Annotated in this window: 57 protein-coding genes and 3 pseudogenes (2 of these 60 cut by a window edge); 50 read left to right on the plus strand and 10 right to left on the minus strand. The window is 62.0% G+C overall.

Features of this window, described 5'->3' with window-relative positions:
- Both G432_RS20045 and G432_RS20050 read right to left on the minus strand, forming a co-directional pair.
- Positions 1-1,171, minus strand: partial view of a Tn3 family transposase gene (locus G432_RS20045; RefSeq protein WP_015449303.1) — the 5' end (the start) only. The gene continues 1,835 nt to the left of window position 1, outside the view; the window shows 1,171 of its 3,006 coding nt (coding positions 1-1,171); its start codon is at positions 1,169-1,171; its stop codon lies beyond the left edge, outside the window.
- A 9-nt stretch (positions 1,172-1,180) separates the two neighbouring features.
- Positions 1,181-1,798, minus strand: a complete 618-nt coding sequence (locus G432_RS20050) for a recombinase family protein (RefSeq protein WP_015449304.1) — start codon at positions 1,796-1,798, stop codon at positions 1,181-1,183.
- A 590-nt stretch (positions 1,799-2,388) separates the two neighbouring features.
- Here G432_RS20050 and G432_RS22795 point away from each other — a divergent pair.
- Together G432_RS22795 and G432_RS20075 are read left to right on the plus strand one after the other, a co-directional pair.
- Positions 2,389-3,479, plus strand: a pseudogene (locus G432_RS22795) (IS3 family transposase); the annotation flags it as partial.
- A 60-nt stretch (positions 3,480-3,539) separates the two neighbouring features.
- Positions 3,540-4,903, plus strand: a protein-coding gene (locus G432_RS20075) for an IS3 family transposase (protein WP_236626935.1) whose coding sequence is annotated in 2 segments (ribosomal slippage) — positions 3,540-3,887 and positions 3,890-4,903 — 1,362 coding nt in all. Because the reading frame shifts where the segments join, the coding sequence is not laid out codon by codon here.
- A 286-nt stretch (positions 4,904-5,189) separates the two neighbouring features.
- Here the strand turns inward: G432_RS20075 and G432_RS20080 are convergent.
- On the minus strand, positions 5,190-6,974 hold the full coding sequence (locus tag G432_RS20080; RefSeq protein WP_015449309.1) for a chloride channel protein: 1,785 nt from the start codon (positions 6,972-6,974) through the stop codon (positions 5,190-5,192).
- Positions 6,975-7,068: 94 nt separating this feature from the next.
- Here G432_RS20080 and G432_RS20085 point away from each other — a divergent pair, with 94 nt between their 5' ends.
- The 3 genes from G432_RS20085 (at position 7,069) to G432_RS20095 (ending at position 9,347) form a co-directional block, all read left to right on the plus strand.
- Positions 7,069-7,464: a MarR family winged helix-turn-helix transcriptional regulator gene (locus G432_RS20085; protein WP_015449310.1), complete on the plus strand. Its 396-nt coding sequence runs from the start codon at positions 7,069-7,071 to the stop codon at positions 7,462-7,464.
- 424 nt (positions 7,465-7,888) lie between these two features.
- Positions 7,889-9,061 carry a cystathionine gamma-synthase gene (gene metB, locus G432_RS20090; RefSeq protein ID WP_015449312.1) on the plus strand — a complete coding sequence of 391 codons (1,173 nt, stop codon included), beginning with the start codon at positions 7,889-7,891 and terminating at the stop codon, positions 9,059-9,061.
- 37 nt (positions 9,062-9,098) lie between these two features.
- Complete coding sequence (locus tag G432_RS20095; RefSeq protein ID WP_015449313.1) at positions 9,099-9,347, plus strand: hypothetical protein; 249 nt, start codon at positions 9,099-9,101, stop codon at positions 9,345-9,347.
- A gap of 255 nt (positions 9,348-9,602) precedes the next feature.
- Here the strand turns inward: G432_RS20095 and G432_RS22805 are convergent.
- The 4 genes and pseudogenes from G432_RS22805 to G432_RS20115 form a co-directional block, all read right to left on the minus strand.
- Positions 9,603-10,492, minus strand: a pseudogene (locus G432_RS22805) (IS3 family transposase); the annotation flags it as partial.
- A 624-nt stretch (positions 10,493-11,116) separates the two neighbouring features.
- Positions 11,117-13,384: a nitric-oxide reductase large subunit gene (locus tag G432_RS20105; RefSeq protein ID WP_015449316.1), complete on the minus strand. Its 2,268-nt coding sequence runs from the start codon at positions 13,382-13,384 to the stop codon at positions 11,117-11,119.
- A 78-nt stretch (positions 13,385-13,462) separates the two neighbouring features.
- Entirely contained in the window at positions 13,463-13,927 is a 465-nt protein-coding gene (locus tag G432_RS20110; protein WP_015449317.1) for a cupin domain-containing protein, read from the minus strand.
- Positions 13,928-14,182: 255 nt separating this feature from the next.
- Positions 14,183-14,356: pseudogene (locus G432_RS20115) on the minus strand (Rrf2 family transcriptional regulator); the annotation flags it as partial.
- Between the two features lie 117 nt (positions 14,357-14,473).
- Here G432_RS20115 and istA point away from each other — a divergent pair.
- Positions 14,474-15,991: an IS21 family transposase gene (gene istA / locus G432_RS20120; protein WP_015449228.1), complete on the plus strand. Its 1,518-nt coding sequence runs from the start codon at positions 14,474-14,476 to the stop codon at positions 15,989-15,991.
- The gene (gene istB, locus G432_RS20125; protein ID WP_015449229.1) at positions 15,978-16,706 is read left to right on the plus strand and encodes an IS21-like element helper ATPase IstB; all 729 of its coding nucleotides are present in this window, start codon (positions 15,978-15,980) and stop codon (positions 16,704-16,706) included. The genes istA and istB overlap by 14 nt, the downstream gene beginning before the upstream one ends.
- 127 nt (positions 16,707-16,833) lie before the next feature.
- Here the strand turns inward: istB and G432_RS20130 are convergent, their stop codons facing one another.
- Positions 16,834-17,217, minus strand: coding sequence for an Rrf2 family transcriptional regulator (locus tag G432_RS20130; RefSeq protein WP_015449318.1), 384 nt, complete (start codon positions 17,215-17,217; stop codon positions 16,834-16,836).
- A 109-nt stretch (positions 17,218-17,326) separates the two neighbouring features.
- Here G432_RS20130 and G432_RS20135 point away from each other — a divergent pair, with 109 nt between their 5' ends.
- The 20 genes from G432_RS20135 to G432_RS23465 all read left to right on the plus strand — a co-directional run bounded on the left by G432_RS20135 (position 17,327) and on the right by G432_RS23465 (position 30,922).
- Positions 17,327-17,764, plus strand: coding sequence for a group III truncated hemoglobin (locus G432_RS20135; RefSeq protein WP_004212701.1), 438 nt, complete (start codon positions 17,327-17,329; stop codon positions 17,762-17,764).
- Positions 17,757-18,032: a DUF1971 domain-containing protein gene (locus tag G432_RS20140; RefSeq protein ID WP_015449319.1), complete on the plus strand. Its 276-nt coding sequence runs from the start codon at positions 17,757-17,759 to the stop codon at positions 18,030-18,032. The genes G432_RS20135 and G432_RS20140 overlap by 8 nt, the downstream gene beginning before the upstream one ends.
- Positions 18,033-18,072: 40 nt before the next feature.
- Positions 18,073-19,284, plus strand: a complete 1,212-nt coding sequence (gene hmpA / locus G432_RS20145; protein WP_015449320.1) for an NO-inducible flavohemoprotein — start codon at positions 18,073-18,075, stop codon at positions 19,282-19,284.
- 12 nt (positions 19,285-19,296) lie between these two features.
- Positions 19,297-19,758 (plus strand): hypothetical protein, encoded by a 462-nt coding sequence (locus tag G432_RS20150; protein WP_015449321.1) that lies wholly within the window; start codon positions 19,297-19,299, stop codon positions 19,756-19,758.
- A gap of 248 nt (positions 19,759-20,006) precedes the next feature.
- The gene (locus tag G432_RS23845; RefSeq protein ID WP_015449322.1) at positions 20,007-20,312 is read left to right on the plus strand and encodes a YbaY family lipoprotein; all 306 of its coding nucleotides are present in this window, start codon (positions 20,007-20,009) and stop codon (positions 20,310-20,312) included.
- Positions 20,309-20,476 (plus strand): hypothetical protein, encoded by a 168-nt coding sequence (locus G432_RS23850; protein WP_015449323.1) that lies wholly within the window; start codon positions 20,309-20,311, stop codon positions 20,474-20,476. Before G432_RS23845 ends, G432_RS23850 begins: the two co-directional genes overlap by 4 nt.
- Entirely contained in the window at positions 20,473-20,796 is a 324-nt protein-coding gene (locus tag G432_RS20160) for an META domain-containing protein (protein WP_051128865.1), read from the plus strand. Before G432_RS23850 ends, G432_RS20160 begins: the two co-directional genes overlap by 4 nt.
- A 345-nt stretch (positions 20,797-21,141) precedes the next feature.
- Positions 21,142-22,785: a cytochrome-c oxidase, cbb3-type subunit I gene (gene ccoN, locus G432_RS20165; protein ID WP_004212708.1), complete on the plus strand. Its 1,644-nt coding sequence runs from the start codon at positions 21,142-21,144 to the stop codon at positions 22,783-22,785.
- 3 nt (positions 22,786-22,788) lie between these two features.
- Positions 22,789-23,541 (plus strand): cytochrome-c oxidase, cbb3-type subunit II, encoded by a 753-nt coding sequence (gene ccoO / locus G432_RS20170; protein ID WP_004212709.1) that lies wholly within the window; start codon positions 22,789-22,791, stop codon positions 23,539-23,541.
- Between the two features lie 15 nt (positions 23,542-23,556).
- Positions 23,557-23,727 carry a cbb3-type cytochrome c oxidase subunit 3 gene (locus G432_RS20175; RefSeq protein WP_004212711.1) on the plus strand — a complete coding sequence of 57 codons (171 nt, stop codon included), beginning with the start codon at positions 23,557-23,559 and terminating at the stop codon, positions 23,725-23,727.
- Positions 23,718-24,596, plus strand: a complete 879-nt coding sequence (gene ccoP / locus G432_RS20180) for a cytochrome-c oxidase, cbb3-type subunit III (protein WP_015449325.1) — start codon at positions 23,718-23,720, stop codon at positions 24,594-24,596. Before G432_RS20175 ends, ccoP begins: the two co-directional genes overlap by 10 nt.
- Before the next feature lie 198 nt (positions 24,597-24,794).
- Positions 24,795-25,613: a DUF2189 domain-containing protein gene (locus G432_RS20190; RefSeq protein ID WP_004212715.1), complete on the plus strand. Its 819-nt coding sequence runs from the start codon at positions 24,795-24,797 to the stop codon at positions 25,611-25,613.
- 2 nt (positions 25,614-25,615) lie between these two features.
- Positions 25,616-27,877: a heavy metal translocating P-type ATPase gene (locus G432_RS20195; protein WP_015449327.1), complete on the plus strand. Its 2,262-nt coding sequence runs from the start codon at positions 25,616-25,618 to the stop codon at positions 27,875-27,877.
- Complete coding sequence (gene ccoS, locus G432_RS20200) at positions 27,874-28,083, plus strand: cbb3-type cytochrome oxidase assembly protein CcoS (RefSeq protein WP_004212718.1); 210 nt, start codon at positions 27,874-27,876, stop codon at positions 28,081-28,083. The genes G432_RS20195 and ccoS overlap by 4 nt, the downstream gene beginning before the upstream one ends.
- Positions 28,084-28,122: 39 nt before the next feature.
- A complete protein-coding gene (locus G432_RS24300; protein ID WP_004212719.1) occupies positions 28,123-28,248 on the plus strand; it encodes a hypothetical protein in 126 nt (41 codons plus the stop codon).
- A gap of 191 nt (positions 28,249-28,439) precedes the next feature.
- A complete protein-coding gene (gene metB / locus G432_RS20205; RefSeq protein WP_015449328.1) occupies positions 28,440-29,612 on the plus strand; it encodes a cystathionine gamma-synthase in 1,173 nt (390 codons plus the stop codon).
- Positions 29,613-29,646: 34 nt separating this feature from the next.
- Positions 29,647-29,892: a hypothetical protein gene (locus tag G432_RS20210; RefSeq protein ID WP_015449329.1), complete on the plus strand. Its 246-nt coding sequence runs from the start codon at positions 29,647-29,649 to the stop codon at positions 29,890-29,892.
- A gap of 78 nt (positions 29,893-29,970) precedes the next feature.
- Positions 29,971-30,300, plus strand: a complete 330-nt coding sequence (locus tag G432_RS20215) for a hypothetical protein (RefSeq protein WP_015449330.1) — start codon at positions 29,971-29,973, stop codon at positions 30,298-30,300.
- Positions 30,300-30,455 carry a DUF488 family protein, N3 subclade gene (locus tag G432_RS24465; RefSeq protein ID WP_410483122.1) on the plus strand — a complete coding sequence of 52 codons (156 nt, stop codon included), beginning with the start codon at positions 30,300-30,302 and terminating at the stop codon, positions 30,453-30,455. Before G432_RS20215 ends, G432_RS24465 begins: the two co-directional genes overlap by 1 nt.
- Before the next feature lie 110 nt (positions 30,456-30,565).
- Complete coding sequence (locus G432_RS23465) at positions 30,566-30,922, plus strand: hypothetical protein (protein ID WP_137710509.1); 357 nt, start codon at positions 30,566-30,568, stop codon at positions 30,920-30,922.
- Positions 30,923-31,141: 219 nt separating this feature from the next.
- Here the strand turns inward: G432_RS23465 and G432_RS20220 are convergent, their stop codons facing one another.
- Positions 31,142-31,744, minus strand: coding sequence for a hypothetical protein (locus tag G432_RS20220; RefSeq protein ID WP_015449331.1), 603 nt, complete (start codon positions 31,742-31,744; stop codon positions 31,142-31,144).
- A 220-nt stretch (positions 31,745-31,964) separates the two neighbouring features.
- Between G432_RS20220 and G432_RS20225 the strand changes: the two genes are divergently transcribed.
- From G432_RS20225 to G432_RS20315, 20 genes are all read left to right on the plus strand, one after another.
- The gene (locus G432_RS20225) at positions 31,965-32,726 is read left to right on the plus strand and encodes a helix-turn-helix transcriptional regulator (protein ID WP_015449332.1); all 762 of its coding nucleotides are present in this window, start codon (positions 31,965-31,967) and stop codon (positions 32,724-32,726) included.
- A 16-nt stretch (positions 32,727-32,742) separates the two neighbouring features.
- Positions 32,743-33,486 carry a LuxR family transcriptional regulator gene (locus G432_RS20230; protein ID WP_015449333.1) on the plus strand — a complete coding sequence of 248 codons (744 nt, stop codon included), beginning with the start codon at positions 32,743-32,745 and terminating at the stop codon, positions 33,484-33,486.
- Positions 33,487-33,558: 72 nt separating this feature from the next.
- Positions 33,559-34,170: an acyl-homoserine-lactone synthase gene (locus G432_RS20235; protein ID WP_015449334.1), complete on the plus strand. Its 612-nt coding sequence runs from the start codon at positions 33,559-33,561 to the stop codon at positions 34,168-34,170.
- Between the two features lie 10 nt (positions 34,171-34,180).
- Positions 34,181-35,125, plus strand: a complete 945-nt coding sequence (locus G432_RS20240; RefSeq protein WP_015449335.1) for a phytanoyl-CoA dioxygenase family protein — start codon at positions 34,181-34,183, stop codon at positions 35,123-35,125.
- Between the two features lie 50 nt (positions 35,126-35,175).
- Entirely contained in the window at positions 35,176-35,517 is a 342-nt protein-coding gene (locus G432_RS20245; RefSeq protein ID WP_015449336.1) for a hypothetical protein, read from the plus strand.
- A complete protein-coding gene (locus G432_RS20250; RefSeq protein WP_015449337.1) occupies positions 35,514-36,182 on the plus strand; it encodes a lytic transglycosylase domain-containing protein in 669 nt (222 codons plus the stop codon). The genes G432_RS20245 and G432_RS20250 overlap by 4 nt, the downstream gene beginning before the upstream one ends.
- On the plus strand, positions 36,179-36,526 hold the full coding sequence (locus tag G432_RS20255; RefSeq protein WP_015449338.1) for a TrbC/VirB2 family protein: 348 nt from the start codon (positions 36,179-36,181) through the stop codon (positions 36,524-36,526). The genes G432_RS20250 and G432_RS20255 overlap by 4 nt, the downstream gene beginning before the upstream one ends.
- Positions 36,523-36,873 carry a type IV secretion system protein VirB3 gene (locus G432_RS20260; protein WP_015449339.1) on the plus strand — a complete coding sequence of 117 codons (351 nt, stop codon included), beginning with the start codon at positions 36,523-36,525 and terminating at the stop codon, positions 36,871-36,873. Before G432_RS20255 ends, G432_RS20260 begins: the two co-directional genes overlap by 4 nt.
- On the plus strand, positions 36,866-39,274 hold the full coding sequence (locus tag G432_RS20265; RefSeq protein ID WP_015449340.1) for a VirB4 family type IV secretion/conjugal transfer ATPase: 2,409 nt from the start codon (positions 36,866-36,868) through the stop codon (positions 39,272-39,274). The genes G432_RS20260 and G432_RS20265 overlap by 8 nt, the downstream gene beginning before the upstream one ends.
- A 3-nt stretch (positions 39,275-39,277) precedes the next feature.
- Positions 39,278-39,997 carry a type IV secretion system protein gene (locus G432_RS20270; protein ID WP_015449341.1) on the plus strand — a complete coding sequence of 240 codons (720 nt, stop codon included), beginning with the start codon at positions 39,278-39,280 and terminating at the stop codon, positions 39,995-39,997.
- The gene (locus tag G432_RS23470; RefSeq protein ID WP_171010097.1) at positions 39,997-40,209 is read left to right on the plus strand and encodes an EexN family lipoprotein; all 213 of its coding nucleotides are present in this window, start codon (positions 39,997-39,999) and stop codon (positions 40,207-40,209) included. The genes G432_RS20270 and G432_RS23470 overlap by 1 nt, the downstream gene beginning before the upstream one ends.
- A gap of 18 nt (positions 40,210-40,227) precedes the next feature.
- Positions 40,228-41,172, plus strand: a complete 945-nt coding sequence (locus G432_RS20275; RefSeq protein WP_015449342.1) for a type IV secretion system protein — start codon at positions 40,228-40,230, stop codon at positions 41,170-41,172.
- A gap of 334 nt (positions 41,173-41,506) precedes the next feature.
- Positions 41,507-42,205 carry a virB8 family protein gene (locus G432_RS20280; protein ID WP_015449344.1) on the plus strand — a complete coding sequence of 233 codons (699 nt, stop codon included), beginning with the start codon at positions 41,507-41,509 and terminating at the stop codon, positions 42,203-42,205.
- Entirely contained in the window at positions 42,202-43,059 is an 858-nt protein-coding gene (gene virB9 / locus G432_RS20285; RefSeq protein WP_015449345.1) for a P-type conjugative transfer protein VirB9, read from the plus strand. Before G432_RS20280 ends, virB9 begins: the two co-directional genes overlap by 4 nt.
- 3 nt (positions 43,060-43,062) lie before the next feature.
- On the plus strand, positions 43,063-44,286 hold the full coding sequence (virB10, locus tag G432_RS20290) for a type IV secretion system protein VirB10 (RefSeq protein WP_015449346.1): 1,224 nt from the start codon (positions 43,063-43,065) through the stop codon (positions 44,284-44,286).
- A gap of 3 nt (positions 44,287-44,289) precedes the next feature.
- Positions 44,290-45,294: a P-type DNA transfer ATPase VirB11 gene (gene virB11, locus G432_RS20295; RefSeq protein WP_007684605.1), complete on the plus strand. Its 1,005-nt coding sequence runs from the start codon at positions 44,290-44,292 to the stop codon at positions 45,292-45,294.
- Complete coding sequence (locus G432_RS20300; protein WP_015449347.1) at positions 45,278-47,239, plus strand: type IV secretory system conjugative DNA transfer family protein; 1,962 nt, start codon at positions 45,278-45,280, stop codon at positions 47,237-47,239. The genes virB11 and G432_RS20300 overlap by 17 nt, the downstream gene beginning before the upstream one ends.
- Entirely contained in the window at positions 47,229-48,092 is an 864-nt protein-coding gene (locus G432_RS20305; protein WP_015449348.1) for an LPD7 domain-containing protein, read from the plus strand. The genes G432_RS20300 and G432_RS20305 overlap by 11 nt, the downstream gene beginning before the upstream one ends.
- A 45-nt stretch (positions 48,093-48,137) precedes the next feature.
- Complete coding sequence (locus tag G432_RS20310) at positions 48,138-48,830, plus strand: HEPN domain-containing protein (protein ID WP_015449349.1); 693 nt, start codon at positions 48,138-48,140, stop codon at positions 48,828-48,830.
- A 60-nt stretch (positions 48,831-48,890) separates the two neighbouring features.
- Complete coding sequence (locus G432_RS20315; RefSeq protein WP_050983539.1) at positions 48,891-49,667, plus strand: DUF3883 domain-containing protein; 777 nt, start codon at positions 48,891-48,893, stop codon at positions 49,665-49,667.
- A gap of 36 nt (positions 49,668-49,703) precedes the next feature.
- On the opposite strand, the gene G432_RS20320 is transcribed toward G432_RS20315, so the two are convergent.
- Positions 49,704-50,687, minus strand: a complete 984-nt coding sequence (locus G432_RS20320; RefSeq protein ID WP_015449350.1) for a helix-turn-helix transcriptional regulator — start codon at positions 50,685-50,687, stop codon at positions 49,704-49,706.
- A 104-nt stretch (positions 50,688-50,791) separates the two neighbouring features.
- On the opposite strand from G432_RS20320, the gene G432_RS20325 reads away from it, so the two are divergent.
- The 3 genes in view from G432_RS20325 to G432_RS20335 are tightly spaced (at most 3 nt apart) and all read left to right on the plus strand, a layout consistent with a single transcriptional unit that may run on beyond the window.
- Entirely contained in the window at positions 50,792-54,091 is a 3,300-nt protein-coding gene (locus G432_RS20325) for a TM0106 family RecB-like putative nuclease (RefSeq protein WP_015449351.1), read from the plus strand.
- A 3-nt stretch (positions 54,092-54,094) separates the two neighbouring features.
- Positions 54,095-55,204, plus strand: a complete 1,110-nt coding sequence (locus tag G432_RS20330) for a metallophosphoesterase family protein (protein WP_015449352.1) — start codon at positions 54,095-54,097, stop codon at positions 55,202-55,204.
- On the plus strand, positions 55,201-56,752 hold the 5' portion of the coding sequence (locus G432_RS20335; RefSeq protein ID WP_015449353.1) for an AAA family ATPase. The gene runs 1,079 nt beyond the window's last position; only the first 1,552 of its 2,631 coding nucleotides appear in the window; the start codon lies at positions 55,201-55,203; the stop codon falls past the right edge of the window. The genes G432_RS20330 and G432_RS20335 overlap by 4 nt, the downstream gene beginning before the upstream one ends.

The following is a 56,752-nucleotide window of genomic DNA, read 5'->3' on the forward strand; positions in this document are numbered from 1 at the left end:
CAGTCTGCTGGCGCAACTCGACGAAGTAGCTCTCGTCGGTCGGCCGGGCGAGCAGGTTCACCTGCGCGACGGCCTCGGTCAGCGCTGCCCGGTCGACGAGCGCGAACACGGCTGCGCGGACCTCGGTGTCGCCGATACTGTCATCGAGCAGCACCGCCCCGACATCGCGAAGCCGGAGCGATGCGGCGTCGAGATCGCGCAGTGAGCGCATCCGCGCCTCCTTGGCGTTGATGCGCGCATTGGAGAACATCTTGGTCGACACGGCGTCGAACAGGTCGATGACATCGTCGCTGGCCGACGCTTCAAGCGTCCGGATGAAGGCAACCAGGGTCGCCGCGCGGCGATCGTCCGGCAACCGGGCGACGGCCTGCGCTTTCGCGGCGCCGGCAAATCGCGCTAATGCGGCGGCCTTGCCGGGCGGTACGCGGTCGAGTTCGGGCAAGCCTGTGGTGAATGTACGGATTTCGGTCAGTCGGTCGATGGCCCGGCTGATCTCAGGGCCGCTTTGCAGATATGGCCCATCACGGAGTCGATCGAGCGGGCTTTGCCGTCCATCTTCGGCAACAGCGACGAGCGTATCGAGCCGGGTACGTTGCTCTGACGTCAGCTTGTCGACCAGGCGGCGATGGACGTGCGCGGCGACTCGCGTGCGGACCCGTGCGATATCGCGCTCGAGGACGGACAATCCCGGTAACATCACCTTGAACTCGAGCAGCCATGTCGCGGCTGCGTCGAACAGGGCCGACGGTCGATCGGTGCCCGTCCAGCACAGCGCATACAGGAAACGATGCAATCGGAACGCGACGCCGGGATCGGAGAAGACTCGGTAGCCATAATGAATGCGGATGCGCGGGCCGTGCCGCCATCGTCCCTTGGTCGCGCAATATCGCGCCATTAGTTCGGCCGATCCGTCGATCGCCAGTTGGTCGCCAGCAAATCGCGTGACGGACGCAGGTATTTGCGCCGGATCTTCGAGAAAAGTGCCGAGCAGCCTCAACGAGCCTAGCTGCACCGCGACACCGAGCCGGTTGTGGTCGCCGCGGTGTGCGCCGATGAACGCCCGGTCCGCATCGTCGAGATGAAAGTGCCGCGCCAGCTGTTCCGAGGTCGGATCGCCTACGAAGCGACCATATCGCAGTGCCTGGTCGTCCGAGAGAAAGCTGACTGGCACCGCTTCACGCTATGCCGCTGCCGCGGATCTGGTCCCGCGCTTGGCCAACAGTTCGCTGGCCCGCTCTCGCGGCTGTCCTTTGGCGTCGACATAGGCATAGAGTGTCGACACCGATACTCCGAGCTGGACAGCGACGTCGCGCGCGGCATTGTCGCGGTCTGCCATCAACGCCATTGCGGCCTTCAACTTCTGTTTCGTCATCACCCGTGGCCGCCCGCCCGCGCGGCCACGGGCCCTGGCCGCAGCCAGCCCTGCCATCGTGCGCTCGTGGATCAGGTCGCGCTCGAACTCGGCCAGGGTTGCGAAGATGCCGAACACTAACCGGCCCGTGACGGTCGTCGTATCGATATCGCCGGTCAGCACCTTCAGGCCGACGCCGCGCTTCTGCAGATCTCCGACCAGCCCGACGACGTGAGGCAGCGACCGTCCAATTCGGTCGAGCTTCCAGACAACAAGAGCGTCGCCATCACGCATGATATCGATTGCCTTGTCGAGCCCAGGCCGTTCGGTCGTACGGCCCGAGCAAACGTCGTCGAAGATCCGGTTGCATCCGGCACGATCGAGCGCATCACGTTGCAGATCGAGATTCTGCTCGCCCGTCGACACCCGCATGTACCCGATCAGCATCGACGCCCGCTCCCTCTTGCATCAATCTATCGAACGATGGGTTTACCGGCTATAGGTTTCTGGACGGGTAGATGTGAGATTGAAGGCCGTCCAGTGGGTCGATCGCGTTCGTCGGACCGCTTCGCATCAAACCGGGGTTTATTGGAAAAACCAGACGGCCGCTTCCGCCCCCTTGCGGACATTCTGTGCAGACTGTAGCATCGTCGACATACGCTGGCTGATCATCATCGCTTCGTTCGGTTACGTGATGACAGACGCATCCGTCTCAGCACAGCCGATGCGGCAGCCTAGCTGGGATGAGGTGAAGGAGACGGCCAAGGCCTGCTCTCTGGTGGTTCACCGCATTGATGTTCCTGCGAGCCCGGTCGGTTCGGGAGAATGGGCTTACTACATCGACCGGCAATCGACCTCGAGGCAGCGGACGTGTTTCTACAAGCGACTGGGCATCGGAGAAGTCGAGAAGACGATGCGGGAGTTTGACTTCGCTGGCGCGAGGCAGTCTGGCTGTCCGGCGTCAGCGCCCATGGCACAGATTAGGGGTTGAGATTTAAGGAGGGTTTGGGCTTCGTCGTAGTGACGAAGGAACGAAGATGAAGCCCAAACCCTCCTTGCGAAAATCGCCAGCAAAGGCCTCTGCCGAAGCCGTGGTGAAAGCCATTCGCCGACAGACGCGGCGGCATTTCTCGGCCGAGGACAAGATCCGCATCGTGCTCGACGGATTGCGCGGCGAGGACAGCATCGCCGAGCTGTGTCGGCGTGAAGGCATCGCCCAGAGCCTCTACTACACCTGGTCGAAAGAGTTCATGGAGGCCGGCAAACGCCGGCTCGCGGGCGATACCGCCCGTTCTGCGACCACGGGCGAGGTGCAGGATCTGCGCCGTGAAGCCCGTGCCCTGAAGGAATGCGTTGCTGACCTGACGTTGGAAAACCGCCTGCTCAAAAAAAGCATGATCGCGGATGGGGGCGACGACGAATGAGGTACCCCGCCGCAGAAAAGCTGGAGATTATCAGGATCGTCGAGCAGTCGCACCTGCCGGCCAAGCACACTCTGGACAAGCTGGGTATTCCTCGCCGGACGTTCTACCGCTGGTATGACCGCTTCCTTGAGGGCGGTCCTGAAGCCCTGGAGGATCGCCCCTCGGCGCCGAGCCGGGTGTGGAACCGCATCACCGAGGATATCCGCGCGCAGATCGTCGAGATGGCGCTCGAGGCGACCGAGCTTTCCCCTCGCGAACTGGCGGTGCGCTTCACCGACGAGAAGCGCTATTTCGTGTCGGAAGCCACGGTTTACCGCCTGTTGAAGGCCCATGACCTGATCACCAGTCCAGCCTATACCGTGATCAAGGCCGCTGACCAGTTCCACACGAAGACCACCCGGCCGAATGAGATGTGGCAAACCGACTTCACCTACTTCAAGATCATCGGGTGGGGCTGGATGTACCTGTCGACCGTGCTCGACGACTACTCGCGCTACATCATTGCCTGGAAACTGTGCACCAACATGCGCGCCGAGGACGTCACTGACACGCTGGACTTGGCCCTCAAGGCATCGGGCTGCGACAGCGCCACGGTCCTGCACAAGCCCCGGCTACTATCCGACAACGGCCCCAGTTACATCGCGGGCGAACTCGCCGAGTACATCGAGGCCCAGCAGATTGTCCGGCGTCAGCGCCCATGGCACAGATTAGGGGTTGAGATTTAAGGAGGGTTTGGGCTTCGTCGTAGTGACGAAGGAACGAAGATGAAGCCCAAACCCTCCTTGCGAAAATCGCCAGCAAAGGCCTCTGCCGAAGCCGTGGTGAAAGCCATTCGCCGACAGACGCGGCGGCATTTCTCGGCCGAGGACAAGATCCGCATCGTGCTCGACGGATTGCGCGGCGAGGACAGCATCGCCGAGCTGTGTCGGCGTGAAGGCATCGCCCAGAGCCTCTACTACACCTGGTCGAAAGAGTTCATGGAGGCCGGCAAACGCCGGCTCGCGGGCGATACCGCCCGTTCTGCGACCACGGGCGAGGTGCAGGATCTGCGCCGTGAAGCCCGTGCCCTGAAGGAATGCGTTGCTGACCTGACGTTGGAAAACCGCCTGCTCAAAAAAAGCATGATCGCGGATGGGGGCGACGACGAATGAGGTACCCCGCCGCAGAAAAGCTGGAGATTATCAGGATCGTCGAGCAGTCGCACCTGCCGGCCAAGCACACTCTGGACAAGCTGGGTATTCCTCGCCGGACGTTCTACCGCTGGTATGACCGCTTCCTTGAGGGCGGTCCTGAAGCCCTGGAGGATCGCCCCTCGGCGCCGAGCCGGGTGTGGAACCGCATCACCGAGGATATCCGCGCGCAGATCGTCGAGATGGCGCTCGAGGCGACCGAGCTTTCCCCTCGCGAACTGGCGGTGCGCTTCACCGACGAGAAGCGCTATTTCGTGTCGGAAGCCACGGTTTACCGCCTGTTGAAGGCCCATGACCTGATCACCAGTCCAGCCTATACCGTGATCAAGGCCGCTGACCAGTTCCACACGAAGACCACCCGGCCGAATGAGATGTGGCAAACCGACTTCACCTACTTCAAGATCATCGGGTGGGGCTGGATGTACCTGTCGACCGTGCTCGACGACTACTCGCGCTACATCATTGCCTGGAAACTGTGCACCAACATGCGCGCCGAGGACGTCACTGACACGCTGGACTTGGCCCTCAAGGCATCGGGCTGCGACAGCGCCACGGTCCTGCACAAGCCCCGGCTACTATCCGACAACGGCCCCAGTTACATCGCGGGCGAACTCGCCGAGTACATCGAGGCCCAGCAGATGAGTCACGTCCGTGGCGCCCCGTTGCATCCGCAAACGCAGGGCAAGATCGAGCGCTGGCACCAGACCTTGAAGAATCGCATCCTGTTGGAACATTACTTCCTGCCCGGCGACCTCGAAGCCCAGATCGAAGCGTTCGTGGAGCACTACAATCACCAGCGCTACCACGAGAGCCTGAACAACGTGACGCCCGCTGACGCCTACTTCGGCAGGGCTCCCGCTATCATCAAGCGTCGCGAAACCATCAAGCAAAAAACCATCGAATATCGCCGCTTGCTTCACCGCAAGCTCGCCGCCTAACATCAACCCCCAGACGAGGCTCGCTCTCCGCTAATCCACGCCCCGATCTGTGCCAAATGTCTCGACGACGGACACCGCCGAATTCTAGCATCTCCTGCAGCGTCCACAGGATAAGCCGCTCGTCCTCAACCAGCAGCAGCACCTTGGCGTCCGACATGCGACGTCCCCCGTTCCTCCTTTTCCGATGCCGCGGCAGGAGTTTGTATCGCAATACGAACGAAAATAGGTGCGGGTTGGTTCCCCGGTCCCGTCCTTGCACGTCGTAACCGACCGATCCTAGGCCGTTCTACTGCGTGCGTGGTTGGAGTTTTGTTCCGAGATGGCGTGAGCGACCAAGTTCGGCATGGCGGTTTGCGCTGCGGGTCTTGAGCAGATCCTGGCGCGAAAGGATGCCGAGCACGCGCCTGGTTCCGGGCTCGATGATCGGAATGCGACCGATGCCGGATTCGACGATGAGATCGGCGACGACGCCGGTGGGCGTATCGGGATAGGCAACGGGCTGTGCTGCGTCCGAGATGGCGTCGATGAGCGGCGTTTGATCGTCGTCGCGCTCGCCCTGCCAGCGCAGGGCATCGGTGCGAGAGACGAGACCCAGCAATCTTCCTTGCGGGTCGGTCACCGGATAGCTGCGATGCACGGCTTTGGTTGCGAAGAAGGATACCGCCGCCTCCACGGTCATCGTGCCCGGTAGGGTCGCCGGATCGCGCGTCATGATCTGACCGGCCTGGATGAGGTCGAGCGGATCGACCGTATATTCCTGCAGGATATGCCGTCCGCGCCGCGCGATTTTCTCGGTGAGGATCGATCGCCGCATCAGCAGCACGCTGATGGCATAGGCGCCGCCCGCAGCCGCGATCGTGCATGGGATGGCGCTGAAGTGCCCGGTGAGTTCGACCGCGAAGATCGCGCCCGTCATCGGCGCACGCATCGCGCCGCTCATGATTCCCGCCATGCCGATCATGGCCCAGAACCCCGGATCGCCGGGCAGGAACTGCCCGAGCAGGAAGCCGGCTGCGCCGCCCAGGATGAGGAGCGGGGCAAGAACGCCGCCAGACGTGCCTGACCCCAGCGCGACCAACCAGACGATGGCCTTCACGACGAGGAGCGCAGCAACGACCCGGAGCGATAACGAGCCATTGAGGAGAGCCTCGATGCTCGCATAACCGGCGCCAAGCACATGTGCATCGATGAGACCACCCAGACCAACGACCACCGCACCGATCGCCGGCCACCACATCCAGTGGAATGGCAGGCGATGGAAGAGATCCTCGATACGGTAGAGGGATGTCGATAGTAGAGCGGCTTCAAGACCGACGACGAGGCCGATCCCGCCGGAAGCGAGCAGGGCCCAGCTTTCCTGCGGAGCCATCGCCGCCATTGGAAACATCGGTCCCGATCCGAGCAGAAGCGGACGCCAGGCGAAGGAAACAAGTGCTGCAACGAGGACGGGGACGAAGCTGCGCGGTTTCCACTCGAACAGGAGCACTTCGACGGCCAGCAAGATCGCCGCGAGCGGCGTACCGAAGATGGCGGTCATGCCGGCTGCCGCACCGGCCACGAGGAGCGTCTTGCGCTCGGCCGCGCTGAGATGGAAGCATTGGGCGAACAGCGAACCAATGGCCCCGCCCGTCATGATGATCGGTCCTTCCGCGCCGAAGGGTCCGCCACTGCCGATCGAGATCGCTGAGGACAGGGGTTTGAGCAGCGCCACCTTGAGCGACAGTCGGCTCTCGCCGAAGAGGATCGTTTCGATCGCCTCGGGAATGCCATGGCCGCGAATCTTGTCCGATCCGAAACGCGCCATCAGACCCACGATAAGGCTGCCGATGATCGGAATCACGACCACCAGCCAGCCCACCGATGCGTCGGTTATCACGGAGTGATCGGCGGAGAGTCGACCGAACCAGAAGAGATTGGTGGCAATCGCAATGAGTTTGACCAGCACCCATGCGCCGAAGGCACCGCCCGTCCCGACCACGACGGCCATGACCGCCAGCATGACCATGCGGCGATCGACACTATGGTCGGCGAGTTGGTGGCCTTCAACGGAACGTGGGGGTGTCAGCGACATGAATCGATATTATCCTGCAAAAGTAGCTCGAGCCCATTATATCGCATTGCGATGTATTTCAATCAGTGAGGATCAATTGAGGCAAAAGGATAAATTGCTGGGGGATGCCGACTATGTGGCGCTGGCCTCATTTCGCCACGCCATTCGCCGCTTCCAGGCGTTCAGCGAGGAAAAGGCCATCGAAGTCGGGCTGACGCCGCAACAGCACCAGGCTCTCCTCGCGATCCGGGGCTGTCCGCCGGATGAAGCCACCGTCGGCCATGTCGCCGAACGTCTGATATTAAAGCCGCATAGCGCCACGGGCCTGATCAATCGCCTCGAAGCCTTGGCGCTTATTACGCGCGAGGCGGCTGCTACCGATCGCAGGCGGGCGCTGCTACGCCTTACCCCCAAGGCTTATGCCTTGCTCGACGCCCTGTCGGCTGTCCATCGCGAGGAAATTCAGCGCTTGCGGCCGGTCTTCACCGGCATTTTCGAACAATTGGGATGAGCAAGCAGCATTTAATGCAATTATGATGTATTGAAACAGAAATAACATTCATTTGTCTTATGTTATTCTAACCGGCACAACGCGATCTGCAGAGTGAAGTTGCTTCACGACAACAGCGCCCGGAGAGGATCCTGCGAAAGCAGGCCGGAGCGCGGGAAGGGAGCCAGAAACCGAGGATAAGTGCATGACGCAGACGGAGTATGGCGATCGGTGCAGGATGTGGCCGCATCGCTGGACGGCGGCGCAGGCGTCTCGGTTTAGCGGCTACTTCACCAGGTTAGACGCCGGCTCGCGGCCCCCCCTGCCGCAGCCGGCGTCTTTCCGAAGTTCGGTCAGGCCGGTCACTTACAAAATATTTGGGCCGCAAACTGGCCACTCAGCCGATCTGGCATCGTACTTCAAGTAACAGAGGGGCGTTGCTTCAATGACTGAACCCAAAGATCAGGCATCTCGCCTTCAGACAGTCGCCGCCGCGCACGGCGTTGCCAGCGATGTGGCCTTTGGAGCTGTCGCTCCGCCGCTTTATCTTTCGAGCACCTATGAGTTTGCCGGCTACGATCAACCGCGCTCCTATGACTATGGTCGGGCGGGTAATCCCACCCGCGATCTTCTCGGGCAGGCACTGGCGAAGCTTGAAGGTGGCGCAGGCGCGGTCATCACGGCGAGCGGCATGGCCGCGCTCGATCTTCTCGTCGGGAGAATCGGGCCGGGCGATCTTATCCTCGCACCGCATGATTGCTACGGCGGTACGATGCGCCTGTTGAAGGCGCGCGCGAACCGAGGGCATTGCGTCGTCCGGTTCGTTGATCAGGGGGACGAGAGCGCCTTTGCCGCCGCGCTGGAGGACATTCCGGCACTGGTGCTTATCGAGACGCCGAGCAATCCCTTGATGCGGGTCGTCGATATCGCAGAGCTTGCCGCAAAATCGCGCTCGGCGGGGGCTGCGGTTGCCGTCGATAACACGTTTCTTTCACCGGCTATCCAGCAACCGATCGCGCTGGGCGCGGACTATGTCATCCATTCCACGACCAAATATCTCAACGGCCATTCCGACGTGATCGGCGGCGCAGTTGTCGCGGCTGATCCGGTGCAGGTCGATGATTTGCGTAATTGGGCAAATGTCGTGGGGAGCACAGGCGCGCCGTTTGATGCCTGGCTAACCTTACGGGGCCTTCGCACGCTATTTGCCCGGATGGAGCAGCAGCAGCGCAACGCGATGATCGTCGCGCAATATCTCGACCGACATACGGCGGTGTCCCAAGTCCACTATCCAGGTCTCGTCGCCCATCCCGGCCACCGGATCGCCTCACGCCAGCAGCGCGGTTTCGGGGCGATGTTGAGCTTTGAACTCGCAGGAGGGGTGGAAGCGGTTCGGCGGTTTGTCGCTGCGGTCGGCTATTTCACGCTCGCGGAATCGCTGGGTGGGATCGAGAGCCTGGTCGCGCATCCGGCGACCATGACCCATGCCGATATGGGCGAGGAGGCGCGCTCAAGAGCGGGCATCAGCGACAGCCTGCTACGGCTTTCGATTGGCCTCGAAGCCGAACAAGATCTGATCGCCGGCCTCGATCAGGGATTGGCGGCATGCGCGGGATGAACGCGCGCGGCAATCCTGGAAACTTCAGGAGAGAAATGTGCCCGGTTATGTATGGCTCGTGGATTTTTTCGGACTGCTTCTTGTGTTGCTCGGTTTCAACATGGCGTTCCGGCAGGCCAGCTTCAGGCGAGCTATCGGACGCCCGAAACCGCCCGCAAGCCGGTTGCGAGCGGGAAATGAGGATGAGGATCCGCTTACCTATATTCTGCGGATCGCCGGCGTCATGATGATGGTCTTCGGTATCGCGATTGGCGGTATGCTGACCTTGTTCAATCTGGCGCGATGAGTAGTCGGGATTGAGGCTCGATGTTCTGATCGCTGCGGCCAGGATGGCTTTGGTTTAGGCGAATACGGAGCGGGCCGATGACGCATGAATATGATGATCCAATCAATCCCGAAGCGGTCGCCGCCGCCGCGCGGCGCATCGCCGAACGTCACCGCGTCGAGGATCGACCGCTTGATCTGCTTGTCGAAGAGGTCGTGCTCGAACGCTTCTGCGGCTGCGTGACGTCGGCCAATGACAGTCGCAGCGCTTCGATCCTGGCTGGGCGGGATCGATGTAATGCCACTCGACCTTGTTCTTGCTGGCCCACTGCAGGATCGCCCGGCTCGTAAATTCAGTGCCATTGTCACTGACGATGCAAGCAGGTTTCCCATGGAGGCGAACCAGCGCATCCAGTTCGCGCGCCACTCGAGCCCCCGAGATGCTGGTGTCCGCTGCCAAGCACAGGTTCTCCCGGCAGCAATCATCGTTGATCGCCAGAATCCTGAACTTGCGCGACGCGCCAAACGTATCGGCGACAAAATCCATCGACCAGCGGTCACCTGGGCGAAGTGCCCCCGGCACCGGTGTCCGACTGCCCCGGGCGCGCTTGCGGCCGCGACGTCGGCGCACAGACAAGCCTTCCTCCCGATATAGCCGGTAGAGCTTCTTGTGGTTCATGCTCATGCCCTTGCGCTCCAGCATGACGCCGATCCGACGATAGCCGAACCGACGGCGCTGCCCTGCGATTTCTCGCATCGCTTCGCGGATGGCTCCGTGGTCCGGCGGGCGTTCACGCCTGACCGTCTTGGGATCGACGCCAATCAGCACGCAGGCCCGGCGCTGTGAGACCTGGTAGTCCCGCATCACACCGAGCGCCACGTCGCGCCGCTGGCCCGGCGTCGTCAGCCTTTTCCCAGCAGGTCTTTCAGGATCGCATTGTCCAGCATGCTGTCGGCCAGGAGCCGCTTCAGCTTGCCGTTCTCGTCCTCCAATTGCCGCAACCGATGGGCATCGGAAACCTCCATGCCGCCGTACTTCGCCTTCAGCTTGTAAAAGGTCGCCGTGCTCAGGCCGTGCTTACGGCAAACCTCGACCGTTGGAAGCCCTGCCTCCTGTTCCTTGATCATCCCGATGATCTGCGCCTCGGTGAAACGGCTCTTCCTCATGCGTCTGCTCCTTCTCGTGGGCAGACTCTACATCAGAATAAGGGACCTTTCGGGGGGCAGGTCGGAGCACATAACCCTGACCGGCGAAGAATATCGCTGGCCAAAATTCTTAGCGTAGGATTTGGTCCCCTCCTGGAAACGCACCATGATCGCCATGTGCGGCATCGAGCGCGTCAGTCGCATTTGCGCCCGATGCCAACTGTCATGGATCCGTCCAAGCTGGTGACGGGGCGCGAAACGGCGCGGCAGTTTTTGCCCTTGCGGGGACGCCGGAGGGCTTTGCGCTCAGAGGCTGTCATGCACACCTGTTCATACAGCCATTTATCGGCAAAAGCTTGCCCATCGACGCGCACGCGGCGCCGGTAACGGGATTGGTACCGAGACTTTTCCTCCGGCGATAGCGACTGGAATGAACAGTCCCGTGAGCCGGGCGGCATCTGAGCAATCGCGGGCGAGGATAGAGCAGCCATCGACCCGGCTGCCAGACCTGCGAACAGAAGTTTGGTGCGCATGGACAAAAGGTTCACCGAAACTCGCATCCAAGTGTGGCGTTTGTCGACAGAACGTGGCTAGCCCACGAGCAAGGGTTGGCTGGGACTGCGCGGCATCGGACTCCTCGATCGATCACTGTGCAATTTGCGCCTCGCTGTCGTCAGACCGGGGTCTGAGCCAAAGACTGGCGACAAACCAGGCGAGCGCTACCGCCCCGGCAGAAAAGACGATATCTCCAGGAACCCTCAGCCACACCAGCAGATCGACCACCGGTTGCTGCATGAACTCGGCCGAGCGAGCGTACCAGTAGCCCTTGTCAATCGCGGCGATCAGCTGAAGCGTACCAAGTGGCAGCAAGGTCAGGAGCGCCATCAACGCAAGGCCGATGTTGAAGCACCAAAAGCTCGTCTTCAGCACGCCTTCGTTCCAGATCAGGTTCGGCAACATGCCACGCAGGCAGAACAGGACGAGCCCGACGCCCAACATGCCGTATACGCCGAACAATGCGGTGTGTCCGTGCAGCGGCGTCAGATTGAGACCCTGCATGTAATAGAGCGACAGCGGCGGATTGATGAGGAAGCCGAACAGGCCTGCTCCGACGAGATTCCAGAAGGATACCGCGAGGAAGAACATGACGGGCCATTTATAACGCTGCATCCAGGGTGTCGCGCTGCTCAGCTTCCAGTGTTCATAAGCTTCGAAGCCAATATAGGCGAGCGGCACGACCTCGAGCGCTGAGAAGCTCGCGCCAAGCGCCAGCACCGCGATCGAGGTTCCCGCGAAGTAGAGATGGTGCAACGTTCCCAGCACTCCGCCTGCCATGAAGATGATCGTGGCAAACAAGACGGCGACCGTGGCGGTGGGTGTCGGAATGAGGCCGAGGCGCGTGAAGAGGAAGGCGATGACCGCGGTGGCGAACACCTCGAAAAAGCCTTCGACCCACAGATGGACCACCCACCAACGCCAATATTCAATCATGGAGAGCGCTGTATGCTCATTCCAGAACAGCCCGGCACCGTAGAAGAGTCCGATGGCTACGGCGGATAGGAAAAACAGCATCGTGATGTGGCGGGATTCGGACTTCTCTTTGAGCGCAGGCCAGAGCGCCCGGCCGACGAGCACAAGCCAGAGCATCAGGCCGATGAAGAGAAACCACTGCCAGAAGCGCCCCATATCGACATATTCCCAGCCCTGGTGTCCGAACCAGAAGTTCCTCTCCAGTCCCAGTTTCTGCATCACCGCGAGCCATTGCCCGGCAAAGGAGCCCACGACGATAATCAGGAGGCAGGCCCAGAGGATGTTGGCACCCAGAGCCTGGAACCTCGGTTCATGGCCCGAGATCGCAGGAGCTATGTAGAGGCCCGTTCCCAGCCAGGCTGTCGCGATCCACAGCACGGCAAGCTGCGTGTGCCAGGTGCGGGTGATCGAATAGGGCAGGATCTCGGCCGCTTCATAGCCATAAACCAGCTGCCCCTCGACCTGATAGTGGGCCGTCATTGCACCCAGCATGATCTGCGCGAGAAACAGTGCGAGAACGACCCAGAAATATTTGGCTGTCGCCCGCATCGAAGGCGTCACCGCGATCTCGCGCAGCGGATCTTTCGCGGGGAGGTCGTGCTCCTTCTCCCTTCGTCCGTGCGTCACCGCATGGTGCCAACCCAACAGCGCGATGCCGGCAAGCAGGAAGGTGACGCTGAAGGCCGACCAGATGAATGTACTTGATGGTGGGCGATTCCCGACCAGCGGCTCGCTCGGCCAGTTGTTCGTATACGTTGTCGTCCGCCCTTGTCGTTCCGTTGTGGCCGCCCAGGCCGTCCACCAGAAGAAGGAGGTCATGGCGGCTCGGTGCCCTGCGTCGGGGACCGTATCGTTCTTCATGGCATAGTTTTCGCGCAGCTCGGCGGTGGCGGGGTCGTTGCCGAACAGATTGACGTAGTGCTTTGCCACCCGCTCGATTGCCACCGCGCGATCGTTGCTGATCGTGATGGTATCCGTGCTCGCTTCAAACGTGTTTCGGCGCATTTCCGTTTGCAGCCGCCGCTGGAGGAGCGCCTTGCGTTCCTCGTTTAAACTCTCAAAGGCGCCGCCCAGATCCCGCTGTGCCCAGAGATCGAGAAGTGCCAGTGATTCCCGGTGCAACCAGTCGGCTGACCAATCGGGCGCTACGTAGCCGCCGTGTCCCCAGATCGAGCCCAGTTGCATGCCGCCCATAGATTGCCAGACCTGGCGGCCACGCTGCATCTCGGCACGGGTGAAGACGGTTTCGCCGTTTGCGGTCACGACCTTGGCGGGAAGCGGCGGCGCCTGAATGCTGATGTCGCGGCCAACCAGAAGCAGGACGGCAAAAGAGACTGCCAGCAATGATAGAAGCCAAATCCAGAGCTGACGTGTTCGATCCATGGTTCTCCCCTATGGGCTACGAGGCGGTACAGCAAAGCGACTAGCGCGCTGCGCGCCGTGCCATCATGCCGCCCGTGATCAATTCTTCCTGGGGGCAGGCTGATCCGATTGAACGACCGGACCGCCTTCCGCTTCCCACCGGTCGACACAGTCGCAATCGTCATAGGCCTCGACCGCCAAGGTCTCGGTGCCGGCTTTTGCCTGTGATCCTTCTACAGGCGGAAAGAGGATCGTCAGAAGCAGCACAGAGTTTTCCGCGCCCTTGACCGAGTGCGGCGCGCCTCCTTCGAGATAGACCCACTGGTTACGCCGCAGTTCGATCGAGCTTGCGCTGAGCTCGACTTTCACATGGCCCTCGAGGCAATGCAGCATGATGCTGCCCGGCACCTGATGCTGGCGCATTTCGGTGCCGCTCGGGATCACCAGCCGGATGGTTTCGAAATGGTCCGCCTTCACGATCGCTGTGGAATGTTCTTCATGTGTCGTCACGTTCTCGGGCAAGAGATCGACGACTTCTCCGGGCGCTGCGTGGTGAAGGGCCATATCGTTCAATTCCTTTCCGTGTTCGTGGTTTTATGATTGGAGCAAGACGGGCAAGCGGACTGCCGCGTGCGGTCCGGCTTGGAGCGTCCAGCGCGCAATAGCTTTACCCATCGCGCGCCGATTTGGAGTCCTGCGGCGATCCATGACCGCGACGCGCGGCGACGACCGAAAGGGAGCGGGATCGACCGGTTCACCACATTCTGGACAGAACATGTCACGTTCCTCCTTTTCGGCTTCGATGCGCCAAGACGTCAATCATCCATCTGGCGCCGCAGGGGTTTCGAACCGATCGGCCGCGTTACGCTCGAAGAGCGACGCGAGATCTCGCCGCTTCGTCAGCAGGTCTGCAAGCGTATAGCGGTCAAGTACCGCCAGGAACGCGCCGAGCGCCTCCTTCAGCACGCCCGTCAGCCCACATGCAGGCGCGACTGTGGAGCGGCGTGCAAAATTGACCCCCTTAGCGGGGTGATCGGCGTCTAAAATTGACCCCCATCATTCCAGAGTGTGAGGCGTCGCGGCTTGGGCTTCCAGGCGGCGAGGACGGGGATGTTGATTGTGGAGACTATTGCCAAGATACGCAGGGAGCACAGGGACGGTAAGCCGATCAAAGAGATTGCGCGTGATTTACGGTTGTCGCGCAACACGGTGCGCAAGGCGATCCGTGCTCCGGAGGCGGATTTCAGCTACGAGAGGAAGGAGCAGCATCGTCCGCAGACCGGTCCATTTCGCGAACGGTTAGATGAGTTGCTGGCGGAGAACGAAGAGCGCCCCCGGCGCGAGCGACTGCGGCTGACGCGGATTCATGATCTGCTGGAACGTGAGGGGTTCACCGGCTCCTACGATGCGGTGCGGCGCTATGCGGCCCGCTGGAAGCAGGAGCGCCACGCCGGTGGCAGCGGGGATATGAGCAAGGTGTTCATCCCGCTCATGTTCCGGCCTGGCGAGGCCTACCAGTTTGATTGGAGCCACGAGGACGTGGAGATCGCCGGCAAGCCGATGCGGGTTAAGGTGGCGCATATGCGGCTATGCTGGTCGCGGGCGCCCTTTGTGCGGGCTTATCCGCGTGAGACCCAGGAGATGGTGTTTGACGCCCATGCCAGGGGCTTTGCTTTTCTCGGCGGGGTGCCGACGCGCGGCATCTACGACAACATGAAGACCGCGGTGACGACGGTGTTCACTGGCAAGGAGCGGGTGTTCAACCGGCGCTTCCTGATCATGACGGATCATTATGGCGTTGAGCCGGTGGCCTGTAGCCCGGCGGCAGGCTGGGAGAAGGGACAGGTCGAGAACCAGGTCCAGACCGGCAGGGAACGGCTGTTCAAGCCACGTCTGCGGTTTGCCAGCATGGAAGAGTTGAACGCATGGCTGGAGGCCGAGTGTCGCCGATGGGCCGAGCGCTATGCCCATCCGGATATGGAAGATATGACCATCGCCCAGGCACTGGAGATGGAACGACCCTCCCTACAGCCGCTCACCACGCCTTTTGACGGCTTCTTCGAGAGCGAACATGTGGCGAGCTCGACCTGCCTCGTCAGCTTCGATCGCAACCGTTACTCGGTCATGGCCGTTGCTGCCCGGCATGCGGTGCAACTGCGCGCCTATGCCGACCGGGTCGTCATCCGTTGTGCCGGCAAGGTGGTCGCCGAGCATGCCCGCCTGTTCGGCCGCAATCAGACGAAGTTCGATCCCTGGCACTATCTGCCGGTCCTGATCCGCAAGCCAGGCGCATTGCGCAACGGCGCTCCCTTCCAGGACTGGGATCTTCCGCCGGCCCTGGCCCAGCTGCGCCGCAAGCTGGGCAAAAGCGATGACGCAGACCGACGCTTTGTACGGGTACTGGCAGCGGTGCCCGAGGATGGCCTGGAGGCAGTCGAAGCTGCCGTGCGCGAAGCCATGGCGGCGGGCACGGCCAATGACGAGGTCATTCTCAACATCCTGTCGCGCCGACGCGAACCACAGCCTGTGCAGGCGATCAATGTTGTCGTCGATCTCAGGCTCAAGCATCCGCCCATTGCCGATTGCGCGCGCTACGATACGGTGCGAGGCCTCAATGCAGCGGCATGAGATGTTGGCAGCCCTCAAGGGGCTGGGCCTGAAGGGCATGATCGCCGCGTTCGACGATGCCGTCACCAATGGCATCCGCCGTGACCGGACCGCCATGGAGATGCTTGGCGATCTGCTACGCGCCGAAACGGCCCACCGTGAAGCCGCCTCGATCCGGTATCGCATGACTGCGGCCAGGCTGCCGGCCATCAAGGATCTCGACGGCTTTGTCTTCGCCGACACACCGATCAACGAGAGCCTGGTGCGTTCGCTCCATGCCGGCTCGTTCCTGCCGGAACGGCGCAATATCGTGCTGGTTGGTGGCACCGGCACCGGCAAGACGCATCTCGCGCTCGCCATCACCGCTGCGGTGGTCCGCGCCGGGGCCAGGGGCCGGTTCTTCAATACCGTCGATCTGGTCAATCGTCTGGAGGAAGAAACCCGGCAGGCCAAGGCCGGCAGCCTGGCCGCCCAGATGGCCCGCCTGGACGTCGTGGTTCTGGACGAGCTCGGGTATCTGCCGTTCGCCCGGTCAGGAGGCCAGATGCTGTTCCATCTGATCAGCAAACTCTACGAAAAGACCTCGGTGATCATCACCACCAATCTCGCCTTCGGCGAATGGCCTAGCGTCTTCCAGGATGCCAAAATGACGACGGCGCTGCTGGACCGTGTCACGCATCATTGCGACATCATCGAAACCGGCAACGACAGCTGGCGGTTCAAAAACCGAAGCTAAGAGACGGGAAAAACCCCTTCCCCCGGACCCCCATCCCCGGCGGTTACCCCGGTGGGTCCACAGGTACCTCCCGCGGACGCCGCCGCCAGCGCTCCTGACGGCGCGCGTCGGCGTCCGCGGGTCCCTCCTATGGACTACCGGGATAACCGCCGGAACTCACGAAAAAGGGGGTCAATGTTGGGCGCCGATAGGGGGTCAACTTTGCGCGCCGGTTGACAGGCGCGACCACGCATCCGCCGCAGTCAACGAGATCGAAGCCGTCCTCGGTCTGGCGTATGAGTGCGCCGATGTTGATCTCTTCGGGCGGCCGCCCCAGGCGGATGCCGCCCGACCGTCCACGCACACTCTCCACATCACCACTGCGTGCGAGTTGGTTCACCACCTTCATCAAGTGATTCTGCGAGATTCCGTAGGCCTGCGCGACCTCACCGATCGAGCACAGGCGGTCAGGCCGCGCGCCCAGATAGAGCAGCACGCGCATCGAATAGTCGGTGAACAGGGTCAGTTTCATGGGGCGTTCCCACTCTCTTCCTCAGCTCGTCGCATTAAGATGTATTCACCTTGCATGTTTTCAGGGAAAAGTATAGATGCATTCGTGATTCATGATTGGAGTCGGGCGAATGACCGAGCTGGAACTGAAGGATGAGGCGCTCAAGCAGCTTGTCGACGCCTTCTACGCGCGCGTTCGCGCAGATGCCGACCTGGGGCCGATTTTCAACGACGCGATCGATGACTGGCCGGAACATCTCGAAAAGCTGGCGGCGTTCTGGTCATCCGTCATGCTCGCCAGTGGCCGATACAAGGGCCAGCCCGTGCCAGCGCACCTGAAGCACAGGTCGAGGATAACGCCAGCGCTTTTCGACCGCTGGCTCGCGCTGTGGGACTGTACGACAAACGAGATGATGGCGCCCGACGCAGCTGCGGCTCTGCAGGCGAAAGCGAAGCGGATTGCCGAGAGCCTGCAGCTTGCCATGTTTTTTCGGCTCGATCGGCCAAGCGTCGCTGACGGCGAGGCCGGGTCCATTCATTGCGAACGGCGAGTACCCACCCATGCCTGACATTCTACCCTATCGTTCGACGCCGGTGTTCGATCAGGACACGCTCCCGGCCGCCCTGCGGGCACGCCATGATACCAAGGCGGGTGTCTGGGGTTTGATCCGTGTTCTGAAGGGTGAACTTCGGCTGACCTATCTCGATCCACCGTCGGAGGTTGTCCTGACGCCCGAACGGCCCGGATTGATCCTTCCGCAGCAGCCGCACTTCGTGACGCCCGTCGGCGCCATGAAAATGCGGGTCGATTTCTATGATCAGCCGCCCGGCGACTGATCGTCGGGAAACTCGAACCCCTTCCAACAAGGAGAAGTTTATGTCGCAGCCTCTCAGCGATCAGACCATCGCGCTCGTCAAGGCGACGGTCCCTGCACTTGAAGCGCATGGCCTGGATATCGTGCATGAAATGTATTCCAGGATGTTCCAGAACCCGGAGATCCGCGACCTTTTCAACCAGTCGCATCATGGTGACGCCGGGTCGCAGCCGCGGGCGCTCACTGGCGCCATTCTCGCCTATGCCAGCAATATCGATAATCTCGGCGCGCTTGCGCCGGCGGTCGAGCGCATCGCGCAAAAACATGTCGGTCTCCAGATACTGCCGGAGCACTATCCGCACGTCGCCGAAGCACTGCTCGGCGCGATCAAGGCGGTGCTGGGCGATGCGGCGACCGATGAAATCTTGGGTGCCTGGGGGGAAGCCTATTGGTTTCTCGCCAATATCCTGATCGCGCGGGAACAGCGCGTCTATACCGAACAGAAGGACGCGGCCGGCGGCTGGAACGGCTGGCGCGATTTCCGCGTCGAAGACGTTGTGCGCGAAAGCAGCGTCATCAATTCCTTTGTCCTTCGCCCCGTCGACGGCGGCCCCGTCATGCGCCACAAGCCGGGCCAGTATCTTACCTTCTGGCTCGAAATTCCCGGACATCCGCCGGTCAAGCGCAACTACTCGATTTCGGCCGCCGCCAATGGCGAAACCTACCGCATTTCGGTCAAGCGCGAGCCGCAAGGGCTCGCTTCGGGCTGGTTGCACGACGAGGCGAAACCCGGGACGATCCTGAAGGTGGCCGCTCCCGCCGGCGAATTCTTCCTTGCCGATCATGTCGAACGGCCGGTCGTACTGCTGTCGGGCGGCGTGGGCCTGACGCCGATGGTGGCGATGCTCGAAGCCCTCGTTCAGAACGGCGCCGAAGTGCCGGTTCATTACATCCACGGCACGCATGACCGCGACACCCATGCGATGCGCGACCATGTCCGCGCTGTGGCGAGCCATGGCCAATCGATCGCGATCACCGATTTTCACCAGACCCCGCTCGAGGATGAAACAGAGGGCAGCGACTACGATGTGGCCGGCATAATTACCGATGAATGGCTGGTCGCCAGCACACCGGTCGCACAAGCGGACTATTACATCTGCGGGCCGCGTCCGTTCTTGCGTCATGCGGTCTCGACCCTGTCGCTGGCGGGTGTGCCGTCGGACAGGATCCACTATGAGTTCTTCGGCCCGGCTGACGAACTGCTCGCGGCTTGAGGGAGCGGAGGCATGGACGACATCATCCTGGCCCGAGCCATTCATGTCCTGGCGGTCCTTGTCTGGATCGGCGGCGTGGCGTTCGTGACGCTTGTGGTGATGCCGTCCGTGCGCGCCGCCAATCCGCCGGCGGAGCGGCTGGCGGCCTTTCATCGACTGGAGGGGCGCTTTGCGGCGCAGGCGCGCCTCTGGGTGCTGTTGGCAGGACTGAGCGGTTTCTGGATGATCTATCGCGCGCAGATGTGGGACCGCTTTTTCGATCTTCGGTTCTGGTGGATGCATGCGATGGTTGGGCTGTGGGCCATTTTCGCCGCGATGCTTTTCGTGATCGAGCCGCTGTTTCTCCACCGCCGAATGATGACATCGGTCAAGCCCGCCGCAGATTTTGCCCGAATGGAGGCCCTTCACCGAATATTGCTGGGTATCGCGGTTGTCACGGTTCTCGGCGCAGTGGCGGGAAGCCACGGTTTCTAGACTGCGCTTTTCGTATGGTTCCAAAATTCGTGCCTGTCCTCCCAAGGACGGGATCAGATATCCGCCCGGCGGCCCGCGCCAATCCAGCCCAATCTTCCGCCCGCCATCGGACTTTCATGGTTCGGAACCATCCTATGCGAAGTCGATTCCTACAGGACAGCCGCTTGAAGTCCCCCATTATGCTGACGCCATGGGATCCGCCTGACCCGCTCTCTTCCGCTCCAATCGCACAGCAAAGTGAAAACGCCATGTTCAACAAGCCCTTCATTGCCGTACTGGCGGCGACCATGCTCACGCTCGGTGGCTGCGCGACAGACGCGCGATACGTCGATCGCCAAGCCCCTGTCGCCGAGCTGAGAGACAAGGTCGTAACCGGCAACGCATCCTATCGTCAGCGCATCGCTCTGCCTGCCCGCGCGACATTCAACGTAAGACTGCTGGACGTTTCGCGCGCCGATGCGAGATCGGCGATCATCGCCGAGGAAACGCGCGAGATAGCAGGGCAGCAGGTTCCTTTGCCATTTTCGATAAGGGTGAAGGAACACAGGACTTGAAGACCAACATGCGTTACGCAGTCCGCGCGACGATTACCGATCCCGAGGGCAAGCTGATATGGACCACAGATACGGTCCATTCGGTCGATCCCACGCGGTTCGAGCAGGATCTCGGACGCTCAATATGGTTCGCGTTGGTGACCGCCCGGCGGCTTCAGGCTTGATCGGCCCGCAATTCAAGGTGGAGGATATCAATCAGACGGGTCTGATCGACAGATCCAATGTGACGGTGCAGTTTTCGCAAGACGGCCGAGTGAGCGGATCGGCCGGCTGCAACAGGTTCACCGGCGACTACTCGATCGAGGGACAGTCGCTTCGGATTGGGCCGCTCGCCGTGACGCGGCGGGCTTGCGTGCCGACGCTCGGAAACCAGGAAACCAGGTTCCTGGCCATTCTGCAGGATGTGACCTCATGGTCCGTCAACAGCAATGGGTCAGTGCTCTTCCGTGCCGACGACGGACGATACCTGGCGGCGATACGCTGATTCGACCGCAGTATGCTGAAGAGCGGCTGCCGCTCAGTCCTGACCGATCGGAGACGGAGGTCGAGCCAGTCTTGGACACAGGCTTAACGGTCCAAGAGCTTGATCGGCAAAAGTCCATTGCGCCGTCGCCAAACACAGGTTCAAATTCGGCCGCGATGCGTGGCGAGCGACGCTGACCACTGATTTTTTGGTGTTTACCGCGGGAGACGGCAGGGCAATAGTTGGGAACTTCCGTCCGACCCGCGTGTTGCTGGTTCGGCGCGAGCTGTGTTCCCATCGGGAGCGAACCTGCTGCTGCGCTGTCAGCCCGTGGCGATGACCGATGAGGGGGGAAATAGATCGGCCATGATACTGACCTTGACCGAGACCGAACGCCAGATCGCGCTCGCCATTTCCGTTGCCGTCGGTCTGTGCGGCCTCGTTCTCGCAGCGGCAGGCAATCAGGACACAATGGAAATCCACGGCTGGCTGATCCTGGCCATTGCCGCCATTTGCGCCATCATCGTAATCCGCGGCATCTGGGGACCGGAACCGCCAAAATCCCGTTTGCAAAGCTACTATGACGAGCCCATCAAGGCCGGCATCATCGCCAGCATGGCTTGGGCGGTGGTGGCGATGTTCGTGGGGGTCTGGGTCGCCGCGCTGCTGGCATTCCCTGACCTGACGTTTGACAGTGCCTGGGCGAGCTTCGGCCGCTTGCGACCGGTGCACACCAGCGGCGTGATCTTCGGCTTTGGCGGCAACGCGCTCATCGCCACCTCGCTGCATGTCGTGCAGCGGACCTCGCGGGCGCGTCTTCCCGATCAGCTTTCGGCCTGGTTCGTGCTGGTGGGCTACAACCTGTTCTGCATCCTCGCGGCCAGCGGTTATCTGCTCGGGGTTACCCAATCGAAGGAATATGCCGAGGCCGAATGGTATGCCGACATCTGGCTGGTGATCGTCTGGGTGACCTACTTCATCCTCTACATCCGGACGCTCGCACGCCGCAAGGAACCACACATTTATGTGGCCAACTGGTACTTCATGGCCTTCATTCTCGTCGTCGCGATACTCCATATCATCAACAATCTCGCGATTCCGGTCTCGCTGGGCCATGCGAAGAGCTACACCATCTGGTCGGGCGTCCAGGATGCTATGGTGCAGTGGTGGTATGGTCATAACGCCGTCGCCTTCTTCCTGACGGCGGGCTTCCTGGGCATGCTCTATTACTACCTGCCCATCCGGGCCCAGCGGCCGATCTTCTCCTACCGTCTCTCGATCCTGAGCTTTTGGGGCATTACCTTCTTCTACATGTGGGCGGGTTCCCACCACCTTCATTATACCGCCCTACCGCACTGGGTTCAGACGCTGGGCATGACCTTCTCGGTGATGCTCCTCGTGCCGTCATGGGCTTCGGCTGGCAACGCCTTGCTAACATTGAACGGCGCCTGGCACCGCGTGCGCGATGATGCGACGCTCCGCTTCATGATGGTCGCGGCGGTGTTTTATGGCATCTCGACCTTTGAAGGTTCGTTCCTCGCCATCCGGCCCGTCAATTCGCTTTCGCATTACACCGACTGGACGGTTGGCCATGTTCACGCCGGCGCGCTCGGCTGGGTGGCGCTCATCACCTTCGGCTCGCTCTACACGCTGGTGCCGTCCTTGTGGAAGCGCGAGGCGATGTATTCGCCCGCCTTGGTCGAGTGGCACTTCTGGCTCTCGCTTGCCGGCACTCTTGTCTACATTTTTGCCATGTGGAACTCGGGCATCATCCAGGGCCTGATGTGGCGGACCTATACGGAGGAAGGCACGCTAGCCTACTCCTTCCTGGATTCGCTCAGAGCCATGTATCCCTATTACATCGCGCGTACGCTCGGCGGCCTCCTGTTCCTGATCGGTGCTGTGATCGGCGCCTACAATATGTGGAGGACCATTCGCGCCGCCTCGGCCCAGGCGCCGTTCGAAGGCGACGTCCCGCTACAGGCCGCGACGGCGGCGGGGAGGGCCTGAGCCGTGGCGGAACTGTTTCATCGCAAGCTCGAACGTTCGGCGATCGGCTTCGTGCTCGCCATCATCGCGGCTGCCAGTGTCGGCGGCCTCGTCGAGATCGCTCCGCTTTTCACGATCGACGAGACGGTCGAGGAGGCGCCAGACATGCGGCTCTACACGCCGCTCGAACTGGCGGGGCGAAACATCTATGTGCGCGAAGGATGCTATGCCTGTCACAGCCAGATGATCCGGACGCTGCAGGACGAAGTTGAGCGCTATGGTCCCTATTCGCTCGCGGTCGAATCCAAATATGACCATCCGATGCTCTGGGGTTCGAAGCGCACCGGACCCGACCTCGCCCGCGTTGGCGGCAAATATTCCGATTTCTGGCACGTCGCCCATCTGACCAATCCGCGCGATGTGGTGCCCGATTCCAATATGCCGGCCTATCCCTGGCTGGCGCGGACGCCCTTGCGCCTCGCTGATCTGCCCTTGCACCTCAAGGCGCTGCGGGCCGCGGGGGTGCCCTACACCGATGCCATGATCGAGAATGCGAGCGTCGATGCCTTCGACCAGGCGACACCGGAAAGCTCGACCTCGTCCGGTATCACCGAGCGGTATGGCGAAGAAACGCAGGTTCGCGTGTTCGACGATGTGGCGACCGAGGTCACCGAGATGGACGCGCTCGTCGCCTATCTTCAGGTTCTCGGCCGGCTGACCGACGTGCCGTACAAGAATACGGCCGCGCCGCAGAAGCCGCCAGAGCCGGTGAAATGACATGAGGAGGCAGGCATGGACATAAGCCACGAGGCTCTTGTTGCATTCTCGAAAAGCTGGGGGCTGTTCTACCTCATCGGTCTGATGATCGGTGTCCTCATTTATACGTTCCGGCCGTCCAATCGTGGCAAGTTCAACCGAGCCAAACAAAGCGTTCTCGATCAGGACGACAAGCCATGGACGTAGAGCGCGATCCCGTCAGCGGTCATGAAACGACCGGCCATGTCTGGAATGGCATCAAGGAGCTCGATACGCCGGTCCCCAAGGGTGTGCTGATTTTTCTGATCGTCACCCATCTCTTCGCTTTCGCCTGGTGGATTCTCATGCCGACTTGGCCCTTGGGCGACGCCTACACCAAGGGAATTCTCAACATCGACCAGCGCACCTCGGTCGAAAAGCACCTGGTCGATTCGCAGGCGGGACGGGCCGACTGGATAAAGCGGATCGAAAGCGAGAACCTCGAGCAGATCGCGGCCGACCCCCGGCTCATGACCATCGTGCGTAGCACCGGCCACCGGTTGTTCGGCGACAACTGCGCCGCCTGCCACGGCATCAATGCCAAGGGGGGTTATGGTTATCCCGATCTGACCGATGACGACTGGATCTGGGGCGGCGACCTTGAGACGATCGCGCAGACCATGCGCGTTGGGGTCAATGTGGAGCATCCGCAGGGGCGCGTCTCGCAGATGCCCTCGTTCGGACGCGACGGGATACTCGATGCCGATCAGGTCAGTCTGGCGGCCAACTATGTCTACGCCTTGTCGCATCCCAAGTTCGTGACGAATGCCAATCGGACGTCGATTGTATCGGGGCGCGAGGTCTTCATGGCCAATTGCGCGATTTGCCATGGCGAGGATGCGCGCGGGAAGCGCGATGTCGGCGCTCCCAATCTGACGGACGCGCGTTGGATCTATGGAGGAGACATCGATCAGATCGTGGAGACCGTCCATGGCGGACGCCAGGGGCATATGCCGACATGGGACGAGCGGCTTACGGACTCGGATATCAAGATATTGGCGCTCTATGTTCATTCGCTGAGCGCGCCTCAGCGATGACGGCCATGCGATCCCGATCCCGGTGGCTGGTCTGGACGCTGGTGGCAGCAGGCCTTTTGCTGTTCGTTCTTGCGAACGCGCATTTTTTCTACGTCGCCTTTCGCTCGCAGCCCGAATGCGTGGGACATTTGAAGGAACGCGCGAACGGGAGCGGGCAGTATCGCGCGGCGAAATCGGCATGCTGAAAGGTAGCGGGACATGAGCGATAAAAGCCCCTCTTATGGCTTGCTGAGCCAGACCTCGGGCATCGAGGAGACGAAGAGCGCGCGGTTTCAGCGCCATCTTCCCGCTTCCATCGGCTTCCAATGGCTCAAGGCCGGATGGCAGGATCTTTTCCATCGGCCGATGCCGAGCCTGGCCTACGGTCTGGGCATTTTCCTTCTGTCTCTCGCTGCTGTCGCGATGCTCGCGCTGTATGGCCGCGACTATATTCTTTTTCCCGCGCTCGCCGGCTTCATGATCATTGCCCCGCTGCTGGCCATCGGACTCTATGAGAAAAGCCGCAACCGAGAAGCGGGACGCGATACGTCGCTGCGCGAAATGCTCCTGGTGAAACCGGCGGCGGGCCCGCAGGTGCTTTTCACCGGGGTCCTGCTCAGCCTGCTGATGCTACTGTGGATGCGATCCGCGGTGCTCATCTATGCGTTGTTCTTCGGCGTGCGCCCCTTTCCCGGCTTGCCTCACATAACCGCCTTCCTGCTGACCGAGCCGGTGGGATGGATTATTCTCGGCGTCGGCACGGCGGTGGGCGGCCTGTTCGCCTCATTCGCTTTTGCGATCAGTGTTTTTGCCATTCCGATGCTCCTCGATCGCAAGGTCGATGCGCTCACGGCGATGGGAACAAGCACGGCGCTCGTCTGGAACAACCTTGCGCCGATGATCGTCTGGGGCGCCATCGTCCTTGCGCTTTTCATACTCTGCGCGGCGACGGGCTTGATCGGCCTCATCGTCATCTTCCCGTGGCTTGGACATGCCACATGGCATGCCTATCGCGCGGTCTCAGACACGCAGGCCTAGACATGGCCAGCCATGCCATGCCTGCCGTCCAGGCGCCGACATCATTGACCGGGCAATCGGTCGATGAACTCATCTTGGCCAGCCAATCGCTGGATGACGGAACGATGAGGACGCAACTGTCGGTCCCGACCGCGCATTGCGGCGGATGCATGGCGAAGATCGAGCGCATCCTTGGTAACCTCGAGGGCGTCGTAGCGGCTCGGGTCAATCTATCGACGCGGCGTGTGACCGTCACATGGCGGCAAGCGCAAACCGCGAGTGCACCGCCTTTGCTGGCAACGCTGAACGAGGCGGGCTTCGAGGCAAATCTTCTCAGCCAACCGGACGAACGCGCCGATCCCGAAAAGCGCCGGCTGATCGTCGCGACAGCGGTCGCCGGCTTCGCGGCGATGAACATCATGCTGCTTTCGGTGTCGGTCTGGTCAGGCGCCGACCCCGCTACGCGGCAGCTGTTCCATCTCATCTCGGCGCTGCTCGCGCTTCCCGCGGTATTCTTTTCGGGGCGCATCTTCTTCTTGTCGGCATGGTCGGCATTGCGCGCGGGACGCACCAATATGGATGTGCCCATCTCGATCGGCATCGTCCTGACACTGGGTCTCAGCATCTACGACACGCTGCATTTCGGACGCCATGCCTATTTCGACGCGGTCGTGACGCTGATCTTTTTCCTGCTTGTCGGACGAACGCTCGACCATGCCATGCGCGACAAGGCCCGTTCGGCCGTGCTCGGGCTGACGCGAATGACGCCTGCGGGCGCGAATGTAATCGGCACGGATGGATCGCGCGCTTTTAGACCGCTCGAGGATGTCTCGGTGGGTGATGTCATCCTCGTCGCGCCAGGCGAGCGTGTTCCGCTGGATGGTCTTGTCCTTGCGGGCGAGGGCGATCTCGACACTGCCGCGGTCACGGGCGAGGCGATGCCGGTGCCGGTACGACCGGGAAGCACGCTCGTTTCGGGCATGCTGAATCTCAATGGTTCGCTCAAGGTGCGTGTGACCAACAGTCACGCGCAGTCCTTTCTATCCGAAATGGTGCGAATGATGGAAGCGGCCGAGCAGGGCAGAGCACGCTATCGCCGTCTCGCCGACCGTGTTGCGGCCTATTACTCGCCGATCATCCATTCGCTGGCCTTGGCCGTGTTTGCCGGGTGGTTCCTTGACACAGGCGATTGGCATCGGGCGCTGACCATTGCCATTTCGGTGCTCATTGTGACCTGTCCCTGCGCGCTTGGTCTCGCCATACCCATGGTTCAGGTCGCCGCGGCGAAGCGCTTGTTCGAGCACGGCATCGCGCTCAAGGATGGAAGCGCGCTCGAGCGGCTTGCACAGGTCGATACCGTGATTTTTGACAAGACCGGCACGCTCACTCATGGCGATTTGCGAGTGAGCAAGATCGCCATCGATGAACCCTATCGCGCAATCGTGATGGCGCTGGCGTCGCGTTCCAACCATCCCGTCGCACGCGCGATTGCCGCCAACGGCGGCGCCTTGTCCGGCCTCGATCTGGACAGTTTTTCCGAGCTGCCGGGCCGGGGTTTGGAGGGCCAGCGGAACGGCCATCTGTTTCGCCTGGGGCGTGCCGATTGGGCTTTGAATCCAGGCACGGGCGAGAGTGGCGGTTTCCAGACCGTGTTCTCGGTCGATGGTGAGCTTGCCGGCCATTTTGCCTTCTTGGACGTTGAAAAGACGAGTGCGCGGGAAGCGGTGGCCAAGCTTGACGCGCTTGGGCTGCCTATCGAACTGCTTTCGGGCGATCACATTGCTTCTGTGTCGGGGTTCGCGAACGCGATCGGTATCGCCCACTGGCGTGCCGGATTGCTGCCGCAGCATAAGGTGGAGCGGCTTCAGGCGCTGGCGGACAGTCAGCGCCTGACCTTGATGGTGGGTGATGGGCTGAACGATGGACCGGCACTGGCGGCGGCGCACGTTTCGATGGCTCCTTCCAATGCCGCCGACATCGGTCGGGCGGCCGCGGATATTGTTTATCTCGGCCAGGATCTCGATGCGGTTCCGCGCGCTGTGCAGATCGCGCGCGCGGCCCGGCAACGTGTCCGCCAGAACCTGGCGCTTTCCGTCGGTTATAACCTTTTGGTGATTCCTGTGGCCATGGCGGGCTATGTCACCCCACTGCTTGCTGCCGTCGCCATGTCGCTTTCGTCGATTTCGGTCGTTGCGAACTCTCTGCGAATTCCCGCAGCACGCGGATCACGGCTTAGCAGGCGGGCGCCGGCACCGACCCTCGTTCCCCTGGCCGCTACCCGATGAGCGGGATCCTGTGGCTGGTGCCAGTCGCGCTGCTGATGGGCCTTGCTGGGCTGGGCGCCTTTCTTTGGTCGATGCGCACCGGGCAGTATGATGATCTGGATGGAGCGGCCGAGCGAGTCGTGACCGACGCCAAGTCAGACCAGCCTCTTGTCGAACCTGATGATTGGCGACCCGAAACCGAGGGCGAGGCAAATCGTTTGCGATAAGGATGGTGGTGTGGACACCATTGGGCAAAGGACGAAGTGATGATGCAGGCACCGAGTTGGAATTGGGTGGGCGTCCTTGCCTTCATCTGCGGGGCGGCGGTCATCATTCCCAGCCTTGTCGCGCTTGCACTCAGTCTTGCCGCTGTTGCCCGAAACCTCCTGTGAGGCTGGCATCGGTCTGACGGAGGGATAGCACGGCAAGCGGCTCAACCGCAGGTGATCGAGAATGTCGGCACGGGGATAATTCGGGGAAATGCCGGTGGAGAAGCTCGGGCGTCTTGCCCGGGAGCGGCGGCCCGGCGACGTAACCATCCGTTGGGTGCCCGTGAGCGAAGTTACCAAGGGATGTTTCGTCAATGACTGAACCCAGGAATCCTCCGCCCCGGCCACAAACGATAGCCGCAGCGCACGGCGTTGCCAGCGACCCTGCCTATGGGGCGGTTGCCCCGCCGCTTTATCTTTCGAGCACTTATGAATTTGCCGGCTATGCTCAACCGCGTCCCTATGATTATGGCCGTTCCGGAAATCCGACCCGCGATCTCCTTGCGGAGGCGCTCGCGAAGCTGGAGGGCGGTGCCGGGGCGATCATGACGTCGAGTGGTATGGCGGCTCTCGACCTTCTGGTCGGACGGATGGGCCCCGGCGATCTCATACTCGCGCCCCATGATTGCTATGGCGGCACGATGCGCTTGCTGAAGGCGCGCTCGAACCGCGGCCATTGTGTTGTCCGGTTCGTCGACCAGGGCGACGAGAAAGCTTATGCGGCCGCGCTGGAGGATGTGCCGACGCTGGTCCTGGTCGAGACGCCGAGCAATCCCCTGATGCGGGTTGTCGACATCGAGGCGCTGGCGACCATGGCGCGCGCGGCGGGTGCCGCGGTGGCCGTCGACAACACATTTCTCTCGCCGGCCATCCAGCAGCCGATCGCCTTGGGCGCCGACTATGTCGTTCACTCCACGACAAAGTTTCTCAATGGCCATTCCGATGTGATCGGGGGAGCGGTCGCTGCGGCCTATCCGGCGCAAGTCGAGGACCTCCGCCATTGGGCGAACATCGTCGGGCTGACCGGGGCGCCGTTCGATGCTTGGCTGACACTGCGCGGCCTTCGCACACTGTTTCCACGGATGGACCAGCAACAGCGTAGCGCCATGATCGTTGCCCAATATCTGGAGCGGCATTCGGCAGTGACGAAGGTGCATTACCCTGGACTTCCTGGGCATAGCGGACATCGGATCGCTTCGCGCCAACAGCGCGGCTTCGGCGCAATGCTGAGCTTCGAGCTCGCCGGAGGGGTGGACGCGGTGCGCCGGTTCGTGGCGACCGTCGGCTTTTTCACCGTCGCCGAATCGTTCGGCGGGATCGAGAGCCTCGTTGCACATCCGGCGACCATGACCCCTGCCGATATGGGCGAAGAGGCGCGTGCAAGGTCGGGTATAGGCGACGGCCTGCTGCGGCTTTCGGTCGGTCTTGAGGCTGAAGAGGATCTGATCGCCGGCCTCGAACGAGGACTGGCGGCTTGCGCAGCATGAGCGGGCACGATTCCGGTACTTGAAGGATTTGGACGTGCCTGGGTATGTATGGATTGTCGATGCCTTTGGGCTCCTACTTGCTCTGCTCGGGTTCAACATGGCGTTTCGCCAGACCGCGCTCAGGCGGATAATCGGACGTCCGAAGCCACCCCCGAACCGTGTGCGAGGCGGAAGTGAGAATGCCGATCCGTTGACCTATATTTTGCGGATCGCGGGCGTCATGCTGATGATCTTCGGCATTGCGATCGGTGGGATGCTGACCCTTTTCAACCTGGCGTGACGGGAAGGGTGGGGAAGCCTCGACAGTCCGATTGCTGCGGCAGCATCGCTATCGTTTAGGAGAACCCGGAGTAGGCCGATGACCCACGAATATGATGACCCGATCGATCCCGAGGCGGTCGCGGCCGCCGCTCGGTACATCGCCGAGCAGCAGCGCGTTGAAGATCGACCTCTTGATCTGCTTGTTGAGGAGGTCGTGCTTGATCGATTCTGCGGTTGTGTGACTTCGGTGAATGAAAGCCGCAGCGCTTCGATTCTGGCCGGTCTCAAAACGGAGATAACGCGCCAGGTCCGCCTACTGGTCGCAAGCGGGGAGTTTATTGATGAGATTGATGAGGCTTCGATCGAATCGTTTCCAGCAAGCGATCCTCCAGCCTGGATTGGGCACAAACCGCGCAAAGACGGTTGATGAAAAAGATTCATATCAAGCGGAGCTATGCGCCTGTCGAACTAGGCGATGGCTGCCCTGTGTTCGTGGATCGGCTATGGCCGAGAGGGGGTCTGCCCAGTCCCGCAGGCTCTCTTCGCCAACCGCCTTGGCGAAACCGATTTCGCATGGGCTAGCTCGCGACGATCTCATGTGCCGAACGCATATAGCGGACCGGCTGTCGCGTTTCGGTTGTTCAGTCAGAGGAACCAGGCAGGATCAACTCGTAACGTGACGGAGACGTTTAATGCGGCGAAGCTGGCCGGTATGGACCACTATAGCTTGCGCGGCGCTGGGCCTGTCGTCCGGCGCGCATGCCCAAGGACTGATCGATGCCGGCAACCAGGCGATGATCATGCACCAGGGTAATCTGCTCCAGCAGCAGACCGCACCCAACAACAAAAGCAGCAACGTTCGGAAGCGGAAGGCGAGTCCGCACCGCGTCAATTGCTCGATCGCGCAAGAGCGCGAGCGGCTTCGTCCCGAGTACCAACGGCGCGTGCGAGCGGATGGCGAAGGGGCTGCCAATGCCTGGTTGCGCCAGGAAGCGGCCGCGCTTGGGCGTCATGCTGGACAGCGTGCCAAAGCCGGAGAACGATGCTGAGCTTTCATCGCGATTACCTGAAAGGCGAATAGCGCATGGGAAGTCGGACTTGGGTCAGACGTGCAAGATCGCGGAGAGGCAGATCCTCGTCGAGATTCTCTTCAATCGCCGTGATCGCTACCGCAAGCCGCCGGGCGTGATCCCCGGGCGCTTCGCGGCCTTTTGGTCGCAATGCGAGTCAGAGAATGTGGCGGCGCCTGACGGTCCCTTCCAGCGCTGCTAGCCGCCGGTGGCGGACAACAATTCATTAGTCACCTTCGCAGGGAAGACGAACTCTCCCTGCACGGTGCTGCTTGTCCCACCGGCCGCCGACACAAGAAGCCGAGCATCGCCGATCAACGTGTAGACGGCGTGGCGTTGTCCGCCGCGGTTCTGGTGGTCGACGCGATAGCCCTGATAGTGGCGGCGTAGAAGTCCCGCATTCACGAGTTCGGAAACCGCACGGCTGAGATTGCTTTTGCCCGCAGTTCGAATGCGCGAACGCATTTCCTCAGCGACCGCCCGCTGTGCATCCTGCGCATCGCGCGGAAGCACGCCGCTTCTGACAAGGTCTCTATGGACCCGCTCGCCCAAGGCCATGTTACGCGTGCTGCGCTGGGCCATTGGCGTGAGAGCGTCGCAAAGCCAGTCGCGCAGCGAAACAAGCTCGTTGTCCCGCTTGATCCACGGACCGGCGCTCCCGTCGGGGCCAGCAACCTGGGCAATCAGGTTGAGCAGCATGAAGGCGTAGCGGGGGCGGCTTGAGACCTGCGCCAATCTCTCGAGCACAGCTGCGATATCGCAGCTGGTGGCAGGCTTAAGAGGCGTGGTTGGATGAAACATAACGCGACTGAATCAAGCACATACAAGGATCAATGTGAATCCGAAATCCGCGCGTGGAGCTCCCTTTGTCGTCTATGACACTTTACCAGCAGGCAAAGTGTCATAGACGATTCATTCCGCGAAGTTTGTTGCGAATCGTTCTCAACTCACCGCGATATTCGCCGCGCTGGCCGCTTAGCGCTGGACTTGGCGTTATCCCAGCGGCGAGCTTCGACTGCCTATGGCGAACAGGATAAGAGACTGCGGCCGCCTGGATGACCTCACGCGTTTCGCCCAGGAATGTGCGCGTGTTGGAAACCTCGGCGATCTGCAAGGCACCATCGATGCGGCCGTGCGCGAACTTGGCTTCCGCTGGTTCACGCTGCTCCACAATGTCGATCTTCGGCGCGGATGCGGGGAGAGCCTGTTTCTCACCACCTATCCGTCGGCTTGGCTCGAAGAGGTGCTGGCGGAGCGCCACTATGTGGAGGACCCCATCCATGCGGCCTGCGCCCGCACGCCATCGGGGCTCGCCTGGGATCGGGTAGGCGACGTGCTTGAGCTTTCTTCGCGCCAGCGGAGCATCCTGAAACGCGCCAGGGATCATGACTTGGCAGCGGGCTATAGCTTGCCGATCAGGACGCCGGGTGAGCCTGAGGCGATTTTCACCGTCGCCCGACCGCGCGATGAACCGCTGGATGCGGCGGAAATTCTCACCGCCCGCTTGCTGGGTTCGGTCGCCTATGACCGTGCGCGTGAACTGCTCGGCGAAGGGATAAGGACCTTCGTGTTTGTTCCTCTCAGTCCGCGCCAGGTCGAGTGCATCGCGCTCGTGGCCCAAGGGAAGAGCGATTGGGAGATTGCCCAGATCCTTGGGCTTAGCCGCGACACCGTGCACGAATATGTTGAATCCGCGCGTCGGCGCTACGGCGTTCGGCGCCGAACGCAGCTAGTGCTGCGCGCGGTTCGCGACGGTCATCTCAACATGGACGCGCTCCTCTGATCTCGCTCGGGCCGTGATGATCGGGCTTGGCCAAGTTCAGGAATTCTGCGCGGTCGCCGCGACAATCAAGGACAGTCGAGCACTCGCCGGCCTGATGGCCGAGATCACGCGTGAAATGGGTTTTCGGTACTTTGCCCTGGTCCACCATATCGACCTCAAGCCAGCGGTGAGCGCTGTCCATATCGTCGATTATCCACCAGAATGGGTGGAGCGTTTCCAGGCGCGTCGCCTCTATGCCAGTGACCCGATCCACCGGGCCAGCCATCGCACTAATATCGGCTTTGCCTGGTCGGCGGTGCAATCCCTCATCACGCTTAGTGCTGCCGATCGGTCAATCCTGGCGGAGGCGCACGACGCCGGGCTGGGCGATGGTTTCACGGTTCCTGCCCATATTCCTGGTGAGGTGAATGGGTCCTGCTCATTCGCCATGGGGTCAGGCGACGTGCTCGATCAACGACAGCTCCCGCTCGTCCAGCTCATTGGCAGCTTCGCATTCGAAGCTGCGCGCAGGCTTTTCCGGCAAACCCAAGCTCCATGCGAAGGCCCGAGCCTGACTGAGCGGCAGGCTGAATGTGTAGCGCTGGTCGCGCGCGGGAAGACTGACTGGGAGATCAGCCAGATCCTCGGCATCGGGCAGGAAACGGTGATCCAGCATGTCAAGGATGCGCGCGACCGCTACGGCGTGACGAAGCGCACGCTGCTGGCGATCCGCGCCTTGTTCGATGGACAGATCAGCTTCGCAGATGTTTTCGGGCGATGATCTCCCCAGGACAGGGGATAACCGAAAGGACGCGGGCCTGATCGACTGACCGCCTCACCAAAGGAGGCTGTCATGCATATCGTAACCGGCGCTGCCCGCGCCATGGAGAACCACCTGTTCCGTTCGATGTTCGAGGAACGCAAACGGGTATTCGTCGATCTTCTGCGCTGGGACGTGCCGGTCCTCGCCGGTCGTTATGAAATCGACCAGTTCGACAAGGACCGTGCCGTCTACATCGTGATAGCCGACGCCGAAGGGGAGCATCTTGCCTCGGCGCGGCTGCTTCCCACGACCGGTGACCATATTCTCGGCACCATTTTCCCCGAGCTGTGCGAACAAGTGCCTCCCCGGGGTGGTGCGATCCTCGAGATCACGCGCTTTTGTCTTGCACGACGATTGCGCGCACGAGAGCGACTGGAGGTGCGCAACCGGTTGGTGTCCGCGCTCGTCGAATATGCGCTCGGCAATCATATCGGCAGTTACACCGGCGTCGCTGAGTGGCCCTGGTTCCAACAGATCCTGAGCTTTGGCTGGGCATGCCGTCCCCTCGGCCTGCCCGGCTCGACAAGCGGACGCTGCCTTGTCGCCTTGCAGATCGACATCGATGGCCGCACGCGCGAGCAGCTGCAGGCCAGCGGCATCTGGCGCCCGGTCGGCCTTGCCGATCTTGCCAAGGCTGCTTGAGGAGGGCGCTATGACAAATCTCTCTTCCTATGGCCCAGCTGTCGAACCTGCGGTCGATGACGATCTGCATCGGCAGGGTTTCTGCGTGTTGCGGGACATCGCATCCAAGACAGAGATCGTGGAGATCGATCACGCCCTCGATCCGCGTTTTGCCGCCACACCCTTTTGTCAGGGCGGCTTCTACGGTCCGCGCACCAAGCGCTTCGGCGGCCTTTTGAAACGCGTACCTGCTGTCGAGCGGCTCGTGCGCCATCCCGCGATCATGTGTTTGGTGCGGTCGGTTCTCGACCCCTGGTGCGATACCATCCAGCTCAACCTGACGCAGGCGCTCGAACTGCATCCAGGAGCCCCGGCGCAGTTTCCTCACAGGGATCAGGATATGTGGCGCGGCCCGACCGGCGAGATCGAATATCTCCTCAACGTGATGTGGCCGATTTCGCCGTTCAAAGCTGAAAACGGCGCCACATTGATCTGGCCTGGGAGCCATAATGCCGGCTCCACGCAGGATGCACAGCCCGTGGCGGTTGAGGCGGAGCCGGGTTCGGCGATCCTCTTCCTCGGTTCTACGCTGCATGGTGCCGGCGCCAATATGACTGGCGCGATCCGGCGTGGCATCATTGTCAGCTATTGCCTAGGCTGGCTGAAGCCCTACGAAAATCAATGGCTGACCTATCCGCCCCATGCGGCCCGTGCGTTCGATCCAGAGCTTGCCGCGCTTGTCGGCTACCAACAGCACCGTCCCAATCTCGGCAATTATGACGGTCAGTGTCCGTCCATCCTGCTTCGGGGCGAACCGCCGGAATATCTGGCTGCCACCGATGCCCTGCGCCCCGATCAGGAAGGTGCGCTGGCCGAATTCCTGGACCAGCAACGCACCGGCCAACTCCCCCCGGCTGGGGGGATTGCCGAAATTGGGGTCGGGCGGAACAAAAGAGAGGTGAAATCCAACGGATAGCTGACGCCAATTCCCGACGCGGGAGGTGTCTCTCGCGGGGGAATGACCCGATGCAACGCGTGACTCTCAGCCTGACGGTGCTCGCCATGGGCACCGCCCTTCAACCGACTCCCGCGCGAGCGAATGACTTGGGCTGCCAGGTTCTCCTGTGCCTTTCCAATCCTGGTGGCGCGACGCAATATGCCCAGTGCGTCGCGCCCATGACCAAGCTGTGGCAGCGCTTGGCCACCGGCGGCTCTTTTCCCGGCTGTAGCGGCGGCGGTGTTGCTCGTACCAAGGTCTACGATCGCGATTCCGCAATGCGGCGCCGGGTTGTCATGACCTTCAGCGATGGACGCCGCGAAACCTACTCGCTGGCCCATATCGAGCGGCTGCAGGATCTCGCTCGATGATCCTCGACGTCGCCAGTCTTCTCGCCCTTGCCGGCTCATGCGCGCCAAGCGTGGCGCCTGAGACGCTGATCTCGATCGTTCACACGGAAAGCCGGTTCAACACGCTGGCGATCGGGGTCAACAGTCCGGGTGCGCGCAAGCCGGTGCCGGCGACGAGGGCACAGGCGATTGCCGCCGCGCGTCGCCTCATTCGCCAAGGCTACAGCATCGATTTGGGCTTGGGGCAGATCAACAGCGCCAACCTCGGATGGCTGGGTCTGTCGGTGGAGGATGCCTTCGAGCCGTGCCGCAATCTTGCCGCCGCCGCGCGGGTGTTGACGACCAACTATCAGTCGGTGGCGCACTCGGCCCAGAGTTCGGACCATGAGATCGCAACAGCGCTCTCGCTCTACAATACCGGCGATCGGCGGCGCGGCTTTCGCAATGGTTATGTCGCCCGGGTCTATGCCAGCGCGTCGACCATCATCCCCCTGATCCGCGGCAGGCGCCCAGCGTCTGTGATGACCGCGCCTGTCCAGCTTGCCGATGCGGTGATCGCCAATCCGCAAGCCTCCGCGCTCGCGGCGACGCAGGCGGCCGGCTGGAACACCACCGCCGATGCCCGGCAGGCCTCGCTCATGGTCTTCGGGGACGGGGCAACTTCTGAGAAAGGACAGCATCCATGACAGCGATCACCGCCCGCCTGGGCTCCCAGCCCCAATGGGCGCGTCTTCTGCTGCGCATCGCCGGCATCGCCGGCATCGTCGGTCTGGCGGTGCTTGTCTCATTGCTGCTCAGCGATCCCGCCCATGCGCAGGGCGCGGACGGCATCACCTCGATGGCGGAGAACATCAAGACCTGGCTGACGGGAACCTTCGCCAAGACGATTGCGGTGATCGCCGTCGTCATCGTCGGCTTCATGTTCTTCACCGGACGGGCGAGCCTCGGCCTTTTGGTGACGGTCATCGTCGGCATTTTCATCGTATTCAGCGCGCAGTGGATCGTCGATACCATCACGGGTGGCGCGTGAAGGAGGCAGCGTCCTCGAACGAACGGCTGCGCGAGGAAACGCTCTTCCTTGCGGTGACCCGGCCGACGATGTGGCTGGGCGTGCCGCTCGAAGCGTCCTTGCCGATCGCGCTTGCTGCCTGTCTCACCCTGATCGTCAGCGGCAATCCGCTTTACGCGGTGGCGATCGGCGGTGCGTGCCTCGCGGTCGCGCGCCTCATCGTGCGCCACGACGCCAATGCCTTTCGCCTGTTATGGTTGTGGACCTTGACCAAGGCGCGCTGCCGGAACCGCGGCTGGTGGGGAGGCAGTTCCTATTCACCGCTGCCGGTCGCGGGGATGAAGCGGAAGGGTTTCGCGCGTGGCTAGCGCCGCCCAACTGCCGCCACGCAAGACGCCCTGGCGGGTTCTGGCCCGAGAAGCGGAGCCCGGGCGCTATCTTCCCTATGCCCGCCATGTGACGCCCGATGTGATTGCGCTCGATAGCGGCGATCTCATGATGATGTTCCGCCTCGAAGGCCTGGCTTTCGAGACGGCTGATCCGATCCACCTCAACGATTGGCACGAGAAGCTCAACGGCACCTGGCGCAACATCGCCGACGATCGGCTTGCGATCTGGACCCACATCGTCCGCTCAGCCGTAGGGGACTATCCCGAAGGGGAGTTCCGCTCGAGGTTCGCCGCCGAGCTCGACAGCAAATATCGTGCGCGCGTCACCGCCAAGCGGATGTTCGTCAATGAGCATTATCTAACGCTTCTCATGCGTCCGGCCGTCGGATCGGCCGACCGGACCGGGTTGCTTCTCAAGCGGATTTCGAAAGCCAGGGCGGCGGAGCAGGAAGTCGATCCCGACGAACTGGCGCGCTTCGAGGAGAAGGCGCGCGACATCGAGAAGCTGCTCCGCCGCTGCAGCCCGACGCGCCTCGCCCTCTACGAGCATAATGGCCTGATCTTCTCCGCCCCGCTTGAGGTGCTCGAGCAAGTGATGATGGGCGCGCGATCCAGGGTTCCGCTCGTCCGCGGTCATCTGGGATCGGCGCTTTATGGCGAGCGCGTGATTTTCGGACGCGAGACGGTCGAGATCCGTGCCCATGATGCGAGCCGCTGGCAGGGCATCTTCGGGATCAGAGAGTATCCCGCGCTGACGCGCCCGGGTCAGATGAATGCCTTGCTCGGCCAGGATTTCGCTTTCGTCGTCTCGCAATCCTTCACCTTCATGGGCAAGGCGCGGGCAGCCGAACGTCTGCGCCGCCGGCAGAACCAGATGGCCTCAACCGAGGATGCCGCCGCGAGCCAGGCGCTCGATCTTGCCGATGCCGCCGACGATTTGCAAAGCAACCGCTTCGTTCTTGGTGAGCATCATTTCTCGCTGGCCGTATTCGCCGAGAACCAGAGGCGGCTTGCCGATAATCTCTCGGCCGCGCGCGCTGCACTGGCCGATGCCGGCCTGGTGGCGGCACGCGAAGGACCAGCGCTCGAAGCGGCGTTCTGGGCGCAGCTGCCCGGAAATTTTGCTTGGCGGGCGCGGCCGGCGGCGATCACCTCGCGCAATTTTGCTGCCTTGGCGCCGTTCCATACCTATCCCGCAGGCCGGGCCAAGGGGAACCATTGGGGGCCTGCGATCGCTATGATGAAGACGGCGGCGCAATCGCCCTATTATTTCAACTTCCATGTCGGCGACTTGGGCCACACACTGATTATTGGTCCTTCCGGCGCGGGCAAGACCGTCGTCCAGAATTTTCTGATGTCGCAGCTTGAGAAGACGGGCGCGCAGCAGATCTTCATCGATAAGGACCGCGGCGCGGAGATTTATGTCCGGTCTGCGGGCGGGATCTATCTGACGCTGAAGAATGGGGAGCCTACGGGTTTCGCTCCTCTGCAGGCACTCGACTATGGTCCGCGCAATCTTGTCTTCCTGGGGCGCTTGATCCGCCAGCTGGTGACGCCGGTCGGAGATCAGCTCGGGGTCACGCAGGAACGCATGATCGACGAGGGGCTGGCCTCGCTCGGACGCCTCGCGCCCGAGGACCGCTCCATTCTCGCGCTTCGCCAGTTGCTCGGTCAGCGCGACCCGGAAGGCATCGGTGCCCGGCTGGAGAAATGGGCGCGGGGCGGTTCGCTCGGCTGGGTGTTCGACAATGAGATCGACGCTTTGTCGCTGGAGGCGCCGTTCGTCGGTTTCGACATGACCGATTTTCTCGACAACCCCGAAGTTCGCACGCCGCTCATGATGTACATGTTCCACCGGATCGACGGTCTCCTCGACGGCCGGCGGCTTGTGATCGACATCGACGAATTCTGGAAAGCCTTGGGGGACGATGCGTTCCGCGCCTTTGCGCAGGACGGCCTCAAGACCTACCGCAAGCAGAATGCCTTTCTTGTCTTCGGCACGCAAAGCCCTGCGGATGCGCTGCGTTCGGACATTTCGCACAGCATCATGGAGCAGGTTGCGACCAAGATACTGCTTCCCAACCCCTACGGCCGCGAAACGGACTATGTCGATGGACTGGGTCTGACCCAGGCGGAATTCAAGCTCATCCGGCATGATCTGAATCCGGAATCCCGCCGATTCCTGGTCAAGCAAGGCCATGACTCGATCGTCGTCGAGCTCGATCTTGGCGGTCTCTCCGACGAGCTGGCAGTTCTCTCGGGCACCACGGAAACCGTCACGCTGCTCGATGCCATCCGCGCCGAGGTCGGCGACGATCCCGAAAACTGGCTGCCTCTCTTTCACCAGCAGCGTCGGTCTCCATCGAGCAAGAAAGGATGAGCTATGCGTAAAGACAGATTCGCAGCGATCGGTGCGATTATCCTGGGAACGGCAGATCCGGCCGCCGCCCAAGGCATACCGGTCTATGACAGCTCCGGCTATTTGCAGGCGCTTGCCACGGTCAAGAACACCCTGTCGATGATCGAGCAGGGCAAGGAGCAGATCGCCGAGGCCAAGCAGCTCTACGGTAGCTTCAATCAGGTCACCGACGTCAACGGCATTGCCCCGTCGCTTTCCACCGACGCGATGCGCCATCTTCTGCCGCGCGAGGCCCGCGACCTCGGCAGGTTGATGTCGTCGGACAATGCCAGCCTGGGATCGCTTGGCAGTGCCGCGACCCGAATTCGCGATGCCAACCGCATTGCGCTGCCGGACCTGCGGCCAGGTGCCTCAGCCTATGAGCGGGCGTCGCGCGACACTCTGTTGCGAAATGGCGATCTAGCCGCCCGCGATGCCGCGATCGCGGAGTCGGCTTATGGCGTCTCGGCCCAACGCACAGCGGGCTTGGAAGAACTGCGCACCTCGCTCGATACGGCTTCGGACGCGAAACAGGTCATGGACATCCAGGCAAGGGTAGGGGTCGAAAACGCCCACATCCAGAATGATGCCTTGCAGTTGCAGGCGCTCCGCATGCGGCAGGATGCGGAGGATCGGTTACGTTCGCAGCGCCAAGGAGAAGAAGCTCTGGCCAAGCTTGAACAATCGTTGGGCGAGACCCGGTGATGAAATTAGCCGGACCCGCCGCACTGGTCGCAACGCTGCTGCTCTGCGCCTGCGACGTAACAAAAGGGAAGGACGAACTCGCGAACTCACCGCAGGAGATGTCACGAATTCTGGAGGCCTGCTCAAACGGCACCCACATCGATCCGCAGGAGTGCAGCAACGCGAAAAGCGTCGAGAATTCCAGAAACCTTGAACAATCCTTGGGTCGATGAAGATCGCAGAACCGTTCAATGTCCTCCACCATTTTCTCGACCATCTATGCCGATATCGACGGCAAGCTCGATCTTTTTCTCAATGATCGATTGTCAAACGTCGTGGAAGTAATCCGGGGTCCACTCGCCGTCGGCCTCGTAATCTATATCGCCCTGTTCGGATTTATGGTCATGCGAGGTATAATTAGCGAGCCGTGGGGCGAGCTGTTCGCCCGGATGGTCAAGCTCTGTGTGTTGTATATGGCGGCCACGACAGTCGCCTATTCGGAGTGGATTATCGATCCGCTCTTCCACGGGATGCCCGATGCGATCGCACAGGCTCTTGCCGGTAAAACGATCGGCACCGCTGGTTCGGCATTTGACCACTATTTTAGTCAGGTTGACGATGTCATCCGTCTTATCCGGGCGGAAGCAGAGACGTACCTCGACATAAATCCCTGGAAGCTGGTTCTTTTGACGCTGGCCATTGTATTATACGCCTTGGCAGGCCTTTCCGCAGCTATAGGATTTGCCATTACGATATTCGCCAAGGTGGCGCTGGCGATCCTCATAGCTCTAGGCCCGATATTTATTGCTCTCGCTCTGTTCGAGCCGACTCGTCGGTTCTTTCATGGGTGGCTCGGGCAAGCCTTCAACTATATCATTCTAATTGCGGTGATCATTGCCATCACAGTGCTGGTCGCGGATTTGGGCGCGGCCGCGTTGGCGGAGGCTGAGGCCAAGTCGGACGTCACGATCGCTGCAGTCATCTACGCCGTCTACCTCTTCCTCGGGACGATTTTCTTTTTCCAGGCTCCGGCCATTGCCACCGGCATTGCGGGCGGCGCCGCTGCGGGGGTTGGTGCCTTCGCCGGGACCGCCTGGGGGACAATGGCATCTCCCTTCCGACAACGCCGCATTGCGCGCAACAGCCGCAATCTGGAGCGCGCCGCTCGTCGGGGCGGCTCCATCGAAGCGGCATAGTGAGACATCACCATGACCTTGCCCTGTCCTCAAAAATCGACGTTCACCATCCGCCAGATTACTTTCTGCCTGATCGGCAGCCTTCCACTGCTGGGCCTCGCGGCATGCGCGTCCGGACCCAAGAAGCTGGCCGTTTGCAACGGGCACCATCTGCGTGACGTGAATATCTATGGGAGCGTTCTGCCCGGATCGCCGGTGCGGGCGACTACAGCGCCGCGCCCCGCACCGCCCATTCCTCCCTTGTCTCATCCGCAGGTGGGCGATCCACCGCCTCCGCCCGCAGTGCCAGCGCCTCCGGACGACAAGGTTTCCTTTGCGCCAAAGGACATTCGTTATGCGAGTTGCTGACAATGGCGCGGAGGCGGTGCCTACTTCCGGGCTCAAACGCTATTTCCAGGAAGCGCGAAGCTGGGACCAGGACAGGGTTCGATCGGCATTGCGATCGACACGTATTGCTTGGACCGTGGCGACGGTAACCTCGATCCTTGCGGCCGCATCCATTTTTGCTGTCGCCGCGCTGGCCCCGCTCAAGACCGTCGTGCCCTATGTCATTCGGGTCAATCAGACGACGGGCGCGGTGGATGTCCAGACGGCGCTGACCCAGCGGCCGATGCGCTATGATGAAGCGGTCACCAAATACTTTCTCGCGCAATATGTCCGGACGCGTGAAAGCTGGATGCCGGCGGCTGCCGAGGAGAATTTCCGCTTCGTGACAATCCTGTCGCAGCCGGCGGAGCAGCAGCGCTGGGCACGCTTCTTCAGCAACAACAATGCTGCCAGTCCCCAGAACGCCTGGGGGAAAAACGCAGTCGTCCAGGCGCGGGTACGCAACATCGCCTTCATCAATGATCGGGTTGCCAATGTGCGATTCACACGGGTCGTCCAGACCGAGACGGATACGCAGAGCAGCGATTGGATCGCCACGGTCACTTTCGCCTATGCCAACGCGCCGATGGCCGAAGGTGATCGCTATCGGAACCCGCTCGGCTTCCAGGTCGAGAATTACCGCTCCGACCCGGAGGTAGTCCGATGAAAACATTGGTCGCTGCGGTTTTCATCGCGTTTGCATCCCTTTCTGCTGCCCATGCGGTTGAGGTCCCGCGTGGCGCTGCGTCTGACCCACGCGTCAAGTTCGTCGATTATGAGGAAGCGCAGGTCTATCGCATCGTCGGGACCTTCCGGACAGCAACCCAGATTGTCCTCAGCGAGGACGAAACGATTCAGCACGTAGCGCTGGGCGACACCGTCTCCTGGGAGGTGGCGGTGGCCGGCCACATCTTGTTCCTCAAGCCGCGCGAACGCGCTGGACCGACCAACCTTATCGTCACCACGTCTCGCGGCGGAACCTTAAGAAGCTATGCCTTTGAACTCACGGCTCGTAGCGGTCCGATCACCGGCCGCAACGGCCAGGCCTATTTCCAGGTCCGTTTCCGCTATCCGCGGGACGAGGCGGCGCGGGCCGAACGCCTGAGAGCGGCACAGATCGCAATGCAAGCGTCGGCGCTGGAGGCCCAGGCTGTTCGCGGTGCCCTCGACCATGCGGTGATCGAGGGTCCGCGCAACATGAATTATAAGGTTCAGGGTTCGAGCGAGTTGCAGCCGTCGGAGGTCTCCGACAATGGCCAATTCACGGTGCTGCGGTTTCCGGCGAACCGGGAAGTTCCTGCCATTTATCTGGTGAGGCCAGACGGGTCCGAAACGCTGGTCCCGTTCGACGTTCGCGACGAATTCGTCGTCGTTCATTTGGTGGCGCGCCAACTGCGCCTGCGCCGGGGCGGCGAGGTGCTGTGCATCTATAACCAGGCGCCCGAACCTTATGGCGTCGATCATGGAACGAATACCGGATCGTCTCACGTCGAGCGCACCATCTCCCATCCGCAGGAATGAACCATGGCCGATGAACCGTCCCCTGTCGTGCGCCCGCTGCCCGGTGCCGATCCAACGCCCGAAAGGCACGAAATTCTTCACGAGCGTGGAATCGAGCCGATCGGCGGCACGACGCCCGCGCGGCGCAACACCGCGCTGATCTTCGCCGGCACGGCAATGGTCTTGGGTATTCTCTGGGTGAATTCCGGCACGGGCCAGCAATCCTCGTCTCGTGACCTCACCGCGCCGGCAGGTGCAGCCCGGGAACGACCCGATATCGTCGCTCGGGAAACAGTCGATTATGCCGCGGTCGCCCCTCAACGCCGACCGCTCGGGGCAGCCGACACGGATCCCAATGCGCCGGTGCTCAATCCTGCCGCTGGCGTTCCCGGACCTGAAGGCCAAATTGTGCCCGCCATGCAGCCGGGCGCGGCACCGAGCGGGACCAGTGCCGCTCGGCCAACGCTTGCCGAGCAGGCGCGGCGGTCCACGCTGATCGCCTATGGAGGTCGCGATCTTGGCCGCGAGGCCGGCGCGCCCACAGCTGCAGGGGCTGCCGGGGAAGCGCCCGACAACGCTGCCGGAGCGCCAGAGAGCGGCGAGGGCAGGGCGCCCAACGCGCTCGATCTTTTGCGGCAAAGCTCCTCGATCGGGGAAGCGCGGGCCTCGATGCTGCCGAACCGCAATTTTCTGATTACGGCGGGCACATTGATCCCCTGCATTCTGCAAACCGCCATCAATTCCGCGCAGCCCGGTTACACGTCCTGCCTGATCCCGCGAGACGTCTATTCCGAGAATGGCCGGGTCGTACTCATGGAAAAGGGCACGCGCGTTCTCGGCGAATATCGCGGCGGCATCCAGCAAGGGCAAAATCGCCTGTTCGTCCTCTGGACGCGAGCGGTAACGCCCCAGGGCGTGCGGATCGATCTTGCCTCGCCTGGCTCCGATGCACTCGGCCGAGCCGGGCTTGCAGGCGCGGTCGACAGCTTCTTCTGGGCGCGTTTTGGCGGCGCCCTGCTCCTCTCACTCGTCGATGATGCCGCCTATATCGCCGGACAGGCCGCCTCGAGCGGCAATGGCAATTTCAACAATGTGACCCGGGCGCCCAGCGAAGGCGCGGCGATTGCCTTGCAGAACAATATCAATATCCGGCCGGTCCTGAAGAAGAATCAGGGCGAGGAGGTCGGCATCTTCGTCGCCAAGGATTTCAACTTCGCCGACGTCTACAATCTGGAACTGCGGCGGTAAGCCATGCGCGATACCGCCGTCCTCCGTCACTATCTCGCGCCGCTCCTGCCCCTCCTGGAACCGGAGGATGTCACGGAGCTGGTGGTCAACCGCCCGGGAGAAGCGGGGATCGAGGACCGCCAAGGGTGGCGCTGGCAGGAGATGCCGGAGCTGGACAGCGACTGGCTTTCTACCCTGGCTGTTGCCGCGGCGAGCTTCACGCACCAGGATATCGATGGTCAGTCTCCGATCTGTTCGACAGTCCTGCCGGGCGGCGAGCGCTGCCAGATCGTCATACCGTCGGTCACCCCAAGCGGTTGCCCTTCCTTCACGATCCGCAAACCGTCGACCGTGACCCTGCCGATCGACCAACTGGCTGGGGCCGGGCTGTTCCGGATGACGCGCGCCAGCGCCAAGGGTCTCACCGATGTCGATGCGCGGTTAGTGGCGCTGCGCGACGCGGGCGACTGGCCGGAATTCTTCAAGGTCGCCGTTCCGGCACGCAAGAACATTCTGGTCAGTGGCGCCACGGGTTCGGGAAAGACGACCCTCGCGAAAGCGCTCATCCAGCTTATCCCACCGGAGGAGCGGTTGCTCACCATCGAAGACACCCGTGAGCTGGTCGTGCCTCATCGCAATGTCGTCCATATGGTCTATTCGAGCGAGGGGCAGGGCCTGGCCAAGGTTGGCGCCAAGCAGCTGCTCGAAAGCGCGCTGCGCATGCGGCCCGACCGCATCCTGCTCCAGGAGCTGCGTGACGGCACCGCATTCTTCTATCTGAGGAACGTCAATTCCGGGCATCCCGGATCGATCACGACCGTCCACGCCGGTTCACCCGCCGGCGCGTTCGAACAGCTGACGCTGCTCGTCAAGGAATCGGAAGGCGGCCGCGATCTCGCCCGCGACGATATTCGCGGACTCCTTCGCATGCTCGTCGACGTCGTTGTGCAGACACGCCGTCACGGCGGGCGGTTTGAGGTCGACGAGATCTATTTCGAGCCGAGGATGGGCGATGCTGGCGCAGCGTAGTCCCTGGGCGATTGGCCTGTGCGTGATCGGCGCAATTCTGTTGTGGGCTGTCATTACCCTGTTCGTTGCCTTGTTCGGACTCGGGCAGATCGGACCTAATATCGATCTCGGCACTCTGCCGGCCTGGCTCTGGTATTATCGTGGTGATCCACTGCTCGGGGATTGGATCAAGCGGGGTGCGATGGCCGGCGCCGCCGTAATCGCGCTTCTTGTCCTCACGATCCTGCGGCGAGGCCCATCCTTGCACGGCAGGGCTCGGTTTGCACGCGAGGGCGAAATCCGACGCGAGGGGCTGCGTGCCCCGTCTGGCATTGTCGTTGGACGCAAAGCAGGGCGTTTCCTCATTTTCGGCGGAAACGAGCATGTCCTGCTCGAAGCGCCGACGCGCGCCGGGAAGGGCGTCGGTGTTGTCATCCCCAATCTGCTGACCTGGCCGGATTCGGTCGTCGTGCTCGATGTGAAGCGGGAGAATTGGAGTACCAGCGCCGGTTATCGCCAACGTGCCGGTCAATCGGTTTACCTCTTCGATCCGTTGGACCCTGAAGGGCGGACGGCACGGTACAATCCCCTGGCGCATATCCGGCGAGCCGATGACACCGAAGTCGTCAACGAGCTTCAGAAAATCGCAGTCATGCTCTTCCCCGCGCCGGAACGATCGGACCCGTTTTGGGCCGAAGCGGCGCGGGCGGCCTTCATCGGCGTCGGCGCGCTCGTTGCTGCCAATCCTGGCATGCCCTTCACGATCGGCGAGATCTATCGACGGCTGACCACTGGGGATCCCAAGAGCGATCTTCCCAAGGCCCTGGAAGAGGCGAGGGGGGCAGGACAGCGCCTAAGTCAGGCATGCGTCTCGGCAATCCAGGATTTCGCCTCGGCTTCGGACAACACCTTTTCCGGGATCAAGCAGACGATCACGGCGCGGCTCAATCTCTGGCTCAACCCCGTGGTCGATGCCGCGACCTCGGCAAGCGATTTCAACCTGCGCGAAGTCCGGGCGCGGCGCATGTCGATCTATCTCGGTGTCTCGCCCGACAATATCGACCGGATCGCGCCGGTTTACAGCCTCTTCCTGCAGCAGCTGGTGGATCTCAACACGCGCGATTTGCCCGACGCTGCCAGCAATGTCCCAGTCCTGATCCTGCTCGATGAATTCGCAAGGCTGGGGAAGGCCTCGGTCATCGCGGGCGGCTTTTCCTATGTCGCTGGATACGGCTTGCGCCTGCTGCCGGTGATCCAGAGCCGGGCGCAGCTGCGGGCCATTTATGGTCCCGATGTTACCGACGAAATCATCGCCAATTGCGGGCTTGAGGTGGTGTTCACGCCCAAGGAGCTGAAGGTCGCGAACGAGCTTTCAGAGCGGCTCGGCTTCTTCACGATGAATGTAAAATCGCGCAGCCGAACGATTCATGGGCTGTTGGCCAATCGCAGCATATCGGAATCCGATCAGCGCCGCGCCCTCCTGCTGCCGCAGGAGCTGATGCAGATGCCCAAGACCGAGCTCTTGTTGCTGCGCGGCGGGATCGCGCCGGTTCGTGGTAGGAAGATCGCCTTTTATCGAATGCCGCGCTTCACAAGGCGCGTGTTGGCGCCGCCCATTCTGCCGTCGCGGCCTATCCCCGCTGCTCAGCCCCCAACTGTTCTGCCGCCAGGCAAGCATCAGGTGGTGTCCCCTTACAATGACGCGGAGAAATCAACGGCGAAGAGCACGGGCGGGGCCTTGCTGGAAGAGACCAAGATGCGGGAAATGACCGATGGTGAACTGGCGGGCGCGGCTAAGATTACCGATGATATGTTGGTCCTGGGCAACCTGACCGACTTGCCGCCGCCCGGCGATGAGGCAGCGGCCATCGCTTTTGTGTCATCGATGATCGAGCGGGCGCTCGTGCAGACGGAAGGGGCGTCATCTTCACCCCTCATCCAGGAAAGGACAGATCATGGCCGCTGAAAAACCTGTGGTGCCACGCGGTATGAGCAAGCGTAGCAATACGATCGCTCAGGACGCGGCAGCCAAGTCGGCGAACGCGGCGCAATCGTCGCCCGAAGCAACCAAGAAGGGGAAGTCGATCGATCCGTCCGTTCTCCAGGCGGCGTCGTCTGGTGACATTCCTGATGCCTTGCGAAAGCGCTATTTCTCCACGACGAACAAATGGTCGGGCGAGCCTGCTTATTTCACGAGTGCGCAGGCTAAGGAACCGGCGTTCCGTGACCAGGGCAGACGGCTCATCACCTCCAGCGAGAGCGACGAAGTTGTGCGCGATCTCGTTGCCATCGCTCGCCATCGCGGGTGGTCACACGTCCATGTTACCGGCAGTGAGACGTTCCGAAGGGCAGCGTGGCTCGAAGCCAGTCGCCAAGGTTTGGAAGTACGGGGATATCGGCCGAGCGAACGGGATTTGCAGGAGCTGGACCGAGTGCGGCGCGATGCTAGTCGTAACAGCATCGCCCCTGCCGTCACTGCGCCGGCGTCGCGCGAACCTGGGCGGGATCGACGCCAGCCCGATGAGGCGTCTAGGCAAACATCGTCGGAGCAAAGCCGGGTGAAGAATGCGCGGGCGGCCCAGAGCCAGCTTCGCGTGATTGAGACGGTGGTGCGCGCGGCCTTGTTCGACAATCCCGATGCCGTTGCCAGGGTAATGAAGGTGGCAAACGACAAGGTGCAAACGCATCTGCAGGCAGGTCGGCAGTTTCAGGCAGCCAAGGTGCGGGACACCTCGGTCCGGGCGGTTGAGCCGTCAGGCCGGAACCGGCAGGAACCCGGCAAGGAACGAGCGCCGCTGCAACGATCTCGAGGCCGTTGATCGAGAGGGATTGAGCCTGACCAGCAAGGCTTTACCATATCGGTCATGGCCTATCGCTATCCGCCCGGCAGCCCGCTGCACCATGAGATCTTGAAGGCCAAGCAGCGCGAGCTGCGTGGCGATTTTCCGGAGCCGCTGACGCTCAGGGTGCATCGCGCGCTGTCGTGGCTGCGCCGTGCCGAGGCCGAGCAGGCCGATGAGGATGTACGTTTCATCCTGCTCTGGATCGGCTTCAACGCTGCCTATGCCGGCGACGTTGAAGCATCGCGGGTGATTGGTATCCCCGAGGGTGAGCGGGGATTGTTCCAGGCCTTTTTCGCAACCCTTGTGGGCTTTGATGGCAAACATCGCATCTACGACATGGTCTGGCAGCGCTTCCCTCAGGAAATCCGGGTGCTGCTCGCAAACCGCTATGTCTTCCATCCCTTTTGGCAGCATCACAATGGTGCGTCCGGCTATGCCGACTGGGCTGACAGGCTCGAGCGGTCGCGGACAGCGATAGGCGCCGCACTGCGCGATCATGACACGGCCAGGATACTCTCGATCCTGTTCGACCGGCTTTATGTGCTGCGCAACCAACTGGTGCATGGTGGCTCGACATGGAACAGCGATGTCAATCGCGCCCAGGTCAGGGATGGCGCCGCGCTGCTCGGCTGCTTGCTGCCGATCTTCATCGATCTCATGATGGACAATGCCGGGCATGAATGGCCGATGCCGAACTACCCGGTGGTGGAGTAGGGCGTGGCGGAAGTCTGGTCCGATCAGGAAATTGATCACATCGTCGCCGACTATTTCGCCATGCTCACCGACGAGCTGGTTGGTCGCTCCTTCAATAAAGCGGCGCGAAACCGCGATCTTCAAGCCGTGATCGACCGTAGCAAGGGCTCAATCGAGTTCAAGCATCAGAACATCAGCGCGGTCTTGCTCGGCCTTGGTCAGCCTTGGATCGAGGGCTATAAGCCGGCCGCCAATTTCCAGAATGCGCTGGTCGATGGCGTCCTGCGGTGGTTGGAGGCGCGGACCGAATGGCTGGCTCCCGACAGGCTCTCACGAGCTGCCCTGAACGTACCGGAAGCGCAAGGATCACTGCGGATCGGGCCGCCGCCCACGGTGCGCAACGAACCGTCGCCGATCGATCCAGCGTTCATGGCCGCGATCGGCCGCAAATATGATGTCGCCGAGCGCGACGCGCGCAACCGGGCGCTTGGCAAGGCGGGTGAAGAATGTGTGCTGCATCACGAGCGCCGTCATTTATCTGCCGCGGGCCGCGACGATCTCGCGGACAAAGTCCGCTGGACATCTGTGCAGGATGGCGATGGTTTTGGCTTCGATATCCGGAGCTTTGAGGCGGACGGGCGCGAGAAGCTGATCGAGGTCAAGACCACCAACGGATGGGAGCGCACGCCTTTTCATATCTCTCGCAATGAGCTGGCCGTCGCCGATACGAGGCGCGAGGAATGGTGCCTCATGCGGCTGTGGAATTTCGCCCGTGCGCCAAGCGCCTTCACGCTGCGCTCGCCCCTGAGCGATCACGCACAATTGACGGCGACCAGCTTCCTCGCCGAGCTCAATTGAAAACCGCCGCCACGAAGGGCGATACAAATCAGTCAATCAGGGCAGGGCCGAGAAGTCGGGACGCGCGTGGCCTTCGACCAGCGCCCGCAACCCCGCCGGTTCCAGCACCTCGACCTTGTCGCCCCATTGATAGAGATGCCAGGCCATTTCCAGCCAGCCTGCGGCTTTAAACCGGACAATCAGACTGCCGTCGTCCCGATATTCGGCCGACTGGTTGGGGTGGAACTGGAATTCCGCCGCACGCGAGGCTGCCTCGGGAAGAAACCGCCAGACGATCTCGCCATATTGGGCGGGGTCCTGATAAGCGCCGAAGGCCTGCGCCGCATGATCGTTCAAGGAAAAGCCGGATTGGATGGGAAAACTCTCATCGAGACATTCGGCGCTGTGAATGCGGTCCAGGCGAAAATGGCGGAGATTCTCGCCTCGACCAGCCTGGCGAGCAACGAGATAGCTGCGCAATCCCAGCAAGAGCCCATGCGGCTCGACCGTCCGGGTTTCTGCATCGGTGTCGCCATAGACAATGCGCATCTTGAACGGTCCGCGCAGCGCCTCGATCAGAACGTCGGTGACCTCAGGTCTCATCGCGACCTTTGGGCCTGGCCGCGCCACTTGGCCCAAAGCCGATAGCACCGCCTCCGCATCGGCTTCCGAGCGCAGCGCGTCGCGCGGGGAGAGGCGCGTGATCAGGCTGTCTCTTAGATCTTCCAGCGCACGGGCATGGCGGAGCCGGTTCTCATCACGGGCTGCGCGAGCGGCGATTTCCAGAGCCTCGATGGTGTTCTCCTGGCGCGGTTGCAGCCGCTCAGGGATGGGACTTTGGATGCGCCAGCGCCGACGGCGATCATCATCTTCCACAACAACGACATTCGCGAAATTATCCTCCAGCGCGCTTGTCATGCGCTGCGCCGTTCGGTGCGAAATGCCGAATTCCTGAGAGATTTCCTCAAGACTGATACCCAAACGCCGCGAGGCGGCGAGTTGGGCGAGGCGCAGAAGATCGTTGGCCTTGGCGAAAGTCATCATACGTCCATGTCAGAGATTGACACCCTTGCATGCTAAGGAACAGGGTAGCGCCTGTCGAGGTGATTCCCTCGTGGGTGGCGTTGGGCAATCAAGGGGGCCAAGTGAGGACGATCGGGAACACCATCCTGTTTTCAGCGACCGACCTGATGCGGTTCGTCGGCTGCGCGCATGCGACAGCGCTCGACCTTGCCTATATGCGCGGCGAGCCGCTCACTCCCCGGGAAGATACCGAGGATGCAGCCCTGCTTCAGAAACAAGGCGATGCCCATGAGGCCGCCCATTTGGAGAAGCTGAAAGACGCGGGCAACGGGGTAGTCGAGATTGCGCGTGGCGATCTTGCACAGAATGCAGACGAGACGCGAGCGGCCTTGGCGCAAGGCTCGCAGATCATCTTTCAAGGGGCTTTTCTCGCCGAGCGTTGGGGTGGGTGGTCCGATTTTCTCGAGCGAGTCGAGCGACCATCATTGCTGGGGCCGTTCAGCTACGAAGTGACCGACACCAAGCTGAAGCGCAAAGCCCATCCCAAGCATGTGCTGCAGCTCGTGCTCTATTCGGACCTTTTGGCGGAGATCCAGGGCGTGATGCCTGAGCGCGCGCATGTGCAGCTAGGAGATGGCACGCGCGCGACGCTGAGGTTGGCCGACTATGCCCATTATGCGCGCGGTGCGCGGGCTAAGCTCGAAGTCTTTGTTGCTTCCCCTGAGCCAACGCGGCCGATCCCCTGCGCGGATTGTTCGCTGTGCCGATGGGCCGACCATTGCGACGCCGTCTTCACCAGCCAGGACAGCCTGTTCCAAGTCGCCAATATTACCCGCGGCCAAGTGAAGAAGCTCGAGGCGTCCGGCATCGAAACCATGGCCGCGCTGGCTCGGCATGACGGCCCGGTGCGCGGCGTTGCGAGTGCGACGGCGGAGAAGCTTGTCGGCCAGGCCAGACTGCAGCACGCGCGCAAAACCGGCGAACCCGCCTTCGAGTTGCGTCCGGCACAGCCAGGCAAAGGCTTTGACCTGCTCCCTCGGCCGCAGGCGGGCGATCTCTTCTACGACATCGAGGGCGACCCCCATTACGAGGGAGGCCTTGAATATCTGCACGGCGTGTGGGCCGATGATAGTTTCCATGCCTTCTGGGCGCATGACCATGCCGCCGAAGCGCAAGCGCTCGAACGGTTGCTTGCGTTTTTTCGTAATCGCCTCACGGCTTATCCGCAGGCCCGCATCTATCATTATGCACCCTATGAGATCACCGCGCTGCGGCGTCTCACCACGCGCTATGGTATCGGCGAGGCCTTTCTCGACCGCCTCATGCGCGAACGCCGCTTTGTCGACCTCTATGCGGTCGTGCGCGGCGCGCTCATCGCTTCCGAACCGAGCTACTCCATAAAGGCGCTGGAGGCCTTTTATGGCTTGAAGCGCGAGGGCGAGGTCAAGACAGCGGGCGGGTCGGTCGTTGCTTATGAAAATTGGCGCGAGACGGGCGATCAGCAAATCCTCGACGAGATCGAGGACTATAATCGGATCGATTGCCAGTCGACCCAGCTACTGCGCGATTGGCTAGCGGGCATCCGGCCCGATGGTCCCTGGCCCGTGCTTGCGCAGGACGCGGCCGAGCAGGAGGTGGTCGAGGACGAGGAAACGACGGCGCTGCGCGATCGCCTGGCCGCATCCTCTCTGACTCCAGAGCGTCAGGAATTGCTGTTCAATCTGGGGCTGTTCCACAAGCGTGAAGCCAAGCCTGCTCAGTGGACGGTTTTCGACAGCGCGGCGCGCGATGAGGAAGAGCTTGTCGACGATCTCGACGCCTTGGCGGGACTCGAGGCGATATCCGGGATCGAACCCATCAAGCGCTCGGTGATGCGCACCTATCGCTTTCCGTCTCAGGAAACCAAATTGCGCGAAGGCGGCAAGGCCACTGTGCCCGGGATTGACGGGCCGCCGTCAACCGTTGCGATTGAGGCGCTGGATCGCGATGCGTGCACGATCACCTTGAAGGTCGGCGTGGCAAGGGCCGAACTCCTCACCGATCGGCTGACCCTGCATCCGGATTGGCCGCTCGATACCAAGGTGTTGGCCGCAGCGGTGCGCGACGTCATCGAGGATCAATGCGGGCCGCGGCGCTATCGTGCCGTCGATGATCTGCTGTCGGGCGCCGCCCCGCGCCTGAACGGCATCGACGGCGATATCCTCTGCGGCGGGGAACCGGTGGCGGGCGCCATCGCCGCGGCGCAAGCCATGGATCAGACATTGCTCCCGATCCAGGGTCCGCCGGGAACGGGAAAGACGCACGTCACGGCCCGGGTGATCCTGGCGCTGGTCAAAGCAGGAAATCGGGTCGCCGTCGCCTCGAACAGCCATGAAGCGATCCGCAATGTCCTGCTCGGCTGCCTGCGCGCGCGCGAGGAAGAAGGCGGCACCTTTCCCGTGTCGTTCGCCCACAAAGTTTCGAGCGGTGATGATGGCTATGCTAGCGATTGTCCCGTTCACCGCGCCACGGCCAATGATGACCTGATCCTCGCCCGCGCCAATGTGGTCGGCGGCACGGCCTTCTTCTTCGCGCGCGATGAGAATGTGCAGGGCTTCGATTGGTTGTTTGTCGATGAGGCGGGGCAAGTGGGCCTCGCCAACTTGGTCGCCATGGGTCGTGCCGCGCGCAATATCGTGCTGGTCGGCGATCCGCGTCAGCTGCCTCAGGTCATCCAGGGCGCGCATCCTGCGCCCGCCAACCTGTCATGCCTGGAATGGATGCTGGGCGAGCATGCCACCGTCCCTCCCGATCGGGGCATATTCCTTGCCGAGACCCGGCGGATGCATCTCGCGGTTTGTGATTTCATTTCAGACCAGGTCTACGAGGGACGCCTTGCCAGCCATGGGGATACCAAGCGCCAGAGCGTTACTGGAACGGCCTGGCCCACGGCCGGCGCCTTCTGGGTGCCGGTCGTCCATGACGGTAATGCCCAGTTTGCCGCTGAGGAAGTTGCGGCGATCGGCGCGGCAATCGAGAATCTCCTGCAAGGGAGCTGGACCGACAAGAACGGCGCCACGCGCCCTATCGGCCCCGGCGACATCATCGTCGTCGCCCCCTATAATGCACAGGTCAACGCGCTGCGGGCAGGGCTGCCGAGCAGCATCCGCGTCGGCACGGTCGACAAGTTCCAGGGCCAGGAAGCCCCTATATGCCTGGTCTCCATGACGGCTTCCTCGGCCGACGAGACGGCCCGCGGCATGGAGTTTCTCTTCTCGCTCAACCGCATCAATGTCGCGGTTTCACGCGCCAAAGCGCTTGCGCTCGTTTTTGGCAGCGACCGCTTGCGCGAGGCCAACTGCAGCAGCATCGAGCAGATGCGGCTCGTCAACACGCTCTGTGCCCTTCCGCCGTTTTCTGCGCCTCTCAGTACGGGATCTTGATCCATGCGTTTCCTCCACACCGCTGACTGGCAGCTCGGCAAACCCTTCGGCCGGTTCGAGCCCGAGGTGCGCGCGGCGCTTGGCGAAGCGCGCTTCGACGCCATCGACCGGATCGGCGAGGTCGCTGCCGCCAACCAGGTAGAACATGTGATTGTCGCAGGCGATATCTTCGATACCGAGGGTCCCGAAGATAGGGTCATCGTCCAGGCAGTCTCACGCATGCAGCGCTATCCCTGCCGCTGGTGGCTGCTCCCGGGCAATCACGACTATGCCCGCAACGGCGGACTGTGGGACCGCGTCCGTCACAAAGCCTCGGAGAATATCATCCTGCTCACCGAGCCCGTCGCGCAGGAGATGGAAGCAGGGCTCTGGCTGCTACCCGCACCGCTCCTCCACCGGCACCATCTCGACGATCCGACCGAGCTGTTCGACAGCATGGAAACGCCAGGCGCGAAGCTGCGTATCGGCCTTGCTCATGGTTCGATCCGCGATTTTACCGCGCGTGGCGAGACCAAGAACCAGATCGCGCCGGATCGCGCGAAGCGGTCCAGTCTCGACTATCTGGCGCTCGGCGATTGGCATGGCACGCTCAAGGTCGATCCGCGCACCTGGTATGCCGGAACCCCCGAAACCGATGGTTTTCAGCGCGATGAGCCGGGCCATGCCCTGATGATCGAGCTTGCGCCGGGAGTGGAGCCAAAGGTGGAACCCGTGCGCACCGGCCGTTTTCAATGGCTGCTCAGGGATTGGACCTTGCAGGACACGGCCGCCTTTTCGGCGGAATGCGACGTGCTGCTCTCGGCTATCGATCCTGCGGCAACGCTGCTGCGCCTTTCGCTTGCAGGCATCACGAGCCTTGCCGACCGTGTCGAGATCCTGTCGCGGCTCGAAGATGACCTGCGGCATCGCCTCCGTTTCCTGGATGTCCGGGCGGACGATCTTGTCGGCCGGCCGGGCGAGCAGGACTTGGCGGATCTCAAGGTCGAGGGATTGCTCGGCATAGCGGCTGAGAAACTCACCGAGACAATCGCAGCCGACGGGACTGAAGCCATTTTGGCGCGGCGCGCGATGGAGCGGCTCTTTGTCGAATATCATCGGGGGAGCCAAGCATGAGCCTCCAGCTGCGACGGATCAGCCTCAACAATTTTCGCAAGTTCCGCGAGCCCCTGACGATCGAAGGGCTGGGCGAGGGGCTCAACATCATCATCGAGCCCAACGAGAGTGGGAAATCCACGATCCTTGAGGCCCTGCGTGCGGCTTTCTTCGTCCGCCATGCCACGAAGAATCAGCTCGCCCAAAGCTTTGCGCCTTATGGCGAGGCGGTCGCGCCAGAAATCGAAGTCAGTTTCGATATTGGCACCGACAGCTGGAAAATCGCCAAGCGCTTTCTCAAAAGCCCCCAAGTCGAAGTCACGGGGCCGCAGGGTCGAGCGCAGGGCGAGGACGCTGAAAATCGGCTGCAGGCGCTTCTAGGGTTCGTCAAGGATAGTAGCCAGCGTGGTGACCCGACCACCTATGGCGCGCTCGGTCTGCTTTGGGTTCCGCAGGCGCAGGCGCTCGAAGTGACGGCGCCCGGCAGCATCGTGCGCAGCAGCATCCAGGCGACGCTGGAGGCAGAGGTCGGCACGATCGTCGGCGGCGCTGCCTATGAGCGCGTCCGAAAGCGGATCGATGAGCAGTATGACATTTACTGGACGCCGACTGGCAAGGCGCAGTCGAAGGGACGCTGGCAAGCGGCGCGGGATCGTGACCAGCAGGCGCGGCAAACCGCTGCATACGCGACCACGCGGCTCGATGCGCTCGAAACGAGCTTCGGCGAGCTGGAAATCGCGCGCGGCCGACTGAAAGTTATCGAGCGGGAGCTGGCGGACGAGACCGAGCAAGAACAGCGCGCCGGTCTTGTTCAGTCTCTGGAGATCGCCAGGGCTGCTGCGCAGATCCTGGAGACCCGCAAAGCCGAGCATGAGAATTTCTCTGCAAACCTCGATCGTCTGGACGATCTGCAATCGCAGCATGAGGCGGCGAAGGAAGCGCTGACGGCCGCTGGCAAATCTTTGGCCGCAATCACCGCCGATCGCGATCAGCTTGCAGGTCAGCTGGAAGCGGGACGCACCAAAGTCGCGGACGCGAAGGCAACGCTCGACAAGGCGCGTGATGATCGCGCCACAGCCCGTCAGGCGCTTAACGAGGGGGAGGAACGTCTCGCGAGGCGTCAGCGCCACGCGGCCATCACCGATGCACGCCAGCGGCACACCGAACTCCTAAATCTAGAAAAGCAACTGGCCAATGCCCGCCATCAGGCCGCACAGGTCATTCCAGCTGAGGCGTTCGCTCGCCTGGAGGCCAATGACCGTGCTGTTGCTGAAGCGCGGGCAGCCGTCAATGCCGGCGCTACCACTATCGAGCTTACGGGCGACGCTACGGGCATCACCATAGGCGGCGAGCCCCTGACACCAAATAGCCCGCGCACCTTGACCGGTGAGACGCAGATTGCCTTGGGCGGGGGTATCCTCGTCATCCGTCCGCCGGCAACGGCAACCAGTGCGGAAGCCCGCCTCGCCGAATTGCTCGAGCGACAGGAATTGGAACTGGCCGAATGGGACGTGGCCGGCCTCGCCGCGGCGCGGACGCGAAACGATACTGCGCGCGACGCGCAGGGGA

Source organism: Sphingomonas sp. MM-1, assembly GCF_000347675.2.
Lineage (GTDB): Bacteria > Pseudomonadota > Alphaproteobacteria > Sphingomonadales > Sphingomonadaceae > Sphingomonas_E > Sphingomonas_E fennica.

Excerpts from the sequence above, each read along its gene's own strand:
- G432_RS20050 (WP_015449304.1), bottom strand. The coding sequence starts at position 1,798 with ATGCTGATCGGGTACATGCGGGTGTCGACGGGCGAGCAGAATCTCGAT.
- G432_RS20080 (WP_015449309.1), bottom strand. The coding sequence starts at position 6,974 with ATGTCGCTGACACCCCCACGTTCCGTTGAAGGCCACCAACTCGCCGAC.
- metB (WP_015449312.1), top strand. The coding sequence starts at position 7,889 with ATGACTGAACCCAAAGATCAGGCATCTCGCCTTCAGACAGTCGCCGCC.
- G432_RS20105 (WP_015449316.1), bottom strand. The coding sequence starts at position 13,384 with ATGGATCGAACACGTCAGCTCTGGATTTGGCTTCTATCATTGCTGGCA.
- G432_RS20110 (WP_015449317.1), bottom strand. The coding sequence starts at position 13,927 with ATGGCCCTTCACCACGCAGCGCCCGGAGAAGTCGTCGATCTCTTGCCC.
- istA (WP_015449228.1), top strand. The coding sequence starts at position 14,474 with ATGTTGATTGTGGAGACTATTGCCAAGATACGCAGGGAGCACAGGGAC.
- istB (WP_015449229.1), top strand. The coding sequence starts at position 15,978 with ATGCAGCGGCATGAGATGTTGGCAGCCCTCAAGGGGCTGGGCCTGAAG.
- G432_RS20130 (WP_015449318.1), bottom strand. The coding sequence starts at position 17,217 with ATGAAACTGACCCTGTTCACCGACTATTCGATGCGCGTGCTGCTCTAT.
- G432_RS20135 (WP_004212701.1), top strand. The coding sequence starts at position 17,327 with ATGACCGAGCTGGAACTGAAGGATGAGGCGCTCAAGCAGCTTGTCGAC.
- G432_RS20140 (WP_015449319.1), top strand. The coding sequence starts at position 17,757 with ATGCCTGACATTCTACCCTATCGTTCGACGCCGGTGTTCGATCAGGAC.
- hmpA (WP_015449320.1), top strand. The coding sequence starts at position 18,073 with ATGTCGCAGCCTCTCAGCGATCAGACCATCGCGCTCGTCAAGGCGACG.
- G432_RS20150 (WP_015449321.1), top strand. The coding sequence starts at position 19,297 with ATGGACGACATCATCCTGGCCCGAGCCATTCATGTCCTGGCGGTCCTT.
- G432_RS23845 (WP_015449322.1), top strand. The coding sequence starts at position 20,007 with ATGTTCAACAAGCCCTTCATTGCCGTACTGGCGGCGACCATGCTCACG.
- ccoN (WP_004212708.1), top strand. The coding sequence starts at position 21,142 with ATGATACTGACCTTGACCGAGACCGAACGCCAGATCGCGCTCGCCATT.
- G432_RS20175 (WP_004212711.1), top strand. The coding sequence starts at position 23,557 with ATGGACATAAGCCACGAGGCTCTTGTTGCATTCTCGAAAAGCTGGGGG.
- ccoP (WP_015449325.1), top strand. The coding sequence starts at position 23,718 with ATGGACGTAGAGCGCGATCCCGTCAGCGGTCATGAAACGACCGGCCAT.
- G432_RS20190 (WP_004212715.1), top strand. The coding sequence starts at position 24,795 with ATGAGCGATAAAAGCCCCTCTTATGGCTTGCTGAGCCAGACCTCGGGC.
- G432_RS20195 (WP_015449327.1), top strand. The coding sequence starts at position 25,616 with ATGGCCAGCCATGCCATGCCTGCCGTCCAGGCGCCGACATCATTGACC.
- ccoS (WP_004212718.1), top strand. The coding sequence starts at position 27,874 with ATGAGCGGGATCCTGTGGCTGGTGCCAGTCGCGCTGCTGATGGGCCTT.
- G432_RS24300 (WP_004212719.1), top strand. The coding sequence starts at position 28,123 with ATGATGCAGGCACCGAGTTGGAATTGGGTGGGCGTCCTTGCCTTCATC.
- metB (WP_015449328.1), top strand. The coding sequence starts at position 28,440 with ATGACTGAACCCAGGAATCCTCCGCCCCGGCCACAAACGATAGCCGCA.
- G432_RS20215 (WP_015449330.1), top strand. The coding sequence starts at position 29,971 with ATGACCCACGAATATGATGACCCGATCGATCCCGAGGCGGTCGCGGCC.
- G432_RS24465 (WP_410483122.1), top strand. The coding sequence starts at position 30,300 with ATGAAAAAGATTCATATCAAGCGGAGCTATGCGCCTGTCGAACTAGGC.
- G432_RS23465 (WP_137710509.1), top strand. The coding sequence starts at position 30,566 with ATGCGGCGAAGCTGGCCGGTATGGACCACTATAGCTTGCGCGGCGCTG.
- G432_RS20220 (WP_015449331.1), bottom strand. The coding sequence starts at position 31,744 with ATGTTTCATCCAACCACGCCTCTTAAGCCTGCCACCAGCTGCGATATC.
- G432_RS20225 (WP_015449332.1), top strand. The coding sequence starts at position 31,965 with ATGGCGAACAGGATAAGAGACTGCGGCCGCCTGGATGACCTCACGCGT.
- G432_RS20230 (WP_015449333.1), top strand. The coding sequence starts at position 32,743 with ATGATCGGGCTTGGCCAAGTTCAGGAATTCTGCGCGGTCGCCGCGACA.
- G432_RS20235 (WP_015449334.1), top strand. The coding sequence starts at position 33,559 with ATGCATATCGTAACCGGCGCTGCCCGCGCCATGGAGAACCACCTGTTC.
- G432_RS20240 (WP_015449335.1), top strand. The coding sequence starts at position 34,181 with ATGACAAATCTCTCTTCCTATGGCCCAGCTGTCGAACCTGCGGTCGAT.
- G432_RS20245 (WP_015449336.1), top strand. The coding sequence starts at position 35,176 with ATGCAACGCGTGACTCTCAGCCTGACGGTGCTCGCCATGGGCACCGCC.
- G432_RS20250 (WP_015449337.1), top strand. The coding sequence starts at position 35,514 with ATGATCCTCGACGTCGCCAGTCTTCTCGCCCTTGCCGGCTCATGCGCG.
- G432_RS20255 (WP_015449338.1), top strand. The coding sequence starts at position 36,179 with ATGACAGCGATCACCGCCCGCCTGGGCTCCCAGCCCCAATGGGCGCGT.
- G432_RS20270 (WP_015449341.1), top strand. The coding sequence starts at position 39,278 with ATGCGTAAAGACAGATTCGCAGCGATCGGTGCGATTATCCTGGGAACG.
- G432_RS23470 (WP_171010097.1), top strand. The coding sequence starts at position 39,997 with ATGAAATTAGCCGGACCCGCCGCACTGGTCGCAACGCTGCTGCTCTGC.
- G432_RS20275 (WP_015449342.1), top strand. The coding sequence starts at position 40,228 with ATGTCCTCCACCATTTTCTCGACCATCTATGCCGATATCGACGGCAAG.
- G432_RS20280 (WP_015449344.1), top strand. The coding sequence starts at position 41,507 with ATGCGAGTTGCTGACAATGGCGCGGAGGCGGTGCCTACTTCCGGGCTC.
- virB9 (WP_015449345.1), top strand. The coding sequence starts at position 42,202 with ATGAAAACATTGGTCGCTGCGGTTTTCATCGCGTTTGCATCCCTTTCT.
- virB10 (WP_015449346.1), top strand. The coding sequence starts at position 43,063 with ATGGCCGATGAACCGTCCCCTGTCGTGCGCCCGCTGCCCGGTGCCGAT.
- virB11 (WP_007684605.1), top strand. The coding sequence starts at position 44,290 with ATGCGCGATACCGCCGTCCTCCGTCACTATCTCGCGCCGCTCCTGCCC.
- G432_RS20300 (WP_015449347.1), top strand. The coding sequence starts at position 45,278 with ATGCTGGCGCAGCGTAGTCCCTGGGCGATTGGCCTGTGCGTGATCGGC.
- G432_RS20305 (WP_015449348.1), top strand. The coding sequence starts at position 47,229 with ATGGCCGCTGAAAAACCTGTGGTGCCACGCGGTATGAGCAAGCGTAGC.
- G432_RS20310 (WP_015449349.1), top strand. The coding sequence starts at position 48,138 with ATGGCCTATCGCTATCCGCCCGGCAGCCCGCTGCACCATGAGATCTTG.
- G432_RS20315 (WP_050983539.1), top strand. The coding sequence starts at position 48,891 with ATGCTCACCGACGAGCTGGTTGGTCGCTCCTTCAATAAAGCGGCGCGA.
- G432_RS20320 (WP_015449350.1), bottom strand. The coding sequence starts at position 50,687 with ATGACTTTCGCCAAGGCCAACGATCTTCTGCGCCTCGCCCAACTCGCC.
- G432_RS20330 (WP_015449352.1), top strand. The coding sequence starts at position 54,095 with ATGCGTTTCCTCCACACCGCTGACTGGCAGCTCGGCAAACCCTTCGGC.